The 54546-nt window shown below is 62.3% G+C and carries 58 protein-coding genes, 3 tRNA genes and 1 pseudogene; 29 read left to right on the top strand and 33 right to left on the bottom strand.

Annotation, left to right across the window (positions count from 1 at the left end; translation table 11 throughout):
* Positions 1-120: 120 nt before the first annotated feature.
* From NKJ81_RS19200 to NKJ81_RS19185, 4 genes are all read left to right on the top strand, one after another.
* On the top strand, positions 121-891 hold the full coding sequence (locus NKJ81_RS19200; protein ID WP_352541382.1) for a rhomboid family intramembrane serine protease: 771 nt from the start codon (positions 121-123) through the stop codon (positions 889-891).
* 100 nt (positions 892-991) lie between these two features.
* Entirely contained in the window at positions 992-1423 is a 432-nt protein-coding gene (locus tag NKJ81_RS19195) for a CBS domain-containing protein (protein ID WP_023674810.1), read from the top strand.
* A gap of 189 nt (positions 1424-1612) precedes the next feature.
* Complete coding sequence (gatB, locus tag NKJ81_RS19190) at positions 1613-3112, top strand: Asp-tRNA(Asn)/Glu-tRNA(Gln) amidotransferase subunit GatB (RefSeq protein ID WP_352541381.1); 1500 nt, start codon at positions 1613-1615, stop codon at positions 3110-3112.
* Position 3113: 1 nt separating this feature from the next.
* On the top strand, positions 3114-3602 hold the full coding sequence (locus NKJ81_RS19185; protein WP_352541380.1) for a GNAT family N-acetyltransferase: 489 nt from the start codon (positions 3114-3116) through the stop codon (positions 3600-3602).
* Positions 3603-3618: 16 nt separating this feature from the next.
* On the opposite strand, the gene NKJ81_RS19180 is transcribed toward NKJ81_RS19185, so the two are convergent.
* The 5 genes from NKJ81_RS19180 to NKJ81_RS19160 form a co-directional block, all read right to left on the bottom strand.
* The gene (locus tag NKJ81_RS19180) at positions 3619-3960 is read right to left on the bottom strand and encodes a hypothetical protein (RefSeq protein ID WP_352541379.1); all 342 of its coding nucleotides are present in this window, start codon (positions 3958-3960) and stop codon (positions 3619-3621) included.
* A 151-nt stretch (positions 3961-4111) separates the two neighbouring features.
* Entirely contained in the window at positions 4112-5323 is a 1212-nt protein-coding gene (locus tag NKJ81_RS19175; protein ID WP_352541378.1) for a hypothetical protein, read from the bottom strand.
* A 147-nt stretch (positions 5324-5470) separates the two neighbouring features.
* A complete protein-coding gene (locus NKJ81_RS19170) occupies positions 5471-5770 on the bottom strand; it encodes a hypothetical protein (protein WP_352472757.1) in 300 nt (99 codons plus the stop codon).
* 94 nt (positions 5771-5864) lie between these two features.
* Positions 5865-7265: an ArnT family glycosyltransferase gene (locus tag NKJ81_RS19165; protein ID WP_352541377.1), complete on the bottom strand. Its 1401-nt coding sequence runs from the start codon at positions 7263-7265 to the stop codon at positions 5865-5867.
* 208 nt (positions 7266-7473) lie between these two features.
* Entirely contained in the window at positions 7474-8634 is a 1161-nt protein-coding gene (locus NKJ81_RS19160) for a helix-turn-helix transcriptional regulator (protein WP_352541376.1), read from the bottom strand.
* 255 nt (positions 8635-8889) lie between these two features.
* Here NKJ81_RS19160 and NKJ81_RS19155 point away from each other — a divergent pair, with 255 nt between their 5' ends.
* From NKJ81_RS19155 to NKJ81_RS19145, 3 genes are all read left to right on the top strand, one after another.
* Positions 8890-9288 carry an NADH:ubiquinone oxidoreductase subunit NDUFA12 gene (locus tag NKJ81_RS19155; RefSeq protein ID WP_023674818.1) on the top strand — a complete coding sequence of 133 codons (399 nt, stop codon included), beginning with the start codon at positions 8890-8892 and terminating at the stop codon, positions 9286-9288.
* Between the two features lie 156 nt (positions 9289-9444).
* The gene (locus tag NKJ81_RS19150) at positions 9445-9927 is read left to right on the top strand and encodes a DUF2155 domain-containing protein (protein ID WP_352541375.1); all 483 of its coding nucleotides are present in this window, start codon (positions 9445-9447) and stop codon (positions 9925-9927) included.
* A gap of 88 nt (positions 9928-10015) precedes the next feature.
* The gene (locus NKJ81_RS19145) at positions 10016-10384 is read left to right on the top strand and encodes a hypothetical protein (protein WP_352501682.1); all 369 of its coding nucleotides are present in this window, start codon (positions 10016-10018) and stop codon (positions 10382-10384) included.
* Between the two features lie 82 nt (positions 10385-10466).
* Here the strand turns inward: NKJ81_RS19145 and aat are convergent, their stop codons facing one another.
* The 6 genes from aat to NKJ81_RS19115 all read right to left on the bottom strand — a co-directional run bounded on the left by aat (position 10467) and on the right by NKJ81_RS19115 (position 15813).
* The gene (gene aat / locus NKJ81_RS19140; RefSeq protein ID WP_023674821.1) at positions 10467-11084 is read right to left on the bottom strand and encodes a leucyl/phenylalanyl-tRNA--protein transferase; all 618 of its coding nucleotides are present in this window, start codon (positions 11082-11084) and stop codon (positions 10467-10469) included.
* A gap of 14 nt (positions 11085-11098) precedes the next feature.
* Entirely contained in the window at positions 11099-12442 is a 1344-nt protein-coding gene (gene accC, locus NKJ81_RS19135) for an acetyl-CoA carboxylase biotin carboxylase subunit (protein WP_023674822.1), read from the bottom strand.
* Between the two features lie 19 nt (positions 12443-12461).
* On the bottom strand, positions 12462-12920 hold the full coding sequence (accB, locus tag NKJ81_RS19130) for an acetyl-CoA carboxylase biotin carboxyl carrier protein (protein ID WP_292662508.1): 459 nt from the start codon (positions 12918-12920) through the stop codon (positions 12462-12464).
* 26 nt (positions 12921-12946) lie between these two features.
* Positions 12947-13381 carry a type II 3-dehydroquinate dehydratase gene (aroQ, locus tag NKJ81_RS19125; RefSeq protein ID WP_023717478.1) on the bottom strand — a complete coding sequence of 145 codons (435 nt, stop codon included), beginning with the start codon at positions 13379-13381 and terminating at the stop codon, positions 12947-12949.
* A 163-nt stretch (positions 13382-13544) separates the two neighbouring features.
* Positions 13545-14348: a DsbA family protein gene (locus NKJ81_RS19120; RefSeq protein WP_352451092.1), complete on the bottom strand. Its 804-nt coding sequence runs from the start codon at positions 14346-14348 to the stop codon at positions 13545-13547.
* 70 nt (positions 14349-14418) lie between these two features.
* A complete protein-coding gene (locus NKJ81_RS19115) occupies positions 14419-15813 on the bottom strand; it encodes a M48 family metalloprotease (RefSeq protein WP_352541374.1) in 1395 nt (464 codons plus the stop codon).
* A gap of 145 nt (positions 15814-15958) precedes the next feature.
* On the opposite strand from NKJ81_RS19115, the gene NKJ81_RS19110 reads away from it, so the two are divergent.
* Positions 15959-17107 (top strand): pyridoxal phosphate-dependent aminotransferase, encoded by a 1149-nt coding sequence (locus NKJ81_RS19110; protein WP_352541373.1) that lies wholly within the window; start codon positions 15959-15961, stop codon positions 17105-17107.
* 11 nt (positions 17108-17118) lie between these two features.
* A complete protein-coding gene (locus NKJ81_RS19105; RefSeq protein WP_352541372.1) occupies positions 17119-18066 on the top strand; it encodes a glutaminase in 948 nt (315 codons plus the stop codon).
* 98 nt (positions 18067-18164) lie between these two features.
* Here NKJ81_RS19105 and NKJ81_RS19100 read toward each other — a convergent pair whose 3' ends face one another.
* Positions 18165-21155: an Rne/Rng family ribonuclease gene (locus tag NKJ81_RS19100; protein ID WP_352541371.1), complete on the bottom strand. Its 2991-nt coding sequence runs from the start codon at positions 21153-21155 to the stop codon at positions 18165-18167.
* Positions 21156-21823: 668 nt separating this feature from the next.
* Here NKJ81_RS19100 and NKJ81_RS19095 point away from each other — a divergent pair.
* From NKJ81_RS19095 to NKJ81_RS19065, 7 genes are all read left to right on the top strand, one after another.
* A complete protein-coding gene (locus tag NKJ81_RS19095) occupies positions 21824-23086 on the top strand; it encodes an N-acetylmuramoyl-L-alanine amidase (RefSeq protein ID WP_352541370.1) in 1263 nt (420 codons plus the stop codon).
* 1 nt (position 23087) lies between these two features.
* On the top strand, positions 23088-23270 hold the full coding sequence (locus tag NKJ81_RS19090) for a hypothetical protein (protein ID WP_352457449.1): 183 nt from the start codon (positions 23088-23090) through the stop codon (positions 23268-23270).
* Between the two features lie 30 nt (positions 23271-23300).
* The gene (locus NKJ81_RS19085) at positions 23301-25757 is read left to right on the top strand and encodes a penicillin-binding protein 1A (protein ID WP_352472768.1); all 2457 of its coding nucleotides are present in this window, start codon (positions 23301-23303) and stop codon (positions 25755-25757) included.
* 167 nt (positions 25758-25924) lie between these two features.
* Positions 25925-27056 (top strand): peptide chain release factor 2 gene (prfB, locus tag NKJ81_RS19080; protein WP_352451084.1). Its coding sequence is split into 2 segments (ribosomal slippage): positions 25925-25990 and positions 25992-27056, totalling 1131 coding nucleotides; the frame shifts between segments, so codons are not numbered across the junction.
* Positions 27057-27529: 473 nt separating this feature from the next.
* On the top strand, positions 27530-27916 hold the full coding sequence (locus tag NKJ81_RS19075) for a hypothetical protein (RefSeq protein WP_031212810.1): 387 nt from the start codon (positions 27530-27532) through the stop codon (positions 27914-27916).
* Between the two features lie 192 nt (positions 27917-28108).
* A complete protein-coding gene (locus NKJ81_RS19070) occupies positions 28109-28477 on the top strand; it encodes a GFA family protein (RefSeq protein WP_023679923.1) in 369 nt (122 codons plus the stop codon).
* Between the two features lie 174 nt (positions 28478-28651).
* Positions 28652-29299, top strand: coding sequence for a YiaD family glycine zipper/OmpA-like lipoprotein (locus NKJ81_RS19065; RefSeq protein WP_352541369.1), 648 nt, complete (start codon positions 28652-28654; stop codon positions 29297-29299).
* Between the two features lie 90 nt (positions 29300-29389).
* Here NKJ81_RS19065 and NKJ81_RS19060 read toward each other — a convergent pair whose 3' ends face one another.
* Together NKJ81_RS19060 and NKJ81_RS19055 are read right to left on the bottom strand one after the other, a co-directional pair.
* Complete coding sequence (locus tag NKJ81_RS19060; RefSeq protein WP_023679921.1) at positions 29390-29662, bottom strand: DUF2798 domain-containing protein; 273 nt, start codon at positions 29660-29662, stop codon at positions 29390-29392.
* A 50-nt stretch (positions 29663-29712) separates the two neighbouring features.
* Positions 29713-30597: an NmrA/HSCARG family protein gene (locus tag NKJ81_RS19055; RefSeq protein WP_352541368.1), complete on the bottom strand. Its 885-nt coding sequence runs from the start codon at positions 30595-30597 to the stop codon at positions 29713-29715.
* 127 nt (positions 30598-30724) lie between these two features.
* On the opposite strand from NKJ81_RS19055, the gene NKJ81_RS19050 reads away from it, so the two are divergent.
* Positions 30725-31618 carry a LysR family transcriptional regulator gene (locus tag NKJ81_RS19050; RefSeq protein ID WP_352541367.1) on the top strand — a complete coding sequence of 298 codons (894 nt, stop codon included), beginning with the start codon at positions 30725-30727 and terminating at the stop codon, positions 31616-31618.
* 140 nt (positions 31619-31758) lie between these two features.
* On the opposite strand, the gene NKJ81_RS19045 is transcribed toward NKJ81_RS19050, so the two are convergent.
* Entirely contained in the window at positions 31759-33354 is a 1596-nt protein-coding gene (locus tag NKJ81_RS19045; RefSeq protein WP_352541366.1) for a DEAD/DEAH box helicase, read from the bottom strand.
* A gap of 347 nt (positions 33355-33701) precedes the next feature.
* On the opposite strand from NKJ81_RS19045, the gene NKJ81_RS19040 reads away from it, so the two are divergent.
* The gene (locus NKJ81_RS19040) at positions 33702-34355 is read left to right on the top strand and encodes an outer membrane protein (RefSeq protein WP_352451078.1); all 654 of its coding nucleotides are present in this window, start codon (positions 33702-33704) and stop codon (positions 34353-34355) included.
* 81 nt (positions 34356-34436) lie between these two features.
* On the opposite strand, the gene NKJ81_RS19035 is transcribed toward NKJ81_RS19040, so the two are convergent.
* The 6 genes and pseudogenes from NKJ81_RS19035 to NKJ81_RS19010 form a co-directional block, all read right to left on the bottom strand.
* On the bottom strand, positions 34437-35210 hold the full coding sequence (locus NKJ81_RS19035) for an NAD kinase (protein WP_023679915.1): 774 nt from the start codon (positions 35208-35210) through the stop codon (positions 34437-34439).
* A gap of 461 nt (positions 35211-35671) precedes the next feature.
* Positions 35672-36433, bottom strand: coding sequence for an MBL fold metallo-hydrolase (locus NKJ81_RS19030; RefSeq protein WP_352541365.1), 762 nt, complete (start codon positions 36431-36433; stop codon positions 35672-35674).
* Positions 36430-37499, bottom strand: a pseudogene (locus NKJ81_RS19025) (ABC transporter ATP-binding protein). Before NKJ81_RS19025 ends, NKJ81_RS19030 begins: the two are co-directional and overlap by 4 nt.
* The gene (locus NKJ81_RS19020) at positions 37496-38278 is read right to left on the bottom strand and encodes an ABC transporter permease (protein ID WP_352501653.1); all 783 of its coding nucleotides are present in this window, start codon (positions 38276-38278) and stop codon (positions 37496-37498) included. The pseudogene NKJ81_RS19025 and the gene NKJ81_RS19020 overlap by 4 nt, the downstream one beginning before the upstream one ends.
* A 2-nt stretch (positions 38279-38280) precedes the next feature.
* Positions 38281-39123: an ABC transporter permease gene (locus NKJ81_RS19015; RefSeq protein WP_352472776.1), complete on the bottom strand. Its 843-nt coding sequence runs from the start codon at positions 39121-39123 to the stop codon at positions 38281-38283.
* A gap of 13 nt (positions 39124-39136) precedes the next feature.
* Positions 39137-40243, bottom strand: a complete 1107-nt coding sequence (locus NKJ81_RS19010; RefSeq protein ID WP_352541364.1) for a polyamine ABC transporter substrate-binding protein — start codon at positions 40241-40243, stop codon at positions 39137-39139.
* Between the two features lie 90 nt (positions 40244-40333).
* Between NKJ81_RS19010 and NKJ81_RS19005 the strand changes: the two genes are divergently transcribed.
* Positions 40334-40948: a TetR/AcrR family transcriptional regulator gene (locus NKJ81_RS19005; protein ID WP_352472778.1), complete on the top strand. Its 615-nt coding sequence runs from the start codon at positions 40334-40336 to the stop codon at positions 40946-40948.
* A 55-nt stretch (positions 40949-41003) separates the two neighbouring features.
* Here the strand turns inward: NKJ81_RS19005 and NKJ81_RS19000 are convergent, their stop codons facing one another.
* From NKJ81_RS19000 to NKJ81_RS18980, 5 genes are all read right to left on the bottom strand, one after another.
* Positions 41004-41204, bottom strand: coding sequence for a DUF2905 domain-containing protein (locus NKJ81_RS19000; RefSeq protein WP_023679908.1), 201 nt, complete (start codon positions 41202-41204; stop codon positions 41004-41006).
* 48 nt (positions 41205-41252) lie between these two features.
* The gene (locus tag NKJ81_RS18995; protein WP_352541363.1) at positions 41253-41891 is read right to left on the bottom strand and encodes a cupin domain-containing protein; all 639 of its coding nucleotides are present in this window, start codon (positions 41889-41891) and stop codon (positions 41253-41255) included.
* Positions 41892-42003: 112 nt separating this feature from the next.
* A complete protein-coding gene (locus tag NKJ81_RS18990; RefSeq protein WP_352541362.1) occupies positions 42004-42201 on the bottom strand; it encodes a hypothetical protein in 198 nt (65 codons plus the stop codon).
* Positions 42202-42467: 266 nt separating this feature from the next.
* The gene (locus tag NKJ81_RS18985; protein ID WP_352541361.1) at positions 42468-42707 is read right to left on the bottom strand and encodes a hypothetical protein; all 240 of its coding nucleotides are present in this window, start codon (positions 42705-42707) and stop codon (positions 42468-42470) included.
* A 141-nt stretch (positions 42708-42848) separates the two neighbouring features.
* Positions 42849-42924: transfer RNA gene (locus tag NKJ81_RS18980), tRNA-Thr, on the bottom strand.
* Positions 42925-43080: 156 nt separating this feature from the next.
* Here NKJ81_RS18980 and NKJ81_RS18975 point away from each other — a divergent pair.
* The 3 genes from NKJ81_RS18975 to NKJ81_RS18965 all read left to right on the top strand — a co-directional run bounded on the left by NKJ81_RS18975 (position 43081) and on the right by NKJ81_RS18965 (position 44504).
* Positions 43081-43248, top strand: a complete 168-nt coding sequence (locus NKJ81_RS18975) for a hypothetical protein (protein ID WP_352451069.1) — start codon at positions 43081-43083, stop codon at positions 43246-43248.
* Positions 43249-43424: 176 nt separating this feature from the next.
* Entirely contained in the window at positions 43425-43724 is a 300-nt protein-coding gene (locus tag NKJ81_RS18970; RefSeq protein ID WP_352541360.1) for a BA14K family protein, read from the top strand.
* 423 nt (positions 43725-44147) lie between these two features.
* Positions 44148-44504 (top strand): hypothetical protein, encoded by a 357-nt coding sequence (locus NKJ81_RS18965; protein ID WP_352501665.1) that lies wholly within the window; start codon positions 44148-44150, stop codon positions 44502-44504.
* Between the two features lie 40 nt (positions 44505-44544).
* Here NKJ81_RS18965 and bhcR read toward each other — a convergent pair whose 3' ends face one another.
* Positions 44545-45402: an HTH-type transcriptional regulator BhcR gene (bhcR, locus tag NKJ81_RS18960; RefSeq protein ID WP_352541359.1), complete on the bottom strand. Its 858-nt coding sequence runs from the start codon at positions 45400-45402 to the stop codon at positions 44545-44547.
* A gap of 202 nt (positions 45403-45604) precedes the next feature.
* Here bhcR and gcl point away from each other — a divergent pair, with 202 nt between their 5' ends.
* From gcl to NKJ81_RS18945, 3 genes are all read left to right on the top strand, one after another.
* Entirely contained in the window at positions 45605-47386 is a 1782-nt protein-coding gene (gene gcl / locus NKJ81_RS18955; protein WP_352541358.1) for a glyoxylate carboligase, read from the top strand.
* A 23-nt stretch (positions 47387-47409) separates the two neighbouring features.
* Positions 47410-48207, top strand: coding sequence for a hydroxypyruvate isomerase (hyi, locus tag NKJ81_RS18950; protein WP_352541357.1), 798 nt, complete (start codon positions 47410-47412; stop codon positions 48205-48207).
* 161 nt (positions 48208-48368) lie between these two features.
* A complete protein-coding gene (locus tag NKJ81_RS18945; RefSeq protein ID WP_352541356.1) occupies positions 48369-49253 on the top strand; it encodes a 2-hydroxy-3-oxopropionate reductase in 885 nt (294 codons plus the stop codon).
* 12 nt (positions 49254-49265) lie between these two features.
* On the opposite strand, the gene NKJ81_RS18940 is transcribed toward NKJ81_RS18945, so the two are convergent.
* Both NKJ81_RS18940 and rlmB read right to left on the bottom strand, forming a co-directional pair.
* Complete coding sequence (locus NKJ81_RS18940) at positions 49266-49577, bottom strand: hypothetical protein (protein WP_352541355.1); 312 nt, start codon at positions 49575-49577, stop codon at positions 49266-49268.
* 10 nt (positions 49578-49587) lie between these two features.
* A complete protein-coding gene (gene rlmB / locus NKJ81_RS18935; RefSeq protein WP_352541354.1) occupies positions 49588-50445 on the bottom strand; it encodes a 23S rRNA (guanosine(2251)-2'-O)-methyltransferase RlmB in 858 nt (285 codons plus the stop codon).
* Positions 50446-50647: 202 nt separating this feature from the next.
* Between rlmB and NKJ81_RS18930 the strand changes: the two genes are divergently transcribed.
* Both NKJ81_RS18930 and NKJ81_RS18925 read left to right on the top strand, forming a co-directional pair.
* A tRNA-Tyr gene (locus tag NKJ81_RS18930) sits at positions 50648-50732 on the top strand.
* A gap of 67 nt (positions 50733-50799) precedes the next feature.
* Positions 50800-50873: transfer RNA gene (locus NKJ81_RS18925), tRNA-Gly, on the top strand.
* A 166-nt stretch (positions 50874-51039) separates the two neighbouring features.
* On the opposite strand, the gene NKJ81_RS18920 is transcribed toward NKJ81_RS18925, so the two are convergent.
* Positions 51040-51507 carry a YidB family protein gene (locus tag NKJ81_RS18920; protein ID WP_023680430.1) on the bottom strand — a complete coding sequence of 156 codons (468 nt, stop codon included), beginning with the start codon at positions 51505-51507 and terminating at the stop codon, positions 51040-51042.
* Positions 51508-51666: 159 nt separating this feature from the next.
* Here NKJ81_RS18920 and NKJ81_RS18915 point away from each other — a divergent pair, with 159 nt between their 5' ends.
* Positions 51667-51924, top strand: coding sequence for a GlsB/YeaQ/YmgE family stress response membrane protein (locus tag NKJ81_RS18915; RefSeq protein WP_023717513.1), 258 nt, complete (start codon positions 51667-51669; stop codon positions 51922-51924).
* 45 nt (positions 51925-51969) lie between these two features.
* Here the strand turns inward: NKJ81_RS18915 and NKJ81_RS18910 are convergent, their stop codons facing one another.
* The 3 genes from NKJ81_RS18910 to NKJ81_RS18900 form a co-directional block, all read right to left on the bottom strand.
* Positions 51970-52629: a peptidoglycan recognition protein family protein gene (locus NKJ81_RS18910; RefSeq protein WP_352541353.1), complete on the bottom strand. Its 660-nt coding sequence runs from the start codon at positions 52627-52629 to the stop codon at positions 51970-51972.
* 105 nt (positions 52630-52734) lie between these two features.
* Complete coding sequence (locus NKJ81_RS18905) at positions 52735-53184, bottom strand: GFA family protein (RefSeq protein WP_352541352.1); 450 nt, start codon at positions 53182-53184, stop codon at positions 52735-52737.
* 33 nt (positions 53185-53217) lie between these two features.
* On the bottom strand, positions 53218-54105 hold the full coding sequence (locus tag NKJ81_RS18900) for a DMT family transporter (RefSeq protein ID WP_352541351.1): 888 nt from the start codon (positions 54103-54105) through the stop codon (positions 53218-53220).
* A gap of 272 nt (positions 54106-54377) precedes the next feature.
* Between NKJ81_RS18900 and NKJ81_RS18895 the strand changes: the two genes are divergently transcribed.
* On the top strand, positions 54378-54546 hold a 169-nt coding region (locus NKJ81_RS18895; RefSeq protein WP_352541456.1), incomplete at its 3' end, for a GTP-binding protein.

The raw sequence follows: 54546 nt of genomic DNA, 5'->3' as shown, positions 1-54546 counted from the left end.
CAAGGGAAACCTTGGACGGCTTCTTTTTTTGATTCGGGGCTGCTGATTCGCCGTTTGTGATTCGGTTGGCCGTGATCTACATGCTCGCCAAGTCCAATCCAGCGACTGAGTGCAAGCCATATGAGCGACCCAGAAAGCCCACCGGAGATCGAGCAGGGTCAGGGTGGGCCTGCCGCCCGCGAACCGGAGCAGCGCCGCGAACCGGTGTTCAACCTGCCGCCCGTGGTGCTGGCGGTGATCGGCATCTGCGTCGCGGTCCATCTGATCCGGGTCTATTGGCTGACCGACGACCAGGACTTCGAACTGCTTGTCCGGGCTGCCTTTGTCCCCATCCGCTATTCGGGCCGCTTCGATCTGGATTTCTTCGCGTTTTCGAGCCCCTTTACCTATGCCTTCCTGCATGGCGGCTTTGCCCATCTTGCCATCAACATGGTGTGGCTCGCGGCCTTCGGCTCACCGTTGGCCAACCGCTTCGGCGCGCTGCGCTTCAGCCTGTTCTTCGCCGCGACCGGACTGGCGGCGGTGGCGTTGTTCTGGGCCATGCACCCGCTTGGCGAGGCGCCGCTGGTCGGCGCCTCCGGCGCGATTTCCGGCATGATGGGCGCGGCGGCACGCTACGGCTTCCGCATTGACCGATCGTCGGGCAAGGCCGCCTTCGCCGGCCAGCCTTTGCCGATGGCGGCGGTGCTGCGCTCGCGCGGCGTCGTCACCTTTCTCGCCATGTGGATGGTGATCAACCTCGCGACCGGCCTCTTCGGCCTGGCGCCTGGCATTGACGGCCAGATCGCCTGGGAAGCCCATATTGGCGGCTTTCTTGCCGGCTTTTTCGGCCTGCGGTTTTTTGATCGGCGAGAGCAGGTGCCCCGGCAGGCGGACGAGCCGGAGACCTGAGACGGCCGCACTTGAAATGCAACCGTTCGCGGCGCACCATGTTCATCCCAGGGCAAGCCGGCCAGGGCAGGAGCCGGCAGGAAATGCAGAGGAGGACGCCATGACTGTTAAGGCAATTCTCGAGGCAAAAGGCCACGACGTGGTGACGCTCGGGCCGAACGAAAAGCTCAGCGAAGCCATCCGCATGCTTTCCGAACACAGGATCGGCGCGCTGGTCATCACCAACGGCGATCACAAGATCGTCGGCATTCTTTCCGAGCGCGATGTGGTGCGGGTTCTCGCCAAGGAGGGGGCGGCGGCGCTCGACCTTGCCGTCCGCTCGGCGATGACGCCCAAGGTGAAGATCTGCAATGAGAACCACACCGTCAACGAGGTCATGGAGATCATGACCAAGGGCCGCTTCCGCCATCTGCCGGTGGAAAAGAACGGGCTGCTCGACGGCATCGTGTCGATCGGCGACGTGGTCAAGCGGCGCATCGAGGATGTCGAGCGCGAGGCCGAGGAGATCAGGGCCTATATCGCCACGGCATAGGTGACGGCGGCCGGGTTGCCGGCAGGTCGATTTTTCAAGCTGCTATCGCAGTTCGTCGCGGCAGGTGCGGGCCTGTGCCGCGTCGGCGCCTGCGGCTTTGCGCTTGTCTCTTTTGGCGGTTTGCACTAGCGAAGTTGCACAGCAAAATATGCGTTCTCGCATATCCGCAATTTCAGTATGCAGGCCCTTATGAGCATTATCGACACCCGCACGCCCGACGCCAAGCGCCTGGTTCCCGGCGCCACCGGCGACTGGGAGATCATCATCGGCCTCGAGGTCCACGCGCAGGTGACCTCGCAGGCAAAGCTGTTTTCCGGCGCCTCGACCATTTTCGGCGCCGCGCCCAACGCCAATGTCAGCCTGGTCGACGCGGCGATGCCCGGCATGCTGCCGGTCATCAACGAGGAATGCGTCAAGCAGGCGATCCGCACCGGGCTGGGCCTGAAGGCCGAGATCAACCACAAATCGGTCTTCGACAGGAAAAACTATTTCTATCCCGACCTGCCGCAGGGCTACCAGATCTCGCAGTTCAAGCAGCCGATCGTCGGCGAGGGGAAGGTGATCGTCTCGGTCGGCCCGGACCGGCAGGGCGAATTCGAGGACATCGAGGTCGGCATCGAGCGCCTGCACCTGGAGCAGGACGCCGGCAAGTCGATGCACGACCAGCATGCGACGATGTCCTATGTCGATCTCAACCGCTCCGGCGTGGCGCTGATGGAGATCGTCTCCAAGCCGGATATGCGCTCCGCCGATGAAGCCAAGGCCTATGTCACCAAGCTGCGCACCATCGTGCGCTACCTCGGCACGTGCGACGGCAATATGGACGAAGGCTCCCTGCGCGCCGACGTCAACGTCTCGGTGCGCCGGCCCGGCGGCGAATTCGGTACGCGCTGCGAGATCAAGAACGTCAACTCCATCCGTTTCATCGGCCAGGCCATCGACTACGAGGCGCGCCGCCAGATCGCCATCCTGGAGGACGGCGGCAAGATCGACCAGGAAACGCGGCTGTTCGACCCCAACAAGGGAGAAACGCGCTCGATGCGTTCCAAGGAAGAAGCGCACGACTACCGCTATTTCCCCGATCCCGACCTTCTGCCGCTGGAATTCGACCAGGCCTATATCGACGAGTTGGCAAAGGACCTGCCGGAACTTCCTGACGCGAAAAAGGCGCGGCTGATCACCTCGCTCGGCCTGTCGACCTACGACGCCTCGATCCTGGTATCGGAAAAGGCGGTCGCCGACTATTTCGAGAAGGTGGCCGCTGGTCGCGATGGCAAGCTTGCCGCCAACTGGGTCATCAACGATTTGCTGGGTGCGTTGAACAGAGCCGGCAAGAGTATTGAAAATGCTCCGGTTTCGCCCGATCAGCTCGGCGCGGTCATCGATCTGATCAAGGAAGGCACCATCTCCGGCAAGATCGCCAAGGATCTGTTCGAGATCGTCTGGAACGAGGGCGGCGATCCGCGTCAGCTGGTCGAAAGCCGCGGCATGAAGCAGGTCACCGATACCGGCGCCATCGAAAAGGCGATCGACGAGGTGATCGCGGCCAACCCGGACAAGGTCGAACAGGCGCGCGCCAAGCCGACCATGGCCGGCTGGTTCGTCGGCCAGGTGATGAAGGCGACCGGCGGCAAGGCCAACCCGCAGGCGGTCAACGAGCTGGTCAAGGCCAGGCTCGGGATCGAGTAGGATGTTCGTCCGCACCGCCGGCGAGCGCGATCTTGCGGCGGTGCGCGCATTGCTGGTCGAGACATGGCATGCCACCTATGAAGCCATCTACGGCGGGCCGCGGGTCACCGAAATCACCGATGAATGGCATTCTGTCGCCGCGCTCAAAGCACGGCTGATGCGGCCCAACTCGGAGTTCCTGGTCGCCGACGACGGCAAAAACATCGGCGGCATGGCTTTCGCCGCCGCTACCACGGATGCCAGGATCGTCATGCTGAACCAGCTTTACGTGCATCCGGCCTGGCAGAGGCAAGGCATCGGCCAGGCGCTGCTGGACGAGATCGAGGCCAGCTTTCCGGAGGCCCGGACGCTGCGTGTCGAGGTCGAGGAAGCAAATGCTCCGGCTGTCGCCTTCTACCGCTCGAGGGGGTTCTTGCCCGCCGGCAACACGGCCGATTGCGGCGGCGCCTCGGGATTGCCGGCGCTGGTTTTGGAGAAGGCGATCGGCTAGCTCGTTTGCCTGGCGCTCAGTTGCGTTTCTCAGGCAGGTTGGAGCAGCCGGCAGCGAGAAACTCGCACGGCAGGCTGCCGCGGCCGCCCGACGTGTGCGGGGGCGTGGCGGCTTCGATTTTTTCCACCTCGTAATATTTCGAGGTGACGCCCCATTTTTTGACGCCCTGGCACGTCGAGCGCACGCCAACCTCCGTCGCCTTTGCCGCAGTCTTGTAATAGGTGGTGATCCGGCAGGATTGGCTGACCGGCAGCGCGTTCGCCGGGCTCGTGACCGGCGGCAGGAAGGTCGGGAAGGCAAGCAGCGAGATTGCCGCAATGATCCGGACGGCGGGCATGGTGAGGGGAAGGTGCTGCATCGTTTGTCTCCATCGATGGCGCCGCTCGCTCGTGGCGCAGCGGCGCGTTTGTTCCGGCAAGATCAGGCCATGATGCCGGTGCTGCCGCATCTGCCGCGCGGGGGAAGGCGGTTGCGGTCTGAACCGCCGCCGTCATCCGCGAGCGGCCGCGTCAGGGCGTTTTCGGCTTGATGAGCGTCTCTATCGGAACAGCGACTTTTGGAGGCCGGACCGTACTGGTTCCACCATCGACGGCCAGCCCGCCGCTGTTGAGATAGCGTACCGTATAGTGCAGCTCATAGCCGGGAACTCTGATCCATGTAGGCTTGGGATTGAACTGGTCCGGCGGCCTCGAATACCACTTCGGGATCTGCATGATCTTGGAACCGGCACCGAATCCCGCAGTCTTGGCCGCTACTGCGAAGGCGCTGTCTCTGGGGTCGTTCGGCGGCTGGTCGACATTGCCGATGACGACCAGCGAATCGTATTTTCGCGCGTCCAGCCGTACTGCGGGAACGTTCAGCGCAGCCACGTCGCCTTCGCGCATCGTCAGCGCCTTCTGACGGCCATCCTCATTGGCATAGACGTTGAGGTTTATGGCCTCGGATTCCGCATAGACGATATTGTTGTGGAAGTCGCGGGCTGGCAGGCGTGTGAGGCTGTCGAAGGTCACTTCAACCGTCGGCTTGGCTATGGCGTCCGTCACCACCAGGTTGCGCCGCGGCACCGTCCAGAAGATGAGATCATCGCCGGTGGCCTGTGTGCCGGCATCGGAGCCGTCTATTGCCGAGCATTTCGAATTTGGAACCGGCGTCGTCACCGGCAGAGGTGCCGAAAACGAGCTGCGTACCTGAGCGTCGATGTAATTGCCGACGTTGAAAACGTCTTCGAGGATGTTGCCGCCCTCGAAGCTCGCCGGGCCGGGTTGCGAGCGGATGATGACCTGGCTGGAATCGGTCTGCCAGCCGCTGCAGAAGACGTTGACGTCTATGGGAATGCCGATGTGGCGGTCGGAGGTCACCGGGATCGAGACTTTGATGGTCAGGATGTAAGGAACTTTGACAAACCAGCTGTTCGGCTGGTTCAGCATCTGCGTCGCAAAGCGCGACGGCCGCCATTGCTTCAGCGATTCGATCGATGCGCGTGACGATCGTCCCTGGGCGGCCAGCTGTGCGTTGGTGGCGTCGACCTTGGCTTGCGCCAAGTTGCGGACGGTGTTGGTGATCAGGAACACGCCGAGTTCGGCTTTGCAGGGCCTGTTCGATTGTGTGGCGTTGCATGGGGCAAGTGCCGCACTGGGAACCGGCGGCCCCGACGGCGGCGGCTGGGCGGCCGCGGCGGCCGCCATCAGGCAGAAGAACAGCATCGTGCAGGTTTTCAACATGGTATCCTCGCTCTTTCGGTTGGAAACCACCCTCCGGCTAGACAACACCATTTCTTCGACAGCGGTTCATCGCCCGCATGGGGGACGAACCGCGAAACATCGGGCCGGCCCAGCGACGTCGAGCCGCCGTCCTTTCGGATTGGATATCTACTGCTTCACGACGCCTTTGGTTGTCGCCATCGGCGCGACGACCTTGGGCTTGGGGGTTTTCGGGCCGGGGTCGACTACCAATGCGGCCGTGCAGGAGCATTTGCCCGAACCGCAGTTCAGGTCGCCCTTGCACATTTTGGAATGCCGCATATCGGTGCAGTCGGCGGTCCCGGAGCAGGAGCAACTGCCTTGCCCAATCGTTCCGGACTGACATTTGAAGCTCCATGCCGGATCGGCGGCAAGGCCGGCCACAGCGAGCGACACGGCAAAAAGCGTCGTCGAGATGAGCTTGCGCATGAATACCTCCCGGTTCTATCGAGCGATGGAACCACGAAGCAGCAACGCCTTCATCTCCCGCGCGGGGGACGAACTCGCATACCGGTGACGATCGTCAATGCTGTCCCTTCAGCACGACGAGATAGCCGCGTTCGACGCGAAGCCGGAACGCGATTTGCCCTGCAGTGCCGGGATCCTTGGAAACCTTGTCGATGACATAGCCGCTGGGATGCGAGCCAAGCCATTCTTCCGGTTTGTCGGTGCTTTCGAACGGCTTTTGCAACCGGGCCAGGAAGCCGACTTCGCCCTGATAGTCGAAAGCCACGGCCCAGTCCGCATCCTTTCGCTCGTCGATGAAGTTGGCGAGCGGCGTCAGATCATAGCGTTTGAACGCGGTCGCCGATGCCACCGCGTGGCCGATGCCGAAAATGACAAGCATGACGATGGCCGAGCTCTTCAGCCTGGCGAGCGGGATCTCCGCCATGAAATAGCCGAACAGGATGACCACGAACGGCAACATCGGCACGACATAATGAGGCTGCTTGCCGGATATCGCGCTGAATACCAGAAACACGGCAACGAACGAGAATGACAGCAGGCGCAAGGCGCGCAGATCCGGCGACTTCGCGTCGATCAGGCTGCGTATCCGCGTGGGCAGCTTCAACCGCCACACCTCGGGTATGAAGACCCACGGTATGAACATGACGGGCAGCAGCAGCAGATAGAAATAGAACGGCCGGCCATGCGAATTGCGCAAATTGCCGGTGACACGCCCCGCCGACTGGTTCCAGACGAGATCGTAGACGAAATTGCCTTTTGTCAGGATGGTCGCCGGCACCAGCCAGATCGCCACCGGAATCAGCGCGGCGAGCAGGGCCAGGCCCACTCCAGCGAGGAAGTTCGGTGTCGTCAGTCCCGCCCGCCGGTCGCGCCAGAACGGGTAGAACACGATGGGCGCGCCGATATGGATCAGCACCACCGGGCCTTTCGTCAGCACGCCCGCGCCGATGAACAGCCCGGCCAGAACGGCCTGCCAGCGGTTGCCGCTGCGGGCAAAGGCAATCAACGACAACAGCGCGGCGAGCACAAAGACCGTCAGCAACAGGTCGAACAGGATCAGCGTCGAATAGATGACGAACACGCTGCTTCCGGCAACCAGCCAGGGGATGCGCCGAGCGATGTCGTCGCGGCCCGGAAACAGGGTCTTTGCCAACGCTGTCGTCAGCCAGATGACGAGCGAGGAGGCGGCGAAGATGACCAGCATCGCCGCCGGCCGGCTGGCGCCGAAAATGTTCCAGACAAGGTCGATAAGCCAAAACAGCAGTGGCGGCTTCTGCAGATAGGGCGCGAAATTCATCGTCGGGACGAAGATCTGTCCGCTCAGATACATTTCCCAGGTGACGCTGAGATATCGCGTTTCGTCGACGGGCAGCAGTGGCCGGAAAGCGACCGCGATTACGATCAGCCCAAGCAGAAAGAGGTAGGGGAGCAGCCGCTCGGTAGATGTCGGTGTCAAAGATCGAGATCCGCGCCAGAAACCATTTTCATTCCAGCCGAGCATAGTGCCGCGTCTCTGGACCGCAAACGACCGCACCATGATTTTGGCCGAATTGCAACGATGCCGGTTTCGTTTCCCAGATTTTGCGGACGATGGTGTCAAAGGTTTGAAAAACTTACCGGCCGAGTCTTTTGGACCGCTGCCGGTCCGGGGAACCTGAGCAAAATCAACTGGAGCGCAACGGCGGTGACAATTCGCGCATCAACAGTTCGAGCTCGCGCTGATCGCCGGTACCGGTCTTGTCGAAGATCGTCGCCAGCTGCGACTTGACGGTGCCGTCCGAGACGCCGCCGGCCGCGGCAATTTCCTTTCGCGTCCGGCCGGCGGCAACGTGACCGGCGACTCGCCTTTCTGCCGCGGTCAGTCCGAACAGCGCCGCAATGGCGTCCAGCGCCGGGGTCGGTGTCGAACCGGCCGCGGCGATGAAGATCGCTGCGGCGGCGCGTTGCGAGATGCGCGCCGAGATTTCACGCCGCGCCAGCGGCATGACATGGGCCACTGCCGGAACGACCGTCCTGGCCAGGGGAATGTTGATGCCGCAAGGTCCGAGCGCGAATTCGTCGCGCGTGCCGAGCTGGACGGCACGGCCGATTGCGGCGTTGGCGTTGGCATAGGTGAAGGAAAGCTGTCCGCGCACGCAAGCGACCGAGATGTTTTCGGCGAGCAGCGCTTCGGCTGACGGGTTGGCGAAGATGATGGTCATGTCTTCGGCCACGATCAGCACCGGATGGTCGAGGCTTTCGATGATGGAACGGAAGATTTCCGCCTTGCGCCGCTCGGCTTCGAACAGGTCGCCGATGGTCACCGCGCGCCGCACATGCGGTGCCAGCAGGCTGACAAGCTCGAGATCCTCGCGGGAAATCTGGCGCCTGTCCTTGTCGGTCACCACCATCAACGTGCCGATCCGGGTCGGCCGCTTCATCAACGCCACCCAGAAGAAATCGTCCAGGCGGTTGGGTTGCACCCATTCGCGCACGATGCGGCTTTCGAGCCATCTCTGTCGCGTATCCGGGCCTTGCAAAGCGTAGATCGAATCGACGGTGAACGGCACGTCGATCTCCATCTTGGGAACCGCCGCATAGAACGGCACTTGCGAGCCGTAGTCATGCTTCAACGGCTCAAGAACTGCGGGATCGCCGCAGGACACCGAAAATCGCGCGGAGCTGCTGATCGTGTCGATGACGGCGAGCATGGCAAGCTGGCCTTCCGCCAGATTGCAGATGGCCTCGAGTGTCGCCTGCCAGCGGTCGACGTCGGCAATCGAATCGTAGATCGCCTCAACGACCTGCGGCAATGCGCGACCGGCCGTGCCCGCCAGCGATGACATGAGCCCCTCTCATTTGCCGTCCTTGAGGCAACGAAGCTTCAACTGCTAGAATAACGCTGCGTAAGGTTGCCAACAACCTATTTCATCTGCTTCGGACGGCCGCGAAAATAGCGTGAACGTATCGCTTTCCCGTCAGCCATTTGCTCGCCTGTTGCGGCAAGACCCTTGCCTTCGCAATGCCGTGACGCCATAAGCAGGAACAGGCGCCGCAGCCGCCGCGAGGACTTGCTTCAAGGACTTGCCACGAGGATTTGGATGAAGACTTTCCTTCTGCAGTTTTTCACCTGGTGGAACAGCCAGACATTGGGAACGCGCTTCCACACCTGGCGGCACGGCAAGAAGGTCGGGCAGGACGAGGTCGGCAATGTCTACTATGAGGGCGGCGTCGATTCGGAAGGCCGCACCCGTCGCTGGGTCATCTACCGCGACTATTCGGAAGCCTCGGCGATTCCGCCCGGCTGGCATGGCTGGATCCATCATCGTGTCGACGTTGCGCCGCCAAGCGAAGACTACAAGCCACGCGACTGGCAAAAGCCGCATGTGCCGAACCTCACCGGCAGCCCCGCAGCCTATCGGCCGAAGGGCTCGGTGCTGACCAACCAGCATCGTCCGCAGGTGACGGGCGACTACGACGCCTGGACGCCTGGTTCGTGATCGATCGCCGCGACACGCGCGCGGTCCCTACGGGGGCGGTCCCCACGAGGGCGGTCCTTTGTCGCCACAATTGCTGTTTAGCTGTTTGCTGATCCGACAGCAGCAACTAGCCTTGGCGTTAAGAGAATCACCCGGGCGCAAACCACCGGACCTTGCATGAGCATGTTCAGCCGAATTTTGACGGGCGGATTAACCGCGGTCGTTCTCGCTTCTATGGTGGCGCTCGCTACTGCGCAGGAATTGGCGCCGCCTGCGCCGGACGCGTCGGTGGCGCCTGCAGCACCGGCAGTATCCGAGCGCATCACCAATCCAGTCGCTGAATTCGCCGGCATCGACAAGATCACCGGCCGTATCATCACCTTCGATGTCTATATCGACGAGACGGTGCAGTTCGGCGCTTTGCAGGTGACGCCGCGCATCTGCTATTCGCGGCCCGAAAACGAAGAGCCGAAGACGGATTCGTTCGTCGAGGTCGACGAGATCACGCTCGATCGGAAAATACGCCGTATCTTCACCGGCTGGATGTTTGCCGAAAGCCCCGGGATCAACGCCGTCGAGCATGCCGTCTATGATATCTGGCTGAAGGGCTGCAAGCAGAAGTCCGACGTGCCGGCACCCGCCGCCGCCAAAACCAACTAGAATCTGTCAGTGCGCGGCGGATACCGCGCCCTGCGGAACCGCCGCGTTGCCCGAGCGTTGGTGCCTCTCTACGGAGGAGGTTGCCATGATGATGGCCAACAAGAACGAACTTCTCGACATCGAAAGGGGATTCTGGAGCGGCGGTACCGACTATTTCAAGGCCAATGCCGATACCGACTGCCTGGTGGCTTTCCCGCAGATGGCGCGGGTGATGAGCAATACCGATCTGGCCGCAACTGCCACGGACCCGAACCGCTGGCGCGATCTCGACATCGACCTCAAGGGCATCATCGAGCCGGGCAGCGACATCGTCATGCTGACCTACGAGGCGCGTGCGACGCGGCAAGATGGCGAAGCCTATGCGGCGCTGGTCAGCACCGGCTATGTCCACCGCGTCAATGGCTGGAAGATGATGTTCCACGCACAGACGCCGCTGGTGACGGCAGCAAAAGGCTGACCGGCCGCAAGAGCAATTCCAGGAAGTGTGAACGGCTTTCCGTCCGGAATTGCGTTCCTGTGAAACGATGAGCCATTCCAGGTTATGGAAAAAACACGGCCTCGCCCTTCAGCGCCTCGGCCAGCATCTTCTCGTACTTGCCACGCGGCACGTCGATTGCACCGAAGCGTTTGAGATGCTCGGTGGTGAACTGCGTATCGAGCAGTGCAAAGCCACGCGCCTTCAGGCGTTCGACGAGGTGAACCAGGCAGGCCTTTGACGCGTCGGTCTCCCTGGCGAACATGCTCTCGCCGAAGAACACGCGGCCGAGCGATACGCCGTAGAGCCCCCCGACCAATCGGTCGTTGTGCCAGGCCTCGACCGAATGGCAATGGCCCATCCGATGCAGCTCGATATAGGCTTCGCGGATCGGCGCGTTGATCCACGTCGACCGACGTTCCTCGCGCCTTTCAGCGCAGGCCTCGATCGTCGCCTCAAAGTCGAAATCGATGCGGAACTCGAACAGGTTCTTGCGGATCGTCTTTCTCAGGCTTTTCGGTATGTGGAACCCGTCGAGCGGAATGATGCCGCGCGTCTCCGGCCGCACCCAGAATACTTCGGGGTCATTGGCGCTTTCGGCCATCGGGAAGACGCCGGAGGCATAGGCTTTGAGCAAAAGGTCGGTCGGGATGCGATAACCGGGTGCGTAGGGACGGGTCATCGCTTCGCCCTGTATCACTCGCCTTCGGCCAGGTATTTTTCCAGCCAATGGATGTCGTAGTCGCCATTGGCGATGTCGGCGTTGCCAACGAGGTCGCGAAACAGTGGCAGCGTCGTCTTGATGCCGTCGACGACGAATTCGTCGAGCGCGCGCCGCAGCCGCATCATGCATTCGACGCGGTTGCGGCCGTGCACGATCAGCTTGCCGATCAGGCTGTCGTAGTAGGGCGGGATCTTGTAGCCCGAATAGACGCCGGAATCGACGCGGATACCGAGGCCGCCCGGCGTGTGGAAATGGGTGATGGTGCCCGGCGAGGGCGTGAAGGTGCGCGGATCCTCGGCATTGATGCGGCATTCTATGGCATGGCCGTGGAAGCGGATATCCTCCTGGCGCACCGAAAGCCCGCCGCCCGAGGCGACGCGGATCTGCTCGTGCACGAGGTCGATGCCGGTGATCGCCTCGGTCACCGGATGTTCGACCTGCAGGCGCGTGTTCATCTCGATGAAATAGAACTCGCCGTCCTCATAGAGGAATTCGATGGTGCCGGCGCCGGAATAGCCGAGATCGGCGATCGCCCTGGCGCAGACGCCGCCAATATGCGCGCGCTCCTCGGCATTGAGCGCCGGCGAGGGCGCTTCTTCCCAGACCTTCTGGTGGCGGCGCTGCAGCGAGCAGTCGCGCTCGCCGAAATGCACGCCGCGCCCGGCGCCGTCGCCGAACACCTGCACTTCGATATGGCGCGGCTTCTGCAGATATTTCTCGATATAGACTGCGTCGTCGCCGAAGGCCGCACCCGCCTCCGAGCGTGCCGTCTGCAGCGCCACCTCGAGATCGGCCTCGCTACGCGCCACTTTCATGCCGCGCCCGCCGCCGCCGGCCGATGCCTTGATGATCACGGGGTAGCCGATCGCGGCGGCAATGCGCTTGGCTTCCTTGTCCTCGGTGACCGCGCCGTCGGAGCCGGGCACCACGGGAATGCCGAGGCGTTTTGCGGTACGCTTGGCCTCGATCTTGTCACCCATGATGCGGATATGGTCGCCGGTCGGGCCGATGAAGGTGATGTTGTGCGCGGCGAGGATGTCGGCGAACTTGGCGTTCTCCGACAGAAAACCGTAGCCGGGATGCACCGCGTCGGCGCCGGTGATCTCGCAGGCGGCGACGATCTGGTGGATGTTGAGATAGCTGTCGCGCGACGGCGGCGGGCCGATGCAGACGCTCTCGTCGGCGAGACGCACATGCATGGCGTCGGCGTCGGCGGTCGAATGCACCACCACCGTCTGGATGCCGAGCTCCTTGCAGGCGCGCAGCACCCTGAGGGCGATTTCGCCGCGATTGGCGATGAGGATTTTCTGGAACATCTTTCGCCTGTTCCCGGCTCTACTCGATCACGACGAGCGGCATGCCATATTCGACCGGCTGCGCATCTTCGAACAGGATCGCCGTCACCGTGCCGGCGCGCGGCGAGGGGATCTGGTTCATCGTCTTCATTGCTTCGATGATCAGCAGCGTCTGGCCTTCCTTGACCTTCTGGCCGATTTCGATGAACGGCCTGGCGTCCGGCGACGGTGCCAGATAGGCGGTGCCGACCATCGGCGAGGCGACGGCGTTCTTCGACACGTCGGGCGTCGCCGGGGCGGCCGCTGCCGCGGGCTGCGCGGCTGCCGGGGCATAGGCCGGCTGAGCTGCGGCGACCGCATGGACGGCCGGCGCCTGCCGCGAGACGCGCACCTTCAGATCGCCCAGCTCGACCTCGATCTCGGTCAGGTTGGTGTCGTTCAGTATGCCCGCCAGATCGCGGATCAGCTGCTGGTCAACACCGTTCTTCTTTATCGACATTTTCGAGCCTTCTGTTTGTTGGCCGGTCATAGGCGTGCAGCCAGCGCCTGCAGCGCCAGCGTGTAGCCGAGCGGCCCGAACCCGCAGATCATGCCGACGGCGACCGGCGCGACCATGGAGACGTGGCGGAATGGTTCCCGCGCGTGGATGTTGGAGAGATGCACCTCAGCCACCGGCAGCGGCGCGACGGCGCGGATGGCATCGTGAATGGCGATCGAGGTATGGCCGTAGGCGCCCGGATTGATGACGATTGCGGCGGCCTTGTCGGCGGCCTCGTGGATCCAGTCGACGAGGTCGCCCTCATGGTTCGACTGGCGGAAATCGATCTCCAGCCCAAGTGCGGCACCTGCCTGCTTGCAGTCGTCGGCGATCGCGGCAAGCGTCTTGCCGCCATAGATGCCCGGCTCGCGCTTGCCGAGCGCGTTGAGATTGGGGCCGTTCAGGACGAAAACCGTTTTCAAAAAATGCCGACCTTTCCCGGCGCGGCTAAGCCGGCGCGCCGGACCCTCTATAATGGGCATAGACGCTGGCGAAAAGAGCGCAAGTGCGTTCTTTCGCCGTCCACAACAGCCGGAAAACGGCCCGTGCCGGAAACCCGCAGCCTAATCGAAACCCGAACGCTGATCAGAGCGCGGCCTTCGCCGCCTCGATCTTTTCGGCCAGTACTTCCTGGCCAAGCGCGCCGAACACCACCTCGTTGCCGACGACATAGGACGGCGTTCCGGTGATGGCGAGCTTGGTGGCGAGGTCATAGGTCTTGGAGAAGGCCTCGGTGATGCTCGGGTCCTTCATCTTTTCGCGCAGCGCCGCCTCGTCGGCGCCGAGCGACAGCGCCACCTTGATCGCCGCCGCCTCGGTGGCGCGCCCCTGGCCGCCGAGCAGCGCATTGTGGAATTCGCCGTATTTCTCCGGCTTCATCAAATGGAAGGCCATCGAGACGACGCTCGCCTTCTGCGAATCCGGGCCGAGGATCGGGAACTCCTTGAGTACGAAGCGCAGGTCCGGATCGGCCTTGGTCAGCGCGCGCATGTCGTCGATGGCGCGTTTGCAGTAGCCGCAATTATAATCATAGAATTCGACGATGGTGACCTTGCCGTTCGGATTGCCGACAACACCGTCGAATGAGGAATTGAAGATCTGGTCCTTGGCGTCTTTGATGACGCCGAGACTGGCGACGCGCTGTTCTTCCTTCTGCTTGGCCTCGAGTGCCTGCTGGGCCTCCAGAAGCACTTCCGGGTTCTTCAGCAGATAGTCGCGGACGATGCCTTCGACTTCGGCACGGTCGAGCTTGGTACCTGAGGACGTCGTCTGGGCAAGCTGTGCCGTGCCGGCCTTCGCCGTCTGCGGATTGCCGGCGACGAAGCCGAACGCCAGCATCGCGAGAGCCGCTGCCACTCCGGTAGTGCCCAGCAGAATTGCCTTTGTCATGATCCTCGATCCTCTTGCCTGTGTTCGGGTCCGCCCGGTTTGGCTGTGTCGCAGCCTGCGTCCGAAAGGTTCACTTCTTCTTACCTGATGGTGCGTAGTTTATAATGTCCTGCGCGCGAAGCCAGCCCGGCTCGCCCCGCTTCATGCTCTGCTGCGCCCGCATGGCGAAGATTTTCGCATTCTTGTAGTCGCCGGAATAGAAATGCCCTTCGGCGGTTGCAAGCTCGGCGGCCGGGATGTTGCCGAGTTCCCCGTAAGCCTGTGCCAGATAGCGGTATCCGGCGGCGTTTTCGCGATCCCGTCCGAGGCCGGTGTTGATCTGCGCCACCGCCTTCTTCAGCGAATCCTGCGTGCCGATCGCCATCAGCGCCTGGCCGTAAGAGACCGGCAGCAGCCCCGATCGCGCCGGATCGAGGCTGACCGACTTGGCATAGGCGTCCGCCGCATCCTTCGGCCGGTTCGCCTTCATCAGGATGTCGCCGCGTAATTCCTGGAAATAGGGATTTTTCGGCTGTTCCTTGATCAACGCGTTGGTCTTGGTGAGCGCCGACGCCAGATTGCCGAACAGATAGGTCATCTGCGCGTCGCCATAGCGTGAGGCGACGCTGCCGGGGTTCTTGCGCATCAATCGCGACGCCGCCGCCTGGCCCTGCATGTAGGCGGCGATCTTTATGCGCATCATGTCGTGGCGCTGCTGCAGTGCCGGCGGGTCCACCTTGTCGACGTAAGGGCTCTGCTTCACCAGCACTTCGAGATTGGCGATACGCTCCTGCGGCATCGGATGGCTGATCCTGTAGGGATCGACTTGCGCGCCCGAGAGCGACAATGCGTTCTGGAAGCGGCCAAACGTCTTCAGCATGCCCATGCCGGACTGGCCGGTTGCATTGAGATAGGTGATCGCCGAACGGTCGGCGGTCATCTCTTCGGTGCGCTGATAAGCGAGGATACTGCGTTGCGCCATCTCGCCGCCGCCGGCCACCACGCCCATGCCGGCGCCGGCGAGACCGCGGCTGTTGCTGGTGGCGCCGGCCACCATGGCGCCGGCGCCAAGCAGCGTCGCCAGGATCGCCATCGTCTTGGCGCGCTCGAGCTGTTCTCGCAATTTCTGCTGGTGTCCGCCGGCGATATGGCCGGCCTCGTGGGCAATGACGCCAATGATCTCGTTGGGCGTTTCGGCCGTCATCAGCGCGCCGGTGTTGATGAACAGCCGGCGGCCGGCAACAAAGGCGTTGAAGCTCTGGTCGTTGACCAGCACGATGTTGATGGCGTCGCCCGACAAGCCCGCCGCCTTGAAGATCGGCCGCGCGTAATCGCGCACCAGCGCCTCGATCTCGGCATCGCGCACAACCGGCACATTCTGCGCAAAGGCATTGACCGAGCCGGCCATGGCGATCACCGCGGCAAGCAAAAGCGTCGCGAGGGCGCGCGCTGTCCTGGCGATCGTCGATTTGGGTCGGCTCAACATGGCAGGTCCACTGGTAGACGAGTGGGCGAAGGATGAAAAGTCGGCAGCCTAAACTTACCGAACTTGTGATCCCCACACCAATCGGGCATTTGTGCGGCGCGGCCAGCATGGCCGGCACGTGCGGACAAGTGTGGTGGATTGAAAAATGGTTGTTTCGCTTTCGCGCCGCGGCGCGGTCGAACCGTTCCATGCCATGGACATCCTGGCCGAGGCGAATCGGCTGAAAGCCAAGGGCCTGCCGGTCGTTTCCATGGCCGTCGGCCAGCCTTCCGATCCGGCGCCGGCCGGGGTTCGCGAAGCGGCGGCCAATGCATTGAAAGCAGGCCGCATCGGCTATACCGACGCGCTGGGCCTCGCCGGTCTGCGCAAGGCGATCGCGGCGCATTATGGCGAGCACTACGGGCTTGACGTTTCGCCCGAGCGGATAGCCGTCACCACCGGATCGTCGGCTGCCTTCAACCTCGCTTTCCTGGCAATGTTCGATCCAGGCGACCGCGTCGCCATCGCAGCGCCCGGCTATCCTGCCTATCGCAACATCATGGCCGCGCTCGACATCGACATCGCCGAGATCGAGTTGGACGGCGCCGCCTATCTGCATGCCGAGCACCTGCAAGCCGCGCATCGTGAAAAACCGCTGAAGGGCGTGCTGTTCGCCAGCCCGGCCAACCCGACCGGCGCGGTCATTCCCGCCGGCGATCTCGAGGCGCTGGTCAAAACGGCGCAAGAGCTCGGCATCGCCGTCATCTCGGACGAAATCTATCACCGGCTGGCCTATGCGGCGCCCGACACGACGGCGCTTGCTTTCGGCGCGGATGTGACGGTGATCAATTCCTTCTCGAAATATTATTGCATGACCGGCTGGCGCATCGGCTGGATGGTGCTGCCGCAGGAACTGGTGCGGCCGGTCGAGCGCATCGCCCAGAGCCTCTACATCTCGCCGCCCGAACTGTCCCAGATTGCCGCGATCGAGGCGTTCAAGGCGACGCCAGAGCTGGAAGCGGTGAAGGCGCGCTATGCCTGGAACCGCGAGCTCCTGATGCAACGCCTGCCGGAGCTCGGCTTTGCTTTGGCCGCGCCTATGGACGGCGCGTTCTACGCCTTCTGCGATGTCACCAGGCACACCAATGACAGCATGGCGTTTGCGCGCCGGATGCTTGCCGAGGCGCATGTGGCGGCGACGCCGGGCCGCGATTTCGACCCGCTGCAAGGCCATCGCACGATGCGCTTGTCCTATGCCGGCAGCCACGACGACATGGTCGAGGCGATGGCGCGTATCGAACGCTGGCTGAAGTAGCGGGGGCGACGATGCCGGAGCTTGAACAGGCGCCTCAACTTGAACAGGCGTTGCGCGAGGTCGCCGCCGAAATGGCGGAGCGTACCGATCGCGGCGACGTCGCCAGCTATATTCCCCAGCTCGGCAAGATCGATTCGAAAAAATTCGGCATTGCCGCGGTGACCAATGACGGCCGCGTGCTGACCGCGGGCGATGCCGACGAGGCGTTTTCGATCCAGAGCATCTCAAAGGTGTTCACGCTGACGCTGGCGCTCGGCAATGCCGGCGACGCGCTGTGGCAGCGGGTTGGGCGCGAACCTTCGGGCAATCCGTTCAACTCGATCGTCCAGCTCGAGCACGAGAACGGCATTCCGCGCAATCCATTCATCAATGCCGGCGCCATCGTCGTCTCCGACATCCTGCTTGCCGGCCATCAGCCGCGCGAGGCGATCGGCGAGATCCTGCGCTTCATCCAGTTCCTGGCCGATGACGACACCATCGTCATCGACCGCGAGGTCGCGGCGTCCGAACGCGCCACCGGCTTTCGCAATTTCGCGCTTGCCAATTACATGAAATCGTTCGGCAATCTCCACCATGCGCCGGAACTGGCGCTGGGCGTCTATTTCCACCATTGCGCTATCGCCATGAGCTGCCGGCAACTGGCCCTGGCCGGCCGCTTCCTTGCCAATGGCGGCAAGAACCCGGCGACCGGGCATTCCGTCGTGTCGGCAGAGCGCGCCCGCCGCATCGGCGCGATGATGCTGACCTGCGGCCACTATGACGGCTCCGGCGACTTCGCTTTCCGCGTCGGCATTCCCGGCAAGAGCGGCGTTGGCGGCGGCATATTGGGGATCGTGCCGGGCGTCGCCTCGCTTGCCGTATGGTCGCCAGGCCTCAACGCCAACGGCAATTCCAGGCTGGGTTCGATCGCGCTGGAAAAACTGGCGAAGACGATGAACTGGTCGATCTTCGCGCCATAGTGTTGTCGCCTGAATTGGGGCAAAAAAAAATCCCGCGCAGCCGATCGGCAGCGCGGGATTTTTTTTAATCAGAAAGTCTGGCTAATGCACGGAAAAGCTTAGAAAAAGCCCTTCCGTTGCCACCAGCCGGCACGCTTCGGCTTGTCCTCGGCCTTTGCTTCCTCGGTCTTTGCCTCGTCGGTCTTTGCCTCGTCGGGGATGATCGAGGAGACGACCGGCACGACCGGAGCATCCACCGGTACGGGCTTGCGCCGCGACGGCCGGGCCTTCGGCGTTTCCTCGGCAGCCGCCGCTTCGGTCTCCTGCGGAACCGGCGTGGGGGTCTCGCCGGAAGCCACGGAGGCGGCCTCGGCAGCCGATGTCTCGGCGCCCGCAATCTCGGCAACTGCATCCGCCGCAACCTTCTTCGGCTTGGCGGTACGGCGCGGCTTCTTCGGCTTTTCGGCGCTCGGCGTGTCGTCATTCGCCGGAGCACGCACCGCAAGCTCTTCGGCCGGCGGCGCACCTTCCGGCTCGCCGGTCACGGGCTGTGCTTCCGACACGGCACCTTCCGTCATGGCGGCCGGCTCGCCGGCGCTGGCTTCGATCTCGCCTTCGCCCTCTTCGCGGCGATTGCGCTTGCCGCCGCGCTTGCCGCGCCGGCGCTTCTTGCCGTGACCGTCGTCCGCCGCTTCCGCCGTTTCGGCAACACCGGCCGGCGCTTCACGTTCCGCTTCGGCACCTTGATCGCCGGCGGCGACGAAGGCATCGTCTATCGGCGCCGAAACGGAAGCACCTTCCACAGCAGCGCCATGCTCGCGATCGCCATGTTCGCGTTCCCCGTGTTCACGATCCCCATGTTCACGATCCTTGCCGCCGCGCCGTCTGCGGCGCTTGCGGCGCTTGCGATCGCGGCCTTCGCCGTCCTCGCCGGACCTTGGCTGCTGCGGCTGCTGGGCAGGGCGTGGCTGCTCGGCCTGCACCGGTGCCTCGTCTTCCTCTTCGATGACGATCTCGTCCTCGGGTTCTTCCGGCTCGACATAGGCCGGGAACGTGCGCGCCTCGACAAAGCCTTCCGGCTTTTCGGCCAGCGCGCCGCGGAAGATGGCATAGTGTTGTGCACCGACCGCGTCATCGGCTTCGATGGTGATGGTCACGCCGAAGCGGTGCTCGAATTCCACCAGCGTGCCGCGCTTGTGATTGAGCACATAGAGCGCGGTCGCCGCCGGCGTCCGCACCGTGATGTGGCTGCGCGAATCCTTGAGCAGGAATTCCTCGATTGCCCGCACCACCATCAGCGCGACCGACGAATCGGAGCGCACATGGCCGGTGCCGCCGCAATGCGGGCAAGGCTTCATCGTCGATTCCAGCACGCTGGCACGGATGCGCTGGCGCGACATCTCCATCAGGCCGAAATGCGAGATGCGGCCGACCTGGATGCGGGCACGATCGTTCTTGAGGTGATCCTTCAGCCGCTTCTCGACGGAGCGGTTGTTGCGGTTCTCCTCCATATCGATGAAGTCGATGACGATGAGGCCGGCGAGATCGCGCAGCCTCAATTGCCGGGCGACTTCCTCGGCGGCTTCCAGATTGGTGTGAAGTGCGGTGTCCTCGATCGAGTGCTCCTTGGTGGAACGGCCCGAATTGACGTCGATGGCGACCAGCGCTTCCGTCTGGTTGATGATGATGTAGCCGCCGCTCTTCAGCGTCACCTGCGGCTGCAGCATGCGGTCGAGCTGCGCTTCGATGCCGTTGCGCACAAAGATCGGCGTCGTGTCGCGGAACGGCTGAACCACCTTGGCGTGGCTCGGCATCAGCATGCGCATGAAGTCCTTGGCCTCGCGGTAGCCTTCTTCGCCGGAAACCAGGATCTCGTCGATATCCTTGTTGTAAAGGTCGCGCACCGAGCGCTTGATCAGGCTGCCTTCCTCGTAAACCAGGGCAGGGGCCGTGGATTGCAGCGTCAGATTGCGGACGTTTTCCCAAAGCCGCATCAAATATTCGTAGTCGCGCTTGATCTCTGCCTTGGTGCGGCTTTCGCCTGCCGTACGCAGGATGACACCCATGCCTTGCGGCACTTCGAGATCGGCGACCACTTCCTTCAGCCGCTTGCGGTCCTGCGCATTGGTGATCTTGCGCGAAATACCGCCGCCGCGGGCCGTGTTCGGCATCAGCACCGAATAGCGGCCGGCCAACGACAGGTAGGTGGTCAGCGCTGCACCCTTGTTGCCGCGCTCTTCCTTGACGACCTGCACAAGCAGGATCTGCCGGCGCTTGATCACTTCCTGGATCTTGTACTGGCGACGGACCGGCTTGCGGCGGTTGCGCACTTCTTCCAGCGCGTCCTCGGCGCCGACCGATTCGACCTCGTGATCGTCCGGATGCGAGGATTGCACCTCTTCCAGCATGCCGCGATCATTGTCTTCGGAGGTTGCTTCGCCGCTTGTCTCGGCCCCGCTTGTCTCGGGCCCGCTTACCTCGACTTGCGGGACGGCTTCCGAGATTACGTCGGCATCGACGCTGGCAGCGATGGAACTCGAACCGCCTTCGGACGGCTCGGTCTCACCGCGATCGGCGGCTTCATCGCTCTGCCCGGCGGCACCCTCGCTCTGTCCGGCAATGTCGGACATGGTGTTGTCGTCAACGGCATCCAGCTTTTCTGCGACGGCATCTTCGCCATTCTCGCCGTCGGCCGCGCCTGCCTCGCGCCTGTGCTCGCCGCGGTCGCGGCTCTTGCCGCCGCGCCGGCGTCCGCGCTTGCCACGGTCGCGGCTCTGGCGGTCCTCGCCTTCGGCGGCTTCCTCGTCCTCTTCGTCCTGGGCTTCCTGTGCTTCCGCACGCAGCAGCGCCTGACGGTCGGCGACCGGAATCTGGTAGTAGTCGGGGTGTATTTCACTGAAGGCGAGGAAACCGTGACGGTTGCCGCCATATTCGACAAAGGCTGCCTGAAGGGAAGGTTCGACGCGCGTTACGCGGGCGAGATAGATGTTTCCTTTGAGCTGCTTCTTGTCCTGGGATTCAAAGTCGAATTCTTCAATACGGTTACCGCGAACGACGACAACGCGTGTTTCCTCCGGGTGGGAGGCGTCTATCAGCATTTTGTTGGGCATTATTTCGTTTCCTCCCGGCAGCCGTCGGCCGCAGCTTGCGAGGCAATGCCCGCTGCCGTGGACCTGGAACATGGGTGCCGGACAATTGAACGTCCGCCGGCCGCTGCCTGAGCGCCATGGCGGTGCCGCCCGCAGCCGTAGTGGCGCGGTTTGTTGCGGACCTTTCCATGATTGCGCTTGAAGCCATCGTCACCAGCAGAACCTTTTGAACCAAAGCCCGGGAAAAACCGGACCAGCTTGTTTGCTCATACAGAGCCGGCACGGGACAATCCCGGCCGTTTTGCTCACGCAGGCGATTCCCCCGCCACGGGAGCACGCCTGCGAAAATCGTCGCGATCACCGATGCCTTCTTCGCCTGAAGCGAAAGGAGCCGTCTTGCGTCTGACCTGTAGCAGGAAGCTGCGGAGGAGGACGGTTCCAGGATTGCAGTGATCCACCATCGCTTTTATGATTTGGCGGGTTGGAAGGCAACCCCGATTCCCGATGCCGGCAAAAAGCCGTTCCGCAGCGGAAGCCCCGGTCCCAAGCCTTCCATGAAAAGGCTTGGTTAACCTTCTCTGGATACCAATCGTTAATCGAGTTCGCGGTCTGCCGGCACTTTGACAAGCGACAGGGCACTTCGACAAGCGATCGGGCATGACGCCAAAACGGGAGCGATTGGTAGAAAGATGGGACTGGCAGGCTTCGCAGACAAGGGCCGTCATCATGGAGGCTGGTTGTTCCGCACCGCCTGCCTGCTGCCGCTGATCCTGGCTTGCCTGGTCTTTTCGCCGCTTTCGCGTGCTGCCGACGTACCGCTCGGCGCCATAAGCTACAAGATGGCCGGCGATGCCACCAAGATGCGCATCGTCATCAATTTCGACCGCGAGCCCGACATCAAATGGTTCCTGCTGCGCGGCCCCAATCGCCTGGTCATCGATCTGCCGGCCACCAAATTTGCCCTCAATGCCAAGGATGTAAAGCCGCGCGGCCTTGTCCGCGCCGTGCGTTACGGCGAGCTCGGCGAGGGGAAATCGCGGCTGATTCTCACCGGCAAGGGACCGTTCGCCGTCGACAATCTCGACGTGCTCAAGAACGGTGACGGCAACGGCTACCGCATCGCCATCGACATGTCGGCGGCCTCGCAGCGGGAATTCGACGCAGCGCTCGCCAATCAGGCGCTGACCACCGGTTCGACGGTCTCCGCCGACAAGGCCGGCAGGGTCGGTACTGGGCCGGTCTCCAATCCGGGCCATCATTTCACCGTCGTCATCGATCCCGGCCATGGCGGCATCGACGGCGGTGCCGAGGGCCTGAACGGGACGGTCGAAAAGAACGTGACGCTCGCCTTTGCCATGGAACTGCGCGACAAGCTCGCCGCCAGCGGCAAATACGACGTGTTCCTGACGCGCGAAACGGACGAGTTCCTGCGGCTCGACGACCGCGTGCGCATTGCCCGACAGCATGAGGCCGACCTGCTCATCTCGATCCATGCGGACACGATCAGCCTCAAGGGCATTCGCGGCGCAACCGTCTACACCGTGTCCGACAAGGCTTCCGATCCCGAGGCGCAGGCGCTTGCCGACCGTGAAAATCTTTCCGACCAGTTCGCCGGCATGGAGATCAAGGACGACAGCAAGGAAGTGACCGATATCCTGATCGACCTGATCCGCCGCGAGACGCATAATTTTTCGATGAGCTTCGCCCATACTCTCGTCGGCCAGCTTTCCACCAGCGTCGGTCTGATCAACAACCCGCAGCGTTCTGCCGGCTTCAAGGTGCTGAAGGCGCCGGACGTTCCATCCGTGCTGGTCGAACTCGGCTATCTGTCGAACGCCAAGGACGAAGCGCAGTTGCTCAGCGCCGATTGGCGCAACAAGGCGACCCAGAGCATAACCAACGCCGTTGCCCTGTTTGCTTCGGCCAAGAGCGGAACGGGGGCCGGAGGCTGAAATGTCCGCCGGCGCCCACAACCTGAAGCAGCGTTGCACGGCGACAACACCCTGTGCTTTTATTTCCGGCATTCGAAACCGAAATCCCGCGCTGCCGTATTTTGCCCACATGGTCGCGACATGGATTTTGCGATTACGGTTTGGGATCGTCCCGAAAGCTTGCGTGAAGGGCGGCTTCGTTTAGGAAATTCCCGAACCAAGGACTGGAGCGGGTATGATTCGTCTCATTGGCTATTTCTTCGGCATCGGCACGACGCTGGCCCTTTTGGTCGCGGCGGGCGTGGCGATCTATATCGGCCATTTGTCGAAGGACCTGCCCGATTACGAGGTGCTGGCCAAATACGAGCCGCCGGTGACGACCCGCATCCACGCGTCGGATGGCGCGCTGATGGCCGAATATGCGCGTGAGCGGCGGCTTTATCTGCCGATTCAGGCGATCCCGGATCGTGTCAAGGCGGCCTTCCTGTCGGCCGAGGACAAGAATTTTTACAATCACCCCGGCATCGACGTGACCGGCCTTGGCCGGGCCATTGTCGTCAACCTGCAGAATGTTGGTTCGGGAAAGCGCCAGGTCGGCGCCTCGACGATTACCCAGCAGGTGGCGAAGAACTTCCTGTTGTCTTCAGACCAGACCTACGAGCGCAAGATCAAGGAGATGATCCTCGCCTTCCGCATCGAGCAGGCCTACTCGAAGGATCGCATTCTCGAGCTCTATCTCAACGAGATTTTCTTCGGCTTCGGCGCCTATGGCGTCGCCGGTGCTGCGCTAACCTATTTCGACAAATCGGTGAACGAGCTCACCGTGGCCGAAGCCGCCTATCTCGCCTCCCTGCCGAAGGGGCCGAACAACTACCATCCCTTCAAGCATGCCGATCGCGCCTTGGAGCGCCGCAACTGGGTCATCGACCAGATGGTCGAGAACGGCTACGTCACGCATGAAGAAGGCGAGAAGGCCAAGGCCGAGCCGCTCGGCGTCACGCCGCGCCGCACCGGCAACTATCTCTTCGCCGGGGAGTACTTCACCGAGGAAGTGCGTCGCCAGATCATCGCGCGCTACGGCGAGAATGCGCTCTACGAAGGCGGCCTTTCCGTCCGCACGACGCTCGATCCGAAGATGCAGCTGATTGCCCGCAAGGCCATGCAGAACGGACTTATGAAGTTCGACACGCTGCGCGGCTACCGCGGGCCGGTCACGAGCATCGACGTTTCCGGCGACTGGGGTGTGCCGCTGGGCAACGTCAAGCGGTTGGAGGACGTGCCGGAATGGTCGCTCGCCGTCGTGCTCGACAGCTCGGCCACCGGCCTGTCCATCGGCCTGCAGCCGACGCGCCAGATCTCCGGCGAAATCGTCAAGGACCGCGTCGAAGGCACCGTCAGCAAGGAAGACATGAGCTTCGCCATGCGCCACGTCGTCGACGGCAGGACCGTCAAGGCGAAGTCGCCGGCCGACGTGCTGAAGCCAGGCGACGTGATTTTCGTGCAGAAGAACGACGGCTCGGACAACAGCTACAGCTTGCGCCAGGTTCCCGAAGTGGAAGGTGGCCTGATCGCCATGGACCCGCATACCGGACGCGTCCTGGCCATGGTCGGCGGTTTCTCCTACGCGCAGTCGGAGTTCAACCGGGCGACGCAGGCCATGCGCCAGCCGGGGTCGTCGTTCAAGCCGATCGTCTATTCGGCCGCCCTCGACAATGGCTATACGCCCGCCTCCGTGATCATGGACGGGCCGATCACCATCCAGAGCGGCAACACGACCTGGACGCCCAAGAATTACGACGGAACGGTGGCCGGCCCGGCGACCTTGCGGTCCGGCATCGAGAAATCGCGCAACCTGATGACGGTGCGGCTTGCCAACGACATGGGCATGAAGCTGGTCGTGGAATATGCCGAGCGTTTCGGTGTCTACGACCACCTGGCGCCGTATCTGCCGATGGCGCTGGGATCCGGCGAGACGACGGTGATGCGCATGGTGTCGGCCTATTCGATCATGGCCAATGGCGGCAAGTCGATCAAGCCGTCGCTGATCGACCGCATCCAGGACCGCTACGGCAAGACCGTCTTCAGGCAGGACGAACGCGGCTGCTCGAACTGCAACGCCGCCGAGTGGCAGAACCAGCCAGAGCCGGAGCTGGTCGACAATTCCGAGCAGGTGCTCGATCCGATGACCGCCTACCAGATCACATCGATGATGGAGGGCGTCGTGCAACGCGGCACCGGCGCCACTATCAACGAGCTCGGCCGTCACATCGCCGGCAAGACCGGAACGACCAACGACGAAAAGGATGCCTGGTTCATCGGCTATACGCCGAACCTCGTTGTCGGCCTTTATATGGGCTACGATCAGCCGAAAGGCCTTGGCAAGGGCGCGACCGGCGGCGGCCTTGCCGCGCCGATCTTCAAGGATTTCATGCGCGTGGCGCTGGACGGCACGCCCAATGTCGACTTCAAGGTTCCGGACGGCATGAAGCTGATTGCGATCAATCGCAAGACCGGCATGCGAGCCAACGCGGGTGACGCCGGAACCATCATCGAAGCCTTCAAGCCGGGTACCGGTCCCGCCGACAGCTACTGGGTGATCGGCATGGGTGCGGACGGCTCCAACGCCACCGGCGGGGCGCTGTCGCCGCAGGCCAACCAGGCCATCCAGTCGGGCGGCGGCGGGCTCTACTGACAATCGCTACATCGGGTCGGGCCGGCTTGACGATGATGGTCGAGCCGGTCCATTCCGCTTTACAGGGGCCGGTACATTACAGGGGCCGGCGCTTTACAGGAGACCGTGCCGTCCCTATGTATCGCGCCATCAAACCGCCATCCAGCAACAGGACAGAACAGCCAGCCATGCGCGCGGAAACGCAAAATATTGTCGACGAGATCAGGCAGGCGATCACCCTGCTGAGGAGGCATCTTTGACTGGGACCAAGCCATAAAGCGGCTTGAGTACCTGAACGTCCGTGCCGAGGATTCGAGCCTCTGGAACGAGCCGCTGGAAGCACAAAAGCTGATGCGCGAGCGTCAGGGCCTCGAGGAAGGCATTGCCGCGGTCAAAGGCCTCACCCAGGCCCTGGAAGACAATATCGGCCTGATCGAGCTTGGCGAGGAAGAGGGCGACGAGGGCGTCATCGCGGAGGCCGAAGCGGCAATCCGCTCGATGCGCGGCGAGGCCAAGGCGCGCCAGATCGAAACGCTGCTGTCGGGCGAGGCTGACGCCAACGATAGCTATCTGGAAGTCCATGCCGGCGCCGGCGGCACCGAAAGCCAGGACTGGGCCTCGATGCTTCTGCGCATGTATACGCGCTGGGCCGAGCGCCGGCGCTTCAAGGTCGAGGTGCTTGAAGTGCATGACGGCGAAGAAGCCGGCATCAAGTCGGCCACGCTGCTGATCAAGGGCCACAACGCCTATGGCTGGCTGAAGACGGAATCGGGCGTGCATCGTCTCGTGCGGATTTCGCCCTATGACAGCAATGCGCGCCGCCACACCTCCTTCGCCAGCGTCTGGGTCTATCCCGTCATCGACGATACGATCGACATCGACGTTTCCGAATCCGACGTCCGTATCGACACGTATCGGTCGTCGGGATCGGGCGGCCAGCACGTCAACACCACCGATTCGGCGGTGCGCATAACCCATCTCGCCACCGGCATCGCGGTTGCCTGCCAGGCCGAGCGCTCCCAGCACAAGAACAAGGCCAAGGCCTGGGAAATGCTGCGCTCGCGGCTTTACGAGGAAGAGCTGAAGAAGCGCGAAGCGGTGGCGAACGCCACCGAAGCGTCGAAGAGCGATATTGGCTGGGGCCACCAGATACGGTCCTACGTGCTGCAGCCCTATCAGCTGGTGAAAGATCTGCGCACCGGTGTCGAGAGCACCAGCCCGTCGAGCGTGCTCGACGGCGACCTCGACGATTTCATGGAAGCCTCGCTGTCGCAGCGGATCGAAGGTGGCGCCGGCGAAACGGTGGCCGATATCGACTGAGGCCGCCGGGCACCAATCCGGCAGGAATGTGGGTTCATCACGCGAGAGTTACGGCCATCGCGCGAGAGTGACGAGCTCTCAATTTGCACTTACCTGTCGTTCTACAACTTTGTTTTTCATCGGATTTTTCAAAAATCGATTTCCGCTTTTGACGCGGATGCCGCGGGCCGCCGGTGCCAAGCCTGGAACCAGCGCGAGCCAAATCCCGTTATTGGCGATCCCGCTGCCGGGGTTGACCAGGTTTCGTCAATCAGGACGGCAGGTTGGTTCCGGCTGCAGAGGTCGGCGTTCGGTTGCGACAGCAATTGCTTGCGCCGACCAAGGAATCAGCCCAGCATTCATGCGCTGGGGAGGAAAAAAGCATTTATGGCCGGACGCGGCGTATCTGCGACCTGACGATCCGGCCACTGGGAAGACACGTTCCGGGAACGGGCAAGCGAAATGCTTGACAACCGTTGATAGGAACTGCGCTCATGCCTGCTCTCACAACCAGACCGGCCCCAGTCGCCCGCACGGCGCGCCGACTCCTGAATTCACTTGTCGCGGCAGTGGTTTTGATAGCTGCCGCCATTCCATTTGCGGCGCCTGCTCTGGCGCATGATGCCAAGCCGACCGCGGCCATGCCGCAAGGCTGGAGCTATCCCTTCTCCTGCTGCTCGGGCTATGATTGCCGCGAGGTCTCTCAGACATCGATCAGCGAACGTCCCGAGGGCTATGTCATCAAAGGAACCGGGGAAGTCGTGGCCTATAGCGACAAGCGGATCAAGAATTCGCCCGACGGCGAATATCATTGGTGCTCCGTTGCCGGTGCCAATGACGGAAAGACCATCTGCCTGTTCGTGCCGCCATCGTCCTATTAGCGCATGACGCCCGAAAGCTTGCCGACGGGCTGACCCGGGGGTGTGCGGCGGCTTTGGATCGATGAGCCTTCGGTCGGCACTCCAGCACTTTTAACCTGTGCATCGCAGGCTCACAGGTCGCTGACAGGCAGTTGTCAGGAGCGTTTCTTTATGCTGCCTTTGCTTACGGGCGGCATTGTGAGGGACCAATCCATGACGATCAAGGCAAGCTGCCACTGCAAGGCGACGACGTTCGAGGTCTCGCAAGCGCCGCAGACAGTGACGCGATGCACCTGTTCCTTCTGTTCAAAACGCGGTTCGTTGTGGGCCTATTACACCCCATCGCAATTCAGGCTCACCAGCCCGCCGGAGAATGTTTCGTTCTACCAGTGGGGATCGAAAACCATAAAACACGGCTTTTGCGCCACCTGCGGCTGTGGCACCTTCACCGAGACGCCGGACTGGTCGACAGGCGAGCCGAATTTCGACAATCCGAAGATCAGCGTGAACTCGCGGCTGTTCGACGATTTCGATCTCGACAAGGTCGAAGTGGTGGTCATCGACGGCAAGAATCTCTGGTAGCCGGTCGAATTGCGGTGGTCGCGCGAGCCGCTGCAGGCGTGTGGAATTGAGCCGGGGAAAGCCGCGGCAGCGGCTTTTGCTGGTCCGCTTTTCGCCGCATTTCATGTTACAAGTCGCTGGAAGGGCTGATGCGGTGCGCCGTTGCGCGGCCGTGGAATGGAGAGGGACCACCATATGAAAAAGATTGTGCTCGCCGTCGTGGCGACGGCTGTGCTCGTGAGCGCATGCACCACCGATCCCTACACCGGGGAACAGAAGGTTTCCAACACCGCTGCCGGCGCCGGTCTCGGTGCTTTGGCGGGTGCCGGGCTCGGCATGCTTGCCGGCGGTAACGACCGCCGCAACGCGCTGATCGGCGCGGGCATCGGCGCGCTTGCCGGCGGTGCCATCGGTGCCACCATGGACCAGAACGAGGCCGAACTGCGCCGACAGCTTCAGGGCACAGGCGTCAGCGTCACCCGCTCCGGCGATCAGATCATCCTCAATATGCCGTCCGACATCACCTTCAACGTCGACCAGGACGCGGTGAAGGCCGGTTTCTATCCGGTGCTGAATTCGGTGGCCCTTGTGCTGAAAAAGTTCCGCCAGACCACCGTCGACGTGTTCGGCCACACCGACTCGACCGGCAGCGACGAGCACAATTTCGACCTGTCGCAGCGCCGTGCTTTGGCGGTCGCCAACTATCTGTCCGGACAGGGTGTCGATTCCCGCCGCTTCGCCGTCACCGGCTTCGGCAAGACGCGTCCGATCGCCTCCAACGCGACCGCTGCCGGCCGGGCTCAGAACCGCCGCGTCGAGATCCAGCTGTCGCCGCTTACCTGAGGCAAGCGCACGAACCGGCCGCAGCCCCGCAAGGGGCCGCTCTAATGGCTATGCCGGCCCTCCGGCCGCCGGCACCCTTCGTTCGTGATGTCAGGACCGGGCCGGCTGATCGACAATCGCGGCAACGATCCGACGCACGATCGGAAGCACAATCAGCAGACTGGGAAACGCGACAAGCCATGAAGCGCCCCATGCATAGCTCCAGGCCGCTATAAACCCGTTTGTCCAGCCTGCGCCGATTGCCGTCGAAACCGCCGAGACAATCGAGGACATCAGAATCGAAAGAACCAACGGCATCACCACCGCGCCGTAGGAGGGCGGCAGCTTTCTCAACTTGAAGGCTCGATCCGGTGATGCTTGCATCGAAATCTCCCAATCAGAAAAAATGTGCGTCAGCGTTACTGTGAGGACGATCAGGCGGCATATGCCGTCTGCAGCGCCAATTCCCGAATGAAGCTTCGCAGCGAACGCGGCTCGCGGCCAAGCGCGGCACGCAACGTCAGGCTGTTCCCGCCGAGGCCGTATTTGGCGTAGTGGCTGTGTACTTTGGCCAGCATCTGCAACTGCCGGTCGGTATAGGGAAGGCGGGCCTTCGCCGCCCAGTCCTGAAATGTCGGCTCGCCCGCCGAAACCGGCCGGCCAAGCGCTTCGCTCATCATGGCGACGACCTCTTCGCGGCTGTGCATACCGTCGGCGCACAGCTCGAGGGTCGCATAGGACAAACGCGCTTCGGTCAATGCGATTGCCGCCACTTCAGCCACATCGCGATAGTCGACGCGGGCGAGCTTCGCCGTCCTTGGAAACGGCTCGGCGAAAACGCCGTGCTCGACGACGGACGGCCAGGCCGCCGAGATATTTTGCATGAAATTGGCCGGGTGCAGAATGGTGTACTCCATGTTCGTCGAATAGAGGGCAGCTTCAACGGGTACCTTGCTTGCATGGTTTTCCAGCCTCGTATTGGTCGGCTGGATCACCGACGAAAAGACGAATTTTCGAACGCCTGCTCGCGCCGCTGCCTCAACCATGGCAACCCCCATGGCGGCTTCGTCGGGAGCAAAGGCCGGTCCGATGTGAAAGACACCGTCGACACCTTCCACGGCCTGCTCAAGGCTCCGATGGTTGCGCAGATCTCCGATCGCGATCTCGGATGCGCCGGCTTTCCGGGCTTTTTCGGCACTCGCGGCGTCACGAACAAGCGCCCGAATCCTGGCATTGCGGCGGACGAGTTCAGGCACCACCAAACCGGCAACGCGGCCTGCGGCGCCTACGACCAGGACCGTTGGACTGGGTGTTCGCATGACGATCTCCTTCCTTCGAGTCTGCCTTTCGGCCTGTGCAGGGAAGATAAAATCTAGCGAACTTCGTTACAATTGATCGATGTTGCGATAGTTTCTCCCGATTTTCGGTAGAAAGGAGCGATGAGCGATGAGCCGGATAGATGATTTCGAAGCCTTCATTGCCATTGTCGAGCATGGCAGTCTGACGGCTGCCGCACGCCGGCTGAACCGCTCACTGCAGTCGGTCAGCCGGTCCCTGGCGACATTGGAGGAATCAATCGGGGTCGAGCTTCTGCACAGGACGACACGCCGCTCGACGCCGAGCGAAGCCGGAGCGGCCTTTTTCCAGCGCATCAAACCCGCCGTCGAGGAAATTAACGAAGCCAGGCTTCAGGCGGCCAATCGACGGTCTGAGCCATCGGGCATCCTGCGTGTCAGTGCCCCGGTGCTGTTCGGCCCGGACTTCCTCGTGCCGGTTATCGCCGACTATATGCGGACATATCCCCGGGTCGAGGTTGACCTCAAGCTTTCCGATGAATTTGTCGATCTCGATGCCGAGGGTCTCGATCTGGCGGTAAGAATCGGCAATTTGCCGGATTCCAATTTACGTGCGAAGCGCCTGGGCGCGCTGCGGCGCGTGGTGTTCGGCGCACCTGCCTACTTCCAGCAACACGGCCGACCGGCCCATCCGCTCGAATTGCGTGAGCATCAATGCATCGTACGAACCGTCGACGGCCGCCCAGGCGAATGGATGTTTCAGATTGAAGGCAAGCCCCGGCCGGTGAAGGTCGCGGGCACCTTCCGGTCGAATTTGATGATATCGATCTATGCGGCCGCGGTTCACGGATTGGGTCTGGGCTACTCGCCGCTTTGGCAGGTAAAGCACCTGGTGGACGATGGCCGCCTGGAACTGGTTCTAACCGAATTCGAGCCGGTGCCGGTGCCGATACACGCCGTGTGGCCGGAAGGCAGGTCGTCCTCAGCCAAAGTTCGCGCTTTTCTGGACCTGCTGGCATCCCGCCTGGAGCTCAGGGATCTTTAGCTACATAGCGAGCCTAGCGGCATACGGATCGCCGGCAGCACCAAAATCGACCGCCTCGCAGCAACGCCACAAGATTACCGAGAGCAGTACTTCTCAAAAGAGGGTGCTTCGCGCGTCGGCGGGGCCGCGCGCGAGCCGTGTCAGACCTTGGCCACGATCCGCATGAAGGCCGGCATGTCGTCGCCGAAGCCGACGGTCGCGTCATTGTCTTCCTGGCGCTGGCGGGCAGGGCGCTCGCGCTGCGGCCTGGTGTCGCCCCGTTCCGGCGCGCGCCGTTCGTTGCGATCGGGCGAAGCCTTGCGTTCAGATGACGCCTGGCGCTCGCTGTTTTCCGAGCGGATCGCCTCTTTGCGGGTACGTCGCTCGTCGATGTCGGCGACGGTGGCTTCGGCCACGACCGGCTGTTCCTCGCTAACTGCTTCCGGCGCTGCTTCTTCGCTGCGCCTGGCGTGGCGTTCACGCGGTTTGCGCTCGCCCCTGTCCTTGGCGTCGTCCTTGCGGCCGGCACGGCGTGGCGCACCGCGGCCACGGCGCGGGGCCTCATCCTCGCCGCCTTCGCTGGCAACGACCGTCGACAAATCGCCGTCATGCCACTCGATCTTCGTGCCGATCAGCCGCTCGATGGCGTCGATGTATTTGGTGTCCGACTTGGTCGCGATGGTGAAGGATTTGCCCGAGCGCCCGGCGCGGCCAGTACGGCCGATGCGGTGGACGTAATCCTCCGCGTGGATCGGCACGTCGTAATTGAAGACATGGCTGACATCGGGAATGTCGAGGCCGCGCGCCGCGACATCCGAAGCAACGAGGTAGCGCAGCTTGCCGTCACGGAAATTGGCCAGCATCTGCATGCGCGCGCGCTGGTCCATGTCGCCGTGCAGGGCGCCGGCGTCGAAGTCATATTTCAGCAGCGAGCGGAACAGCTCCGATACCTCGATCTTGCGGTTGCAGAAGATGATGGCGTTCTTCAGCTCGGCATCCTCGGCTTTCATCAGATTGCGCAGCGTCTCGCGCTTGTCCCAGGGTTTCGGGCCGGATTTCACCAGCCGCTGGATGATGTTGGTGGCGGCCGATGCTGCCTTCGACACTTCGACGCGCACCGGTGCGTGCAGGAATTTCTCGGTGAGCTTGGTGATTTCCGGCGGCATCGTCGCCGAGAAGAACAGCGTCTGCCTGGTGAACGGGATCATCTCGCAGATACGCTCGATGTCGGGGATAAAGCCCATGTCGAGCATGCGGTCGGCCTCGTCGATGACGAGGATCTCGACGCCGTTGAGCAGGAGCTTGCCGCGCTCGCGATGGTCGAGCAAGCGGCCGGGGGTCGCGATCAGCACATCGGCGCCGCGCTCGAGCTTCTTGTCCTGCTCGTCGAAGGACACGCCGCCGATCAGCAGTGCGATGTTGAGCTTGTGATTCTTGCCGTATTTGACGAAGTTTTCCTCGACCTGCGCGGCGAGCTCGCGCGTCGGCTCGAGGATCAGCGTGCGCGGCATGCGGGCGCGGGCACGGCCCTTTTCCAACCGGGTGAGCATCGGCAGGACGAAGGACGCCGTCTTGCCGGTGCCGGTCTGGGCAATGCCCAGCACGTCCTTGCCGAGCAAGGCGTGCGGGATAGCACCAGCCTGGATCGGCGTCGGCTCGGTGTAGCCGGCATCGGTAACTGCGGAAAGGACCTTCGGCGACAGGCCGAGGTCTGCGAAGGTCAACGCTTCTTGAGCGATCTGGGTGTCTGAGGACAAGTTTGGCTGTCTTTGGCTGGTTCGGGGGCGCAACATATGCAGTCGCGGCAAGCGCCGCGCGCCTGCAAGATTGGTATTGCAGGTAGGCGCAAGCCCACGATTTGTCAACACAAACGGGCGGCATTGGTGCGATTGTGAAGCCGTAAGCTTAATCGCGATGGTTACCGCTCGTCGATGGCCCGCTGTTCAGCAAGGCGACATTCTCGCATCAGCGCAGGTGTTGCAGATCAGCAACGCCAGGGTGCATTCATTCTGACCACACGCCAAAGTATCATTTGAGATTTGAAATAACTCAGAAAACTAGCCACAAACGATTCATCCATTTTCTTGGCTAGGGGGGCCACATTATGAAGAAAGCTTTTCTCTCCGCTGCGTTTCTGGCAGCGGCCTTGACTCCGGCGATCGCGGCCGATGTCGTGGAGTTGCCGGTCGCATCAACGTATAACTGGACGGGCCTCTATCTAGGCGCACATGTCGGCGGTGGCAGCAGCAAAGTAGACTGGGAATATACTGGTGGCGGGACGGCTGATCATGATGGCAGCGGCGCCCTGGGCGGCGTCCAGGCCGGTTACAATTTCCAGAGCGGAAATATAGTCTATGGCGTCGAGGCGGACATCTCGGCCGCCCATATCGATGGCGGCACGGACTGTCCGAACCCCACCTTCTCTTGCGATTCCGATGTAAAGATGCTCGGATCGCTGCGTGGCCGAATTGGCTATGCGATGGATAGGCTGCTGATCTACGGTACCGGCGGTCTCGGCTTCGGCAGGGTTGAGATTAGCACAAGCGGTCCGATCGGGACCAACGGCACCTCGAAAACCAGAGCAGGCTGGACCCTGGGCGCGGGCCTGGAATATGCCTTTACCGATCACTGGTCGCTTAAGGGCGAATACAAATATTTCGATCTGGGCAAGAGCGATTATACAGTCGACACCGGCCTGAATGTCGAAGCAAAGGTCCGCATACACACCGGAGTCATCGGCTTGAATTACAAGTTCTGATCGCAACGATCGGCCGCCGCAACACTTGTGTTGTCAAATAGGAACCCGGCCTCGTGCCGGGTTTTTATTTGCACGGTCTGTTCAATACCTGAACTGTTCGGCGAGAATGCGCTCGTTCCACGAATGGTTGGGATCGAACAGCAGCGTCGCCGTTGCCGTCGGCGATTCCCTCACCGTGACCGTCGTCACCGCCTTGACCTCGGTGTGGTCGGCGGCGGCATTCACCGGCCGCTTTTCCGGCTCCAGAATGTCGAAACGCACGATCGCCTTGTTGGAGAGCAGCGCGCCGCGCCAGCGGCGCGGACGAAACGGGCTGACCGGGGTCAGCGCCAGCAGCGGAGCGTCGAGCGGCAGGATCGGCCCGTGCGCCGACAGATTATATGCGGTCGAGCCGGCCGGCGTCGCAATCATCACGCCGTCGCAGTGCAATTCCTCTAGCCGCTCTTGCCCATCCACGGTGATGCGGATCTTGGCCGTCTGGTACGACTGGCGCCAAAGCGCGACCTCGTTGATCGCGAGCGCCGAAATCGTCTCGCCTTCGGCCGTCACCGCCTGCATCTCCAGCGGACGGATCGTTTCGGCAACGGCCGCCGCGATGCGCCCGGTCAAGCCGCTGGCGCGGTATTCGTTCATCAGAAAACCGATGGTGCCACGGTTCATGCCGTAGACCTTCTTTCCCGTGCTCATCGTCTCACGCAGGGTCTGCAGCAGAAAGCCGTCGCCGCCGAGCGCCACGACGATCCCGGCTTCTTCGACGGAGGCCTGGCCGTAACGCGCAGAGAGGCTTTCCAGCGCTGCATTGGCGTCGGCTGTACCGGATGAGACGAAGGCGAAACGGCTGGCGGTTTTGCTCATGGCTCTCAACGACAACCGATTGGCGACGACCGTCTGGCGACCGATTGGCGGCGACCGGTTGCTGGGCCGCGCCAGCGCCGGGTTAGCATGGGTGGGCATTTCTGCAAAGGGAGGGAGGTGCCTGGAGATGGCGACCAAACAAGCCGCACTCGCGCATCATGTCGGAGGACAAAATGATGTGATGGTTAAGACTCGCCTTAAACTCTCGTAAAGCCATATCGATCATGTTAGCCGGCAGCGGACGGGCGGCGTGGGGGCTAACCAGTCGAGGCCGATCTATTGCCGCTGGCACGCTTGATTATTGTCTTCCTGATGCTGGCAAGTTTTGCCCTGGCTTTCGCGGAACTGGTGCGCCAGGCGGAGGAAAAGAGCTTTAGACCCGAGCCCACGGCCTCGCGCTGCGGCGACGCGGCGGGGACACCCTGTCCGCAAAGGGCGCTTTGACGCCACAGCGCCAGTGCTTATCGGGCTTGCAACAGATGGCAGCCGGCCTGGCGCTTTTGCGCGAGATACTCGTCGACAAGCTGGCGATAGCGAACTTTGCCGAAACTCGGGAAATGGCCGCCGTGCACGACCGAGACATCGAGATCGCGCATGCGCAGCAGCGTTTCGACATAATCGTCGATATCGGAGTGATAGACGTCGTCGATCAGCGGGCCGTCATAGATGATGTCGCCGGAAAACAGGATGCCCGTCCTGTTTTCGTAGAGCGCAATGCCGCCGGGTGAATGGCCGGGCGTGTGGATGACCTCGAAGGCACGGTCGCCGAGATCGACGATGTCGCCTTGCTCGAGCAACCGGCCGGCTGGTGCGGGCAGGATCTGGTAGCGCTTGGTGTCCCAGCCTTGCGGCATGCCGTCGAACATCTCGTCAGTGGCATAGCGGTCGGCAACCGTCCATTCGTTGCGTGGATCGGCGAGGATTTCGGCCTCGGCCGGGTGCACGCAGCGGTCGGGAAATTCGTGATGGCAGCCGATATGGTCGAAATGGGTGTGGCTGGCCACGCAGGTGAGCTTGCGCTCCGTGACCAGCGGCACGAGGCGGCGCAGACTGAAATGGCCGAGGCCGGTGTCGAACAGAAGATCGCGGTCGCGGCCGCGCACATGCCAGATGTTGCAGCGGAAGAACGGCTTGATCCACGGCTCGTGGATCAGCGTCACGCCATCGCCCATGCGGATAGTTTCGTACCAGTCAGGAGCGTCGATGATTGGAAGCGTGCTCATGTTTGGTCCGCAAGCAGGATGATGTCGCCAGCATCGCACGATACCGCGACAACGTCGCCCGGCTGGACGGCCGATGCGGCCGCGACCTTGGCGATGAAGTGCAGCGCCGGGTCGGTCGTGGAGGTCCCCAGCACACGCTTGAAGCTGCCCTGGAAGACGACGTCGCTGACCTTGACCATGCCAAGCGCCACAGCACCGCCTGCAGCGCCGAGAACAAGATGCTCCGGGCGGATGGCCAGCGCAACGGCCAAGCCGGGCGGCAATGTGCCGGGCAGCGAGAGCGACCCAAGCTTCGTGGTGACGGTGATTTTGCCGCTCTTCGCCTCGGTCACCGTTCCCGATAACAGTGTGCTTTCGCCCATGAAAGTCGCGGAAAAGCGCGTCGCTGGCCGTGCATAGACGCGCTCGGGCGGTCCTTCGTCCTCGATGCGCCCGTCATTCATCACCACGCAATGATCGGCCAGCGCCATCGCCTCTTCCTGATCGTGAGTGACGTGGAGAAGGCGGTGCCGACGCGTTTCTGGATCGCCTTCAATTCGTCCTGCATCTGCCGGCGCAATTTCAGGTCGAGCGCGCCGAGCGGCTCGTCGAGCAACAGCACCGCCGGCTCGACCACCAGGGCGCGCGCCAGTGCCACGCGCTGCCGCTGACCGCCGGAAAGCTGGTGCGGCTTCTTGTCGAAGGCGGTGGCCAGCCCGACCAGCGCCAGCGCCTCGCGCGCCCTTGCTGCCCGGGTTGCGGCATCGACACCCCGCATGCGCAGCCCGAAGCCGACATTGCTGCCGACGCTCATATGCGGGAACAGCGCATAATCCTGGAACACGGTCGTCGTCGGCCGCTTCGCCGGTGGCACGGCCGTGCAGTCCTCGCCGCGGATCAGCACCTTGCCCTCGCTCGGCGTGACGAAGCCGCCGAGGATGGACAGAAGCGTCGTCTTGCCGGAGCCGGACGGCCCGAGCAGGATCGTGTAGCTGCCAGGCTCGATCGTCAGCGAGACGTTCTTCAGCACGGTATGCTGGCCGAAGCGATGCGAGACGGAGCTTATATCGACTAGTGGCGCACTCAAGCCGGCTTCCTCCGCAACAGCATCAGCTCGAACAATACCACCAGCACGATGGAGACGGCGAAGACCAGCGAGCCGACGGCGTTGGTCTTGGGATTGAGGCCGGAGCGCAGCAGGTTCCAGATCTCGACCGGCAGCGTCGTATCGAAGCGCGTCAATAGGAACGAGATGACGAATTCGTCCCAGGAGAAGGTCATCGACAGAAAGAAACCGGCGAAGATCGCCGGTGCCATGACAGGCACGGTGATCAGCAGCAGCACCTTCCATTCGGGCGCGCCGAGGTCGCGCGCGGCGCGCTCGATGTTGATCTGGTGGTCGCCCATCTGGCTGTAGACGATGGCAAAGCAGAGTGGCAGGTTGATCACGACGTGGCCGATGCCGGCGGCAGTAAGCGACTTCGGCACGCCGGCCCAGTTGAACAGCACCAGCAGCCCCATGCCGATGATGAGATAGCTGACGGTCAAGGGCAAGGTGATCAGCCCGCGCATCAGGCCCGAGCCCGGCAAAGCGAAGCGCGCAAAACCCCAGGCGGAGAGAAAGCCCAACGTGACGGCGGCAGCCGAGGAGACGACCGCCACCAGCAGCGAATTGACCAGAGCCGAAGTCAGCCGCGTGTCGGCGAGCACGGCCTCGTACCAGCGCAGCGACGGTCCGGTGAAGGGCGGGATCGGAAACGACGTTGCCTGCAGCGAAAACAGCACCAGAACGATGACCGGTAGAAAGATGAAGCCGTAGATTGCGATGGCGTAAAGGCCGGAGACGAGGCGGATGAGCGCGCGCATGGTCAGGCCCGCTCGATCTTCAGCCAGCGGGAGCAGGCGAGATAGGCAATGGTGACCACCGCCATCAGGATGATCGACAACGCCGAAGCGAGCGGAAAGTCGCCGCGCCGGCCGATCTGCATCATGACGAGCTGCGGCATCAAAAGCTCGTTGTTGCCGCCGAGGATCTGCGGCGTGATGTAGTCGCCGATGCACAGCACGAAGGTGAGGAAGGCGCCGACCATGATACCGGGGAGCGTCAGCGGCAGAACGACATGCAGGAAAGTCCGAACCGGCCCGGCGCCGAGGTCGGCGGCGGCCTTGCGATAGCTGGGGCTGAGCTGCTTCAGATTGGCGAAGATCGTCAGCGTCAACAGCATGACGAAGAAATGCACGAAGCCGATGACGGTGGCCAGCCGCGTATTGGCGAGCTGCAGCGGTTCGCTGAACAGGCCGGAGCCGGTCAACGCATGGTTGACGACGCCGTTCTGCGCCAGCACCAGCAGCCACGAATAGGAGCGCACGACATAGGAGGTCCAGAACGGCAGCACTGCCAGCATCAGCGCCAGCCGCTGCCAGCGCTCCGGCACCTGCTCGGCCAGGATCCAGGCAAAAGGATAGGCGAGCAGCACGGAGATCACGGTGACGATCGCTGTGACCTGCAGCGAGTTCACCATCGCCTGCCAGTAGGACGGATTGGCAAAGAACTGGCTGTAGTTGGACAGCGTGAAGCCGCCGCCTTCATGTGCCGTCAGGCTGGATACCGCCATGGCGACGAAGGGCAGCACGAAGAACAGCAGCGTCCAGCCGAGCGCCGGCGTGACCAGCGCCCAGGGCAGGGCACGCCCACTGTTGACGGCGTTCACGACCGGCAGCCGGTCATTGCGCCTGCAGCATTTCGGTCCAGACGTCCTGCATCTTCTTGTCGAGGTCGGCGTTCGGCGCAGGATAGGACTGGGCGCGGGCGAGGAATTCCGGCTGCTCGTCAAAGCGCAGGATCTTCTTCTGCTCGTCGCTCAACGCCGCCTTGCTGTTGGCCGGCATGCCCCAATAGCAGGACGAGGTGGCGAGCCGCGCCTGGCCTTCGGGGCTCATAATGTACTGGATGAATTTAAGCGCCAGCTCCTTGTTCTTGGAATCCTTGAACATTGCCAGCGACTGCGACCACAGCACGGCGCCTTCTTTCGGGATAGAGAAGTCCAGGGCAGGGTTTTCCTTGGCCAGCCCCGCCGTCACCCATTCGCCGCCGCCGACCAGAATGTCGACCTCGCCGGTCGCCAGCGCCGTCTGGCTGGCGGTCACTTCGCCGACCAGCTTGGCGTTGGCCTTCATTTTGAGCAGCTCTTCCTTGATGGCGGGAACGTCGGCTTCGGTCAGGTCCGCCGTCTTCTTGCCGATCGCCAGTGCGGCCATGCCGATGACCGGCAGGTAATAATCGTAGATGGCGATCTTGCCCTTGTATTTGTCGCCGGTCAGCGCGGCAAGCGACTGCATGTCGGCCGGGTCGACCTTGGTCTTGTTGTAGCCGATCGTGTTGTAGCCGAACTTTTCGGTGATGCCGTAACGCTTGCCGTCAACGACGGTGGAGCTGTCCATCTTCACCTGCGGAAACAGATCGGCCAGCGGCAGCTTGTCTTCCGGCAGCGGCTCGAACAGGCCTTTTTCGACGCCGCGCGGTATGTCGATGCTGTCGATCACCATCACGTCCCAGTCGCCGGGCTGCGATTGTTCGACGATCGCTAGGCCGGCGCCCGTGCCTTCAAACTCCTTGACATTGACCTTGACGCCGTTCGCTTCCTCGAACGGCTGCAGCAGCGCCGGATCGGCGTGATCGCACCAGATCAGCGCGTTGAGATCCTGCGCCTGAGCGAGGCTGCCCGTCGCCAGCAGCAGTGCTGCCGCGGCACATGCGCCTTGGAGATGGCTCTTCAGAACGGAAAGCGGATTCCTGACGGTTGGATTGGGGGTCTTTGGATTGACGGACATCGAGTGTTCTCCCTTGCCTTTTTGGCTTGTAGGAAAAATTGAACCAATTCTAAAATTGAGTCAATTCTGTTTTTGTGGCAAACAGCCGTTATGAGCGGATTGCGGGCAAGGCAGAAGGCGGATCGGCACCGCCGCATCATCGAGGCGGCGGCGGCGCTTTTCCGCGATGCCGGTTATGAAGGCGCCAAGATCGAGACCATCGCGGCGCAGGCCGAAGTCTCGGTCGGCACCATCTACAATTACTACCAGAACAAGGGCGACATCCTCGGCGCCATCGTCTCGATGGAGGTCAACGAGGTGCTGAATGCCGGGCGCGGCGTCGTCGCCAACCCGCCGGCAAATGTCGGCGACGCGCTGGATACGCTGCTCGGCATCTATATCGAGCACTCGCTGCATTATCTCAGCAAGGAGATGTGGCGGCAGGCGATGGCGATCTCGACGCAACTGCCCGACAGCCCGTTCGGCCAGGCCTATACCGGGCTGGACCGCGCCCTGACCGAGCAGATCCGCGCGCTGATCGTCCGCCTGCAGGCGCTCGGCCTGGTGCGCCGCGACATCGACGGGCCGGCACTCGGCGAACTCATCTTCAACAACATGAACATGATGTTCATCGAATTCGTGAAGCGCGAGGAGGCGAGGATTGCCGAACTGCGCACGGCGATACGCAGGCAGAACAGGATATTGGTGGCGGCGATCGGAGTGTAAGAAGATCAAGGGCGAGTTGGGCCTGCAACACAAATCGCCGCAGTCGGAGCATCGCCTAACGGTTGATCAGCCATAGAATGGCCGAGAGCACGATGCTGACCAGTATCCCCGTCGTGATAGGGACATAAAGCCTGAAGTTCTCACGCTCGATCACGATATCGCCGGGCAGCCTGCCAAGGCCGGTCCGAGCCAACCAAGGCCACAGCAGGCCTATGGCAACTATGCTGAGACCAACCACGATCAGAGTTCGCGACATGGCAGCATCCTGCCGATAAAAATGCCGGGCGCCTAGTATGGACCCGGATCACCCAGCCGTTAGGCCTGCTCGAGCGAGGATTTCAGGAGCCGGCATGACATGCCCGTGCGGCTTGCAGTAGACGGGGTCGATCGCGTGATAGCCAAGCAGATGGCCGAGTGGCGCCAGGATCGCCAGCGCCACTCGCTGAATCGCAGGTGGCGGGTGCGTGAAGACGATCACGTCGGCAAATTCCCTGGCGATGACTGCTGCCTGAAGCGGCGAAGGTCTACCTTTTCTGTCCACCTTGCCGGCATTGGCCAGGCCGAAGAGCATGCCGATCAGCAGCTCGAAACGGTTCGGGTCGACATTGTCCGCACCTGGCGCCCGGTCGACTTCGACCAGGACATGCGCTTCTTCGGTTTTGCTGCTGTTCCACCAATCATGTGCGACGCCTGCTTCGACCGTGGCGGATTGGCCAGGCTCCAGGGACAAAGTCTTCCCGGCGATGCAAGCGTCGAGACGGCCACGGAGGACGGTAAACCGTTCCGTCAGGTTCGGGTGGAAGTGCTCGCCCACCACTGCGGCTCCCGGCCGGGCGGTCAGATGAGCGATGCCAGGTCCCTGGCCGCGGTCTTCGGTGCCACGCAGGATGACCGCATATTCGCCGGTCACCTTGTTCTCGTAGACATCTCCACAGCGTGACATGGATCGGCTCCGGAGTTTCAGAGCACCAATGCCCGGCAACTCTATCGTCAAAGGCTTGGTCGTTCAACGACGCTCCAACGGGCGATTGCGGAAACACCGGGCGATCAGCGCTCTATCGAACATGCTTGGGCGGCCGCGCACGCGGAAACGGCACGACCGTCAGTGGCGCCTTGCGGAATTCCGCGATGGCTATTTCTTCAATCAGCGCGTCGAGGACCTCGTTGACGCGTCGGCTCGTTTCATCTGCGCCGCAGAGGCGGTTTTGTGCGCACTCCAAAAGCTCGCGCGCCGCGGCGAAATCGCTTCGCATGACAACACCCGTTGGTTTGGCCCGCCACACGGGGCATTGTCGGCGCGCTTAATTGAGCGAGTGCTAATATACACAGGGGCAATTTAATCGAATGCTGTTAAATGGCCCTGAGCCGGAGAGGGGCCGAAATGATGGCTGTAAGGGCCAGGCACTAATGGGCGTCTCCGTCTCTTGGTATGAGATGCCAAAGCGCAATCTGGCCTCAGATTAAGCCGGCAAGTTCACGCGACGTTTGTGGTTCCCCGACGGGGACGGAACGCGTGGCCCTAAAACGTTCTTGGGCGGCTAAGATATTCTCTGGCGGCGGCAATCTGGCGCCGGTGCTCGCGCAGGAAGGCTGCGCCGAAACAAATGGCGAAGGCCAGTACCGAAAGGCTTGTCGTTGCTCTTGATGTTGGATCGGGGTCGGGACTTGTCAGCAAACGAAAACCAAACGCGAAGGCGAAGACGATAAGGCCGCCAAACATCCCGTTGATGAAGGGGGCGGTCGTGCGTTTCTGCTCCAACGGAAACTCCCATGGTTTCCGATGGGGTTATATGCGTTTGAATTGATGTGCCACCGCTCTTGACGGCCCGACCCTGTGGAAATCGGGGATGACCAGATATCGATGCGCGTTGGGAAGTCCTCGCAAGCAATCCTTGCTTGCTGGTGCCCCCGGACGGAATCGAACCGCCGACCTTCGGTTTACAAAACCGCTGCTCTACCAGCTGAGCTACAAGGGCACGGCGCTCCGGTTACCATATTTGCCGCGCCAGTAAAGACAAAACTCCGTTTTCGGCCGCCGCGAACGCGCCGGTTCTGCCGCCAAGGCGTCCTGAAAACGGCCAATTCGCTTCCTATATTGATCGAAGGTGCAATCGCATCAGCGAGGCTGTCGCATGATCAGGTTTGTCATCATTCTCCCGCTCGTCGTCGTGGCTTGGGTTCTCCTGGTGAAGCTCATCAAGGACCTGAAGCACGCCAATATCGACTGGACCGGCGTCACCACCATCATCGGCTTCATCGCGCTCGCCTTCTGGCTTCGCCATATCACCGGCATGGGCTGAGGCCTGCCGGTTGTTCCGGTGAACTGTCGACGGCGCGACCGTTCGTGGTCGCGCATCAGACCGCGCGATTTCTCCCGCCGAGAAAAAATCCAAAAGGACCTTCGAACCTTTTTCCTTGTTACGACGACTTATGATCAAGAGGCGGTTGGATCGCCTCCCACAACAAGGAGATCGTCATGTTCAAGCACACCATCGTTTCCGGCCTCGTCGCCACCACCGTCGCCGCCGCCATGCTGGTCGGCACCGTTCAGCCGTCGGCCGCCCATCACAAGCACAAGCACCTCGGCATCGGCATTGCCGCAGGTGTCGGCGGCTTCCTGCTCGGCAGCGCGCTGGCCCAGCCGCGCACCGTCTATATCGAGGAAGACGGCGGCTCCTGGCACGTCCGGCGCTGCCTCAATCGCTACCAGAGCTACGACCCGTACTCGGACACCTATGTCGGCTACGACGGCTATCGCCATCGCTGCTGGCTTTGAGGGCCACGATGCCAGCTTGGGAGGACGTGACCGTTTCATGCAACCGGAAGGGCGCCCCACTGGCCCTTTTTCTGTTGTTCGGCGATAGGCTTCCTGTCGAAATCGACTGACTATCAGTGTCGGCGCTGCCCCTCATCTGCCTGCCGGCATCTTCTCCCCGTATAGTGACGGGGAGAAGGGACGCTCTCGGCGATGACTTCGGCAGTCTCCAGCGCTGCAAGAGGGCGCCAAGGTCGCGGTCAGCTTCTTTCTCCCCGTCACTATACGGGGAGAAATGCCCGGCAGGGCAATGAGGGGCAGCGCCAGCTTCAGTCTCCAAGCAATTTAGCTATCATTTGTCTCCGATTTCACCAGGAACCCGGCAGTATACAGCGATTTCCCAACAGCCTAGTCTGCACCGATAGCGAAACAGGGAGAGGGCGCTTGGGCGAGCACGATCCGAACGAAGAGCCGATCGAGACGGTTTTCCGCAACGGCACAATCACCACCGTCGGCATCCTGCTGGCGTTCTCGCTGGGCTTCATCACGCATTGGGCCGCCAACCCGATACCTTGGGAAATCTATCACCTGGCCGCCGTCGTGCCGATTTTGATCGGCATTGCCCTGCAGATACGAGCGCTGCGGTTGCTGCTCGACTTAACGTCTCTACAACGGCGCGTTTATGAACGCGCCAATCGTATCTTCATTGCCGGCCTCATCTTCACCGCCTGCGGAGTTGGGCTGGCGATGCTGCTTGATTTCTATGACCTATCGACCAAGAGCGCGGTGCCCGGGGCCTAGCTTTGGCCATCCTGGCAGATGTCGCACCATTCGACGCTGGTCAGCGCTGCCATGCGCTCGGTTCGCTGCGAAGGCCGGGAGGGGTCGGCAGCCCGCCGATCATCCTTGTCACCTCCGCCGCCGCATCGTGCACAACCGGGCCGATCTCGGCCAGCCGTTCCGGCGTTACCCGCACCGTCGGCCCGGAAACCGAAACGCCGCCGATCGGCTCGCCGAACTCATTGAAGATGGCGGCGGCAACGCAGCGCATGCCCGGATGCCGCTCCTCGTCGTCTACCGACCAGCCGCGCAGCTTGATCGTCACCAGGTCGCGGGCGAGCGCCGAGATATCGGACAGCGTGTTTTCGGTGAAGCGCTCCAGCCCGGCCCGGCGCAGGATGGTGGCGACGCGTTCCGGCTCGAGATGCGCCAGCACCGCCTTGCCGATTCCCGAGGCATGGAAGGAGCTGCGCGTGCCCGGCCGGAAAAAGGCGCGGATCGCCTGATGCGTCTCGACCTGGCTGACAAAGACGACGCAATCGTCCTCGGCGACGCCGAGATTGGCGGTCTCGCCGGTCTTCTCCATCAATTCCTGCATGACGATACGGGCGCGGTCGACCAGCTTGCGGCGGCGCAGGAACGCCGCGCCCATGCGATAGGTCTCGACGCCGATCGACCACAGCTGGTCGGTACCGTCGAACTCGACCATGCCGTGGTTCTCCAGCGTCGTCAGCATGCGGTAGGCGGTGGATGCCGGCAGACCGGAACTGGCGGCGATCTCGCTCAGCGACAGGCCGCTGCCATCGGCAACGATTGCCAGGATGCGCAGCGCCCGGTCCAGCGACTGCACCGAGGCGGCCTCGGACGGCCCGTTGAAGGCGCGCGGCCGGCCGCGCTGGCGTTTTTCGGTGGTTTCCATCGGGCCATTCTTCCCCTGTTCGCCCAAACAGGCAATGAAAAAGTTTTCCAGTGATTTACGAAGCGAATTCATGGAAAACAAAAAGGCCAATCAATTCAATCGACAAGAGCTGTTTTCTAGACATGGAAAAATATTCTGAAAAAATTGAAAAATCATTGGTGCGCTGGCATCATCGGCTATCAACAATTCCGTGGAGGCTGACATGGCCAGGATGCGCGCAGTCGACGCAGCGGTTCTCGTTCTCGAAAAGGAAGGCATCTCCTGTGCCTTCGGCGTGCCGGGTGCTGCGATCAACCCGCTCTATTCGGCACTGAAGGTGAGGGGCAGTATCCGCCACATCCTTGCGCGTCACGTCGAGGCGGCCTCGCATATGGCCGAAGGGTTTACCCGCGCCAGATCGGGCAATATTGGTCTGTGCATCGGCACTTCGGGTCCCGCCGGCACCGACATGATCACCGGCCTCTATTCGGCCGCTGCCGATTCAATTCCCATCCTCTGCATCACCGGGCAGGCGCCGCGCGCGCGTCTCAACAAGGAGGATTTTCAGGCCGTCGACATTGCGGCGATCGCCGCACCCGTCGCCAAATGGGCGGTCACCGTCATGGAACCCTATCTGGTGCCGATGGCGCTGCAGAAAGCGTTCCATCTGATGCGCTCGTCGCGGCCGGGGCCGGTGCTGATCGATTTGCCTGTCGATGTGCAACTGACCGAGATCGAGTTCGACATCGATGCCTACGAGCCGCTGGTGCCGTTCAAGCCGGCAATGTCGCGCGCGCAGGCCGAGAAGGCGTTGACGATGCTGAACGCGGCGGAAAAGCCTGTCATCGTCGCCGGCGGCGGCATCATCAACGCCGATGCGTCCGATCTGCTGATCGAGTTCGCCGAGGTCACCGGCGTGCCTGTCATTCCGACGCTGATGGGCTGGGGTGCGATCCCCGACGACCACCGCCTGATGGCCGGCATGTGCGGGCTGCAGACCTCGCACCGCTATGGCAATGCCACGATGCTCGAAGCCGATTTCGTTTTCGGCATCGGCAACCGCTGGGCCAACCGCCACACCGGTTCGGTCGACGTCTACACCAAGGGCAAGAAGTTCATCCACGTCGATATCGAGCCGACGCAGATCGGCCGGGTCTTCGCACCGGACCTTGGCGTCGTCTCAGATGCCGGTGCGGCGCTTAAGATGCTGCTCGACGTCGCCACCGAGTGGAGGACGGCCGGAAAATTGCGCGACTGGTCGGGCTGGGCCGGCGAATGCCGGCAGCGCAAGAAGACGATGAAGCGCAAGACCCATTTCGACCAGGTGCCGCTGAAGCCGCAGCGCGTCTACGAGGAGATGAACAAGGCGTTCGGCCGCGACACCACCTATGTCACCACGATCGGCTTGTCGCAGATCGCCGGTGCGCAGTTCCTGCATGTCTACAAGCCACGCAACTGGATCAATTGCGGCCAGGCCGGCCCGCTCGGCTGGACGCTGCCGGCAGCACTCGGCGTTCGGGCCGCCGATCCGGACCGCACTATCGTGGCGCTGTCCGGCGACTATGATTTCCAGTTCATGATCGAGGAACTGGCAGCCGGTGCGCAGCACAGATTACCCTACATCCATGTCGTCGTGAACAACGCCTATCTCGGCCTGATCCGCCAGGCGCAGCGCGGCTTTTCGATGGATTTCGAGGTCAGCCTGGCCTTCGAGAACGTCAATCGACAGGGCGATGCCGAAGCTGGCTATGGCGTCGACCACCTCGCCGTCGCCGAGGCGATGGGCTGCAAGGCGGTCCGGGTGCGCCGGCCGGAGGAATTCGCCGGCGCGTTCAAGGAGGCGCAGCGCCTGATGAACGAGCACCGGGTTCCGGTGGTGCTCGAATTCATCCTCGAGCGCGTCACCAACGTTTCGATGGGTACTGAAATCGACAAGATCACCGAATTCGAGGAGCTAGCCGAACATCACGAAGATGCCCCCACGGCGATCGTCATGCTCGACTAAGCCGCATATGAGGAACTACTGCCATGCCACGGTTTTCAGCCAATCTTTCGATGCTCTTTGACGAGCATGACTTCCTCGACCGCTTCGATGCCGCCGCCCGCGCGGGCTTCAAGGGCGTCGAGTATATCGGCCCCTATGACCATGCGCCGGATGTCGTCGCAGCCAGGTTGAAGAAGAACGGGCTGACGCAGGTCCTGTTCAACCTGCCTGCCGGCGACTGGGCCAAGGGCGAGCGCGGCATCGCGATCCTGCCCGACCGCGTGCCGGAGTTCCGGCAAGGCATTGCCAAGGTCGTCACCTATGCGCACGCATTGGGCTGCGAGCAGGTCAACTGCCTCGCCGGCATCGCGCCGCAAGGCGTCGACCGCTCCGTGCTGGAAGACGTCTTCGCCGAAAATCTGGCTTTCGCGGCCGAAAAGCTGGAGCAGGCCGGCATCAGGCTGCTGATCGAGCCGATCAACACCCGCGACATTCCGGGCTTCTTCCTGAATTACTCGGACCAGGCTCTGGCCCTGATCGACCGCGTCGGCTCGAAGAACCTGTTCCTGCAATACGACATCTACCACATGCAGATCATGGAGGGGGATCTCGCCCGTACCATTGAGGCAAACCTCAACCGCATCGCGCATATCCAGCTTGCGGATAATCCCGGCCGTCATGAGCCGGGGACGGGCGAGATCAATTTTCCCTTCCTGTACAACCACATCGACCGCATCGGCTATTCCGGCTGGGTGGGGGCGGAGTACAAGCCGAAGGCGGGGACGGATGCCGGGCTTGGCTGGTTTCGGGACGCGGCCGGGCAGGGGAGTGCGGCGGCGTAGCGGGCAAGAGAGGCCCCCTCATCCGGCCGCTGCGCGGCCACCTTCTCCCCGCTGGGGAGAAGAGGCTGGCACCGGCGTTCGCGATCTCTTCTCCCCTCGGGGAGAAGGTGGCCCGAAGGGCCGGATGAGGGGGCGTTTCACACAGTCACTTGGAGAAAAACATGGAAACCATCGGCTTCATCGGCCTCGGCATCATGGGCGCGCCGATGGCGGGGCATCTGCTAGACGCCGGTTATCAGGTCGTCGCCAGCGACCACCGCTCGAAACCGCCGGCCGACCTCGTCGCCAAGGGCCTGAAGGTCGTCACCGGCCATGATGCCGTCGCGCGTGCCGCCGACATCGTCATCACCATGGTTCCGGATACGCCGCAGGTCGCCGACGTGCTGTTCGCTGAGAATGGCGTCGCGTCCGGCCTCACTAAAGGCAAGCTGGTCATCGACATGAGCTCGATCTCGCCGATCGAGACCAGGGCCTTCGCAAAAAAGATCAACGATCTCGGCTGCGACTATCTCGATGCGCCGGTGTCGGGCGGCGAGGTCGGCGCCAAGGCGGCGTCGCTGACCATCATGGTCGGCGGCGAGGAAACAGCCTTCGAACGCGCCAGGCCCATCTTCGAGAAGCTTGGCAAGAACATCACTTTGGTCGGACCCAACGGCGTCGGCCAGATCACCAAGGTCGCCAATCAGATCGTCGTCGCGCTGACCATCGAGGCCGTCGCCGAAGCGCTGGTTTTTGCATCGAAAGCCGGCGCCGACCCGGCCAAGGTCCGGCAGGCGCTGATGGGCGGGCTGGCCGCCTCGCGCATTCTGGAAGTACATGGCGAGCGCATGATCAAGCGCAGCTTCGCGCCGGGCTTTCGCGTCGAACTCCACCAGAAGGATCTCAATCTGGCGCTAGAAGGCGCGAAGGCGCTTGGGGTAGCACTACCCAACACCTCGATGACGCAGCAATTGTTCAACTCTTGCGCGGCGAACGGTGGAGCAAAGGAAGACCATTCGGCACTGGTCAGGGCACTGGAGCGCATGGCTGGTCACGAGGTTGGGTGAGAGTGAAGTGAATTAGTCCGCAATACCTTCGATGGGCCGACTTCGTTCGACCGCATAGCGTATGAGATCGGCAAAACGTTTCAGAAAATCTTTGGATTCCTCCGACATTCCTTCAGTTCGCACAAGTGCCTCAACTTGCTTGGTCAAGGAAGGTAGGGATTCGATCGGAAGAGTGACGTCCTCATAGAAATCTTCGAATTTCAGTATGAGTTCAAACGCGTTTTGGTTTGCGATTGACACGATTTCATGATGCGCAGAGGAACCTACCGATACGCATCGATCGATATGTCCATCTGGATTGAGAACGGCAAAATCCAATGACATGCATTGCGCCCTATTTGCCGCGCGCGAACCACCGCCTCGCCGCATAAAGCGCCACCGCCGCGGCATTCGACACGTTGAGCGAGCGGATGGCGCCCGGCATGTCGAGGCGGGCGAGCGTCGTCACCGTTTCGCGCGTTTTCTGGCGCAGGCCTTTGCCCTCGGCGCCAAGTACCAACGCGATCTTTTCTCCGGCAAAGCTCGTTTCGAGCTCCGCCGGCCCGTCGGAATCCAGCCCTATCGTCTGGAATCCGGCCTCGCGCAGCTGCTCCAGCGCATCGGCGAGGTTCTTCACCTCGATCTGATCAATATGCTCGAGCGCGCCGGAGGCCGATTTCGCCAGCACGCCGGATTCCTGCGGGCTGTGGCGCGCCGTGGTGATCAGTGCACCGGCGCCGAAAGCCACGGCCGAGCGCAGGATCGCACCGACATTGTGCGGATCGGTGATCTGGTCGAGCACCAGCACCAGCCTGGTGTCGCCGAGCGCATCGAGCCGCTTCGGTTTCAGCGGCTCGGCCTCGATCACCACGCCCTGGTGCACGGCATCCGAGCCGGTGACCTTGTCGATGTCCCTGGGTTCGACCAACTCCGCCTTGAAGGGCAAAGCGCCAAGGTCGGCGATTGCCAGCCGCTCGGCAGCGTTGCGCGTCACCAGCATCTTCTTGATTTTGCGGCGCGGATTGTCGAGTGCGGCCCGCACCGTGTGCAGCCCATAGAGCCGCACCAGCCCATCCGCCGGGTTCTCGCCGGGCGGCACCGGCTGGCGCGGCCTGAATGCAGGCGCGCCGCCGCTCTTCTCGTCGCGATGCGCGCGGCGCAGCTTGGCGTAGTGAGTGTCTTTAGGGGTCTTGGATTTGTTGTCGTTGCTCATGGCCGGCTTCTATAGCCGTGTCGTCCGGCCATGGATACAGCTGCATAAGCTGCTTGTCGGGCGAGGCGTGAGATTCAGCGCTTTTTGCCGGACGGTTGCGGTTGACAGTTTTGGGCGCTGCCGCCATAAGGCGCTTCGCGGAAGGGCTGCTTTGGCAGCCGCGACGCGTCGATGCCTCGTTGCATGGCTCCGGCGGCAGACTGGAGAGGTGCCCGAGTGGTTAAAGGGGACGGACTGTAAATCCGTTGGCTATGCCTACGTTGGTTCAAATCCAACCCTCTCCACCACTGCCGGCCCGGAAGCCCTGAAACGCAGAGCGAGCGTCGGAGCGGATCCGATGCTTGACTGAAAGGCGCGGGTATAGCTCAGTGGTAGAGCAGCAGCCTTCCAAGCTGAATATGCGGGTTCGATTCCCGCTACCCGCTCCAGATTTCCCCCAAGCCGCGGCGCACCTCGCGCACGATTCCGAAGCAGGCACCGCCAAGCGAAGCGCTTTGCCGATAGTTCAAAGTATTCGTTGCGCGTCCAGACGGACGCGCATCTTAATCTGTGTTATCGTTGTCCCGAACCGCAGGCGGTGTGGGGCGACAGGCGTCAGCTCGCGAATTTGCTGAATATGGACGCGAGTTGGTTCTGCTGCGGCACTTGCCCGTTCGGCGTCAGCTGGTCGACAAGCCCTGGCAAAGCCGCCGACAGTTGCTTGAGCAGGTCCTGTTGGTTCAGACCCGTCCTTTGCGCGATCTCCTGAATGATCTGCGGGCCGAGGGCACTGCCCAGATCGCTGGGGTTGATCGGCTGGTTCTGACCGGTGCCGACCCACGAATTGGCAACGTTGCCGTGGCCGGCGTCCTTCAGTTTGTCGAGCAGTCCGCCCAGACCGCCGAGCAGTCCGCCATCGGCGGATGCGGTTGTATCAGGCGGGACGGGGGCAGGGCTCTGCGCCGCCTCCGGCTGGGCGGAACTTCCACCGCTCAGCATTTTTCCCACCAAAAGTGCGCCGAGCGCGATCATCAGCGGCTTGGCGACGTTGCCGCCGGGAACGGCATTGTCAAACAGTCCCATTGTGGATCTCCATGTCAAATTGCCCGTCCGTCTCCAACAATGACGCATCCATGGCGAATTTCAAGCCGGTTTGAGCTTTCCGTAATCATGATTTTCAAGTTGGCTTGAGCTTTGCTTAATAATGTGGAAGTAATCGGGTGCGGGGAACGGAGAGGAAAAATGTCAATATTAAGCTGGATTATTCTCGGCGTCATCGCCGGCTTCATAGGCAGCAAGATCGTCAATAAAAGCGGGCAAGGCCTGGTGCTCGACATCGTGCTCGGGATTGTCGGCGCCATCGTCGGCGGGCTCATCTTCAGCGCCTTTGGCGCGTCGGGCGTTACCGGGCTCAACATCTATAGCCTGATCGTCGCCGTGGTCGGTGCCGTGGTTGTCCTGTGGGCCTATCATCAGTTCAGCGGCAAGAGGGCACTGTAGAAGCCGTCCGGCAGTTGCGTCGGCATTCGGGTGAATGCCGACCGCCTATCTGATCCTTTTGAGGATTTCGCGGATCAGCGTGTTGAGGCCGGCTTCCAGCCCTCTCACCATGATCGGCCATAATTCCTCGAGCAATCGCTGCCATACCGCATCGCGCCCAATCCTCACCGGCAGATTTGGCATCGCGCCCATTGCCGCCGTCACGTCGCGGCGCAGCCGCTCGCCACAGGCGCTTGCGCCGCTGATCGTCGGATCGAAGGGCAGCCGGGTGAAATCCCATTTTCCGCGCTGCTCGATGCCGAGATTGCTCTCGACTTCGGCATGCGACAGCACCGTTTTGGGCGTGACCTTGATGCGGTAGTATTTGCAGAGTTCGGCGACGACGGCGGCCATCGCGCCCCACTGCGCCCTGGTCATCGGATAGCGGCCGGCATCGAACGGCCTTTCCTCCGCCCCGGCCATGCAGCAGAGCGAAACCCCGATCGAGCCGCCGTTGCAGTTGAGCGTGTGCGCGGCATATCCCGGTTTTACCCGGCCTGAATTGAGCGCGATCGAAGACCGGCCCCTGACCAGACGGCCATTCCCCTCGACCAGTATGTGATACGCATCCCTGTCGGTATCGCCGGCCGAATGCGAGCCGGCGGTCCAGTGGCAAATGACGCGCCTCATCGCAACATTGGGCAACCAGTCGGGCGGCAATGCCACAGAAATCCCCGCGACATAAGTTCAGTGACGGAGCACAGTATAGTTTCCTTGGCGGCCCACGCGAAAACGAAACGATAATTTGGTTGAGCGTTTTCTAACGGTCAGCTATTCGCCGGCATCTCCGGCGACCGCGTGTTCTCTGTATTGCGGCAGATCGTCGGTGATCGTGAACCACTTCGCCTTCGAGCCGACGAAGATGTGCTGCGTCGGGCGGATGGTCGGCTCGTCGACGAGGGTTCCCATGGCGACATGCACGAAGGCACCGTCGCGGACCACCGAATAGAGCAACGAGCCGCAAGTCTTGCAGTGCGCGTCATGGCCGGTGTCGTCGCCGAAGATCATGAGATTGTCCTCGCCCCTCGCCAGGCTCAGCCTGTCGCGCTCGATGCCGGCGAATGGCTTGAAGGCCGAGCCGGTGGTGCGCCGGCAGTTCGAGCAGTGGCAGTTCGCGGCATAGACGAACGCGTCCGCCACCGCGTACTGAACGGCGCCGCACAGGCACTTTCCGATAAGCCTGCGGTTGCGTGAATTCTGGTTGTCATCCGGGCTTGCCACGCGCTCCTCCTATTGTGCAGGCTGATTTCAGTTTCAAGCGACGACGGTCAACCGGCGCTTGCGCTCGTCGAGCGAGACGATGGTCAACCCGCTGGCCACCACCAGCAGGATTCCGCAGATGGCCAGCGCATTCGGGAGCTGCCGGAAAACCACCAGGCCTGAAATCACCGCCCAGACGGTAAAGCAATAGTAGAACGGCGCTACCACGCTGGTCGGCCCGACGCGATAGGCCATGAAGATGAAGAAGTGGCCGAAGATCAGGAACAGTCCGGCGCCGCCCATCAGCAGCAGGTGACGGATTTCAGGCACCACCCACTGCTCGGAAACCAGATGCGCAACGCCGGCGCCCGCGAGCACCACAATCACCGCGGAAATAGCTACGACCATTCCCGGCACGTCGGCGGCGACCTTGCGTCCGGCCAGATCGCGCGCCGCGGACAGGGCGGCATTGCCTAGCGCCAGCAGGGCATAGACCGAAATCCCCTGCATCGTCGGTTGTGCCACCATCACGGCGCCGATAAAGCCGAGCCCGATCAGCGCCAGGCGCAGCCCACCGATCCGTTCGCCAAACAGCATCGAGGAGCCGACCAGCATCAGCAAGGGCGTGATCTGCCCGAGCGCGGTCGAATCGGCGATCTGCATGTTGGCGAGCGCCACCACGTAGCAAAGGATCGCACCCAGTTCGAGCATGTTCCTGCGCAAAACCTTGGCGTCGACGATCAGCCGGATCTGCTTGCCATAGCCCAGCATGAACAGCAGCGGAAAGCCCCACAATGTTGCCGCAGCGCCGCGCAGGAACAGCACCTCATAGGGCGGCAGTCCCGCGGTTGCGAGCTTCATCATCGTGTCGTTGACGATGTAGGACCCGGTCGAAACGACCATGAACAGCGGGCCTCGTATGGCAGTCGGGATGAAATGCATCGGCCCACGAAATCAGACCGGCGCCAGGGCGGCAATGGGCCAGATCCGGCTGTAAATCCGTCAAAGCCGTCAGCCGCCGCCGTAACCATTCCATTTGCCCTTGTTCGTTCCTATATCCGCGCCACATTCTCCGAAACCGGATCACGCGTTCGGGCCGGGCGAGCGCGCTCGGCGACAAGGCACTTGTGTTTTTCGGCCTTAGTCGCTAATCGCCCCGCATTCGACTGAACTGAAGGTCCAGGCCGTCCCCAGGCCGTCCAAGGAAAGAGACTATGGCAAAAGGTAAATTCGAGCGCACTAAGCCTCATGTGAACATTGGCACGATTGGTCACGTCGACCATGGCAAGACGTCGCTGACGGCGGCGATCACCAAGTATTTTGGCGAATACAAGCGCTACGACCAGATCGATGCGGCGCCCGAAGAGAAGGCGCGCGGCATCA

It is taken from the genome of Mesorhizobium sp. M0018 (assembly GCF_040323955.1).
Lineage (GTDB): Bacteria > Pseudomonadota > Alphaproteobacteria > Rhizobiales > Rhizobiaceae > Mesorhizobium.
This window is presented reverse-complemented; position numbering and strand designations above follow the sequence as displayed.

What these genes read in the sequence shown, in the direction of transcription:
- NKJ81_RS19200 (WP_352541382.1), top strand. Translation starts at nt 121, where the DNA reads ATGAGCGACCCAGAAAGCCCACCGGAGATCGAGCAGGGTCAGGGTGGG.
- NKJ81_RS19195 (WP_023674810.1), top strand. Translation starts at nt 992, where the DNA reads ATGACTGTTAAGGCAATTCTCGAGGCAAAAGGCCACGACGTGGTGACG.
- gatB (WP_352541381.1), top strand. Translation starts at nt 1,613, where the DNA reads ATGAGCATTATCGACACCCGCACGCCCGACGCCAAGCGCCTGGTTCCC.
- NKJ81_RS19185 (WP_352541380.1), top strand. Translation starts at nt 3,114, where the DNA reads ATGTTCGTCCGCACCGCCGGCGAGCGCGATCTTGCGGCGGTGCGCGCA.
- NKJ81_RS19180 (WP_352541379.1), bottom strand. Translation starts at nt 3,960, where the DNA reads ATGCAGCACCTTCCCCTCACCATGCCCGCCGTCCGGATCATTGCGGCA.
- NKJ81_RS19175 (WP_352541378.1), bottom strand. Translation starts at nt 5,323, where the DNA reads ATGTTGAAAACCTGCACGATGCTGTTCTTCTGCCTGATGGCGGCCGCC.
- NKJ81_RS19170 (WP_352472757.1), bottom strand. Translation starts at nt 5,770, where the DNA reads ATGCGCAAGCTCATCTCGACGACGCTTTTTGCCGTGTCGCTCGCTGTG.
- NKJ81_RS19160 (WP_352541376.1), bottom strand. Translation starts at nt 8,634, where the DNA reads ATGTCATCGCTGGCGGGCACGGCCGGTCGCGCATTGCCGCAGGTCGTT.
- NKJ81_RS19155 (WP_023674818.1), top strand. Translation starts at nt 8,890, where the DNA reads ATGAAGACTTTCCTTCTGCAGTTTTTCACCTGGTGGAACAGCCAGACA.
- NKJ81_RS19150 (WP_352541375.1), top strand. Translation starts at nt 9,445, where the DNA reads ATGAGCATGTTCAGCCGAATTTTGACGGGCGGATTAACCGCGGTCGTT.
- NKJ81_RS19145 (WP_352501682.1), top strand. Translation starts at nt 10,016, where the DNA reads ATGATGGCCAACAAGAACGAACTTCTCGACATCGAAAGGGGATTCTGG.
- aat (WP_023674821.1), bottom strand. Translation starts at nt 11,084, where the DNA reads ATGACCCGTCCCTACGCACCCGGTTATCGCATCCCGACCGACCTTTTG.
- accC (WP_023674822.1), bottom strand. Translation starts at nt 12,442, where the DNA reads ATGTTCCAGAAAATCCTCATCGCCAATCGCGGCGAAATCGCCCTCAGG.
- accB (WP_292662508.1), bottom strand. Translation starts at nt 12,920, where the DNA reads ATGTCGATAAAGAAGAACGGTGTTGACCAGCAGCTGATCCGCGATCTG.
- NKJ81_RS19120 (WP_352451092.1), bottom strand. Translation starts at nt 14,348, where the DNA reads ATGACAAAGGCAATTCTGCTGGGCACTACCGGAGTGGCAGCGGCTCTC.
- NKJ81_RS19115 (WP_352541374.1), bottom strand. Translation starts at nt 15,813, where the DNA reads ATGTTGAGCCGACCCAAATCGACGATCGCCAGGACAGCGCGCGCCCTC.
- NKJ81_RS19110 (WP_352541373.1), top strand. Translation starts at nt 15,959, where the DNA reads ATGGTTGTTTCGCTTTCGCGCCGCGGCGCGGTCGAACCGTTCCATGCC.
- NKJ81_RS19105 (WP_352541372.1), top strand. Translation starts at nt 17,119, where the DNA reads ATGCCGGAGCTTGAACAGGCGCCTCAACTTGAACAGGCGTTGCGCGAG.
- NKJ81_RS19100 (WP_352541371.1), bottom strand. Translation starts at nt 21,155, where the DNA reads ATGCCCAACAAAATGCTGATAGACGCCTCCCACCCGGAGGAAACACGC.
- NKJ81_RS19095 (WP_352541370.1), top strand. Translation starts at nt 21,824, where the DNA reads ATGGGACTGGCAGGCTTCGCAGACAAGGGCCGTCATCATGGAGGCTGG.
- NKJ81_RS19090 (WP_352457449.1), top strand. Translation starts at nt 23,088, where the DNA reads ATGTCCGCCGGCGCCCACAACCTGAAGCAGCGTTGCACGGCGACAACA.
- NKJ81_RS19085 (WP_352472768.1), top strand. Translation starts at nt 23,301, where the DNA reads ATGATTCGTCTCATTGGCTATTTCTTCGGCATCGGCACGACGCTGGCC.
- NKJ81_RS19075 (WP_031212810.1), top strand. Translation starts at nt 27,530, where the DNA reads ATGCCTGCTCTCACAACCAGACCGGCCCCAGTCGCCCGCACGGCGCGC.
- NKJ81_RS19070 (WP_023679923.1), top strand. Translation starts at nt 28,109, where the DNA reads ATGACGATCAAGGCAAGCTGCCACTGCAAGGCGACGACGTTCGAGGTC.
- NKJ81_RS19065 (WP_352541369.1), top strand. Translation starts at nt 28,652, where the DNA reads ATGAAAAAGATTGTGCTCGCCGTCGTGGCGACGGCTGTGCTCGTGAGC.
- NKJ81_RS19060 (WP_023679921.1), bottom strand. Translation starts at nt 29,662, where the DNA reads ATGCAAGCATCACCGGATCGAGCCTTCAAGTTGAGAAAGCTGCCGCCC.
- NKJ81_RS19055 (WP_352541368.1), bottom strand. Translation starts at nt 30,597, where the DNA reads ATGCGAACACCCAGTCCAACGGTCCTGGTCGTAGGCGCCGCAGGCCGC.
- NKJ81_RS19050 (WP_352541367.1), top strand. Translation starts at nt 30,725, where the DNA reads ATGAGCCGGATAGATGATTTCGAAGCCTTCATTGCCATTGTCGAGCAT.
- NKJ81_RS19040 (WP_352451078.1), top strand. Translation starts at nt 33,702, where the DNA reads ATGAAGAAAGCTTTTCTCTCCGCTGCGTTTCTGGCAGCGGCCTTGACT.
- NKJ81_RS19035 (WP_023679915.1), bottom strand. Translation starts at nt 35,210, where the DNA reads ATGAGCAAAACCGCCAGCCGTTTCGCCTTCGTCTCATCCGGTACAGCC.
- NKJ81_RS19030 (WP_352541365.1), bottom strand. Translation starts at nt 36,433, where the DNA reads ATGAGCACGCTTCCAATCATCGACGCTCCTGACTGGTACGAAACTATC.
- NKJ81_RS19020 (WP_352501653.1), bottom strand. Translation starts at nt 38,278, where the DNA reads ATGCGCGCGCTCATCCGCCTCGTCTCCGGCCTTTACGCCATCGCAATC.
- NKJ81_RS19010 (WP_352541364.1), bottom strand. Translation starts at nt 40,243, where the DNA reads ATGTCCGTCAATCCAAAGACCCCCAATCCAACCGTCAGGAATCCGCTT.
- NKJ81_RS19005 (WP_352472778.1), top strand. Translation starts at nt 40,334, where the DNA reads ATGAGCGGATTGCGGGCAAGGCAGAAGGCGGATCGGCACCGCCGCATC.
- NKJ81_RS19000 (WP_023679908.1), bottom strand. Translation starts at nt 41,204, where the DNA reads ATGTCGCGAACTCTGATCGTGGTTGGTCTCAGCATAGTTGCCATAGGC.
- NKJ81_RS18995 (WP_352541363.1), bottom strand. Translation starts at nt 41,891, where the DNA reads ATGTCACGCTGTGGAGATGTCTACGAGAACAAGGTGACCGGCGAATAT.
- NKJ81_RS18990 (WP_352541362.1), bottom strand. Translation starts at nt 42,201, where the DNA reads ATGCGAAGCGATTTCGCCGCGGCGCGCGAGCTTTTGGAGTGCGCACAA.
- NKJ81_RS18975 (WP_352451069.1), top strand. Translation starts at nt 43,081, where the DNA reads ATGATCAGGTTTGTCATCATTCTCCCGCTCGTCGTCGTGGCTTGGGTT.
- NKJ81_RS18970 (WP_352541360.1), top strand. Translation starts at nt 43,425, where the DNA reads ATGTTCAAGCACACCATCGTTTCCGGCCTCGTCGCCACCACCGTCGCC.
- bhcR (WP_352541359.1), bottom strand. Translation starts at nt 45,402, where the DNA reads ATGGAAACCACCGAAAAACGCCAGCGCGGCCGGCCGCGCGCCTTCAAC.
- gcl (WP_352541358.1), top strand. Translation starts at nt 45,605, where the DNA reads ATGGCCAGGATGCGCGCAGTCGACGCAGCGGTTCTCGTTCTCGAAAAG.
- hyi (WP_352541357.1), top strand. Translation starts at nt 47,410, where the DNA reads ATGCCACGGTTTTCAGCCAATCTTTCGATGCTCTTTGACGAGCATGAC.
- NKJ81_RS18945 (WP_352541356.1), top strand. Translation starts at nt 48,369, where the DNA reads ATGGAAACCATCGGCTTCATCGGCCTCGGCATCATGGGCGCGCCGATG.
- NKJ81_RS18940 (WP_352541355.1), bottom strand. Translation starts at nt 49,577, where the DNA reads ATGTCATTGGATTTTGCCGTTCTCAATCCAGATGGACATATCGATCGA.
- rlmB (WP_352541354.1), bottom strand. Translation starts at nt 50,445, where the DNA reads ATGAGCAACGACAACAAATCCAAGACCCCTAAAGACACTCACTACGCC.
- NKJ81_RS18920 (WP_023680430.1), bottom strand. Translation starts at nt 51,507, where the DNA reads ATGGGACTGTTTGACAATGCCGTTCCCGGCGGCAACGTCGCCAAGCCG.
- NKJ81_RS18915 (WP_023717513.1), top strand. Translation starts at nt 51,667, where the DNA reads ATGTCAATATTAAGCTGGATTATTCTCGGCGTCATCGCCGGCTTCATA.
- NKJ81_RS18900 (WP_352541351.1), bottom strand. Translation starts at nt 54,105, where the DNA reads ATGCATTTCATCCCGACTGCCATACGAGGCCCGCTGTTCATGGTCGTT.